Below are 55,291 nucleotides of genomic sequence, written 5' to 3'. Positions count from 1 at the left end.
TATGCTGAAATGCAGGCTTTGGCGGAAGTTTATCAGCTATTGCGCTTCCACCTGAATTTTTCTCCGGAGACCATTGTAGAAGAGCTCCAAAGCTGGCAGGAGAGTGGCTTAGGAAGTTATCTGCTGGAAATAACGATAGATATTCTAAAGAAGCAGGAAGCAGGAGGATTGCTTCTGGACAAGATTTTAGACGCCGCGGAGCAAAAAGGAACAGGGGGCTGGTCCACCACGGCGGCTTTGGAATTGGGTGCTTCTGTAGATCCTATTGCGGCTGCCGTTATGGCCAGGTATCTTTCGGCGCAAAAAAAGCAACGGGAAAAGGCTGCAGCATTGGTAGAGATAGAGCCAATGCAAATAGAGGGAGTTCCGTTACTGCATGCCCAGCAGCTCAAAAAGGGGTATGAAGCAGTACGGGTAGTAAACCACGCCATTGGTTTTGAGCTGATGAGACAGGCATCGGAGCAGTACGAGTGGGGATTAAACCTGAGTGAAATTGCCCGAATCTGGACGAATGGCTGCATCATTCGTTCACAACTCATGGAGAGACTGGTAGGCATTCTGAAGACGGAGGTACCGCTGCTACAGCATGATGAGGTTGTGTCTCAAATGAAAGAACTCTTGAACTCCTGGAAAGAGATAGTGGCTTCTGGGTTGAAGGCTAATGCTGCACTGCCTGTCTTTTCAGCAGGCTTAAACTATTATTTAGGTTATGTCACGGCACAGTCGCCTGCTAATTTAATTCAAGCCCAGCGAGATTATTTTGGAGCACATACTTTCAGAAGAGTAGACCAGCCCCTGGATAAATATTTTCATGTAGAGTGGTAGCCGTTACGCATTGCAAGCGGTGAAGGACATTATTCCGGCTATCTTTGCACCTTCCATTCATTCTTCAAACCATTTAATATGTCTTTCTCGTCTCTTGGTTTATCGGTGTCCGTGGTAAAAGCGGTGGAAGCACTACAGTATACAGCTCCCACACCTATTCAACTAGCGGCTATTCCGGAGGTGCTGAAGGGGAAAGATGTATTAGGTATTGCGCAGACAGGCTCAGGGAAAACAGCAGCTTATGCCTTGCCTATTTTAGATAAAACTCAAACCAACCGAGCCTTTCGTAACCGATATGTAAAGACGTTGGTGCTGGTGCCCACAAGGGAATTAGCGCTACAGGTATCAGAAGTGTTCCTTTCATTTAGCGCGCATATTCCTATAAAAATGAAGACTCTGGCTGTGTACGGAGGGGTTTCTATTAATCCGCAAATGATGAAACTACAGGGAACGGATATACTGGTGGCTACACCAGGCCGCTTATTGGATCTGGTAGAATCAAAGGCTGTGCATTTGTCAGAGGTGGACACGTTGGTGTTAGATGAGGCTGACAAAATGCTGAACATGGGGTTTGAAGAAGAAATGCGGCAGATTTTGTCTCTTCTGCCAAAGCAGCGGCAAAATCTTCTTTTCTCGGCCACGCTAGACCAAAAGGTGAAAGCAATTCACGATTCGTTGTTAAGAGACCCTGTTACGGTAGAGGTAAAGCCCGAGGATGCCACAGTTTCTGATTTAATTTCTGAACAGGCTTATTTGGTAGATACCGAACGGAAAGGTCCTTTCTTACGCTACCTGATCAAGCAAAAAAATATGCAGCAGGTACTGGTATTTGTTTCGGCCACCAAACGGGCAGATCATTTGGTAACGAAGCTGAACAACAATGGCATAAAGGCAGTGGCGCTGCACAGTGGCAAAAGCCAAGGTGCGCGTACCGAAGCACTGGCATCCTTCAGGAAGGGTAAAACACCAGTTCTGGTGGCTACGGATTTAGCTGCCCGTGGCATTGATATACAGTTTCTGCCCTTTGTAATTAACTACGACTTGCCCCGATCATCTAAAGATTACATCCACCGGATCGGACGTACAGGTAGGGCTGAATCTGCGGGTGAGGCTCTTACACTAGTCACGCCAGAAGATGCCCATCATTTCAAAATCATACAGAAGCAGACCAAAAGAGTTATTCCTACCCAAGAAACAAGTGAGATAGATTTGAAAGGATTTTAACTAAGAAGGCGTTTTGGGGCTGTTTTAACAAAAACAGCCCAAAACGCCTTCTTAAAATAAACTAAAATGCTGCTATGGGTTGGTTGACCAAATCCCCGCATCTTTTATAAAAACCCTTCGGTTCAGTTTGAGCTGGCACACCAAGAATTCAGCAAAGTCCTCAGGCTGCATTACTTTTTCAGGGTTGCCGTCCGTTAATTTTAACTCAACCGCCAGATCAGTAGCCACCGTACTGGGGGTGAGTGAGGTAACCCGTATGTTGTGTTTCCGGACCTCCTGCATCAATGACTCAGTCATACCTATCAACCCGAACTTTGAGGCGCTGTAGGCACTGGTGACGGCAGCCCCACGTTGACCGGCTGTTGAAGAGATGTTCAATATATCACCGGTCTTTTTAGAGATCATGCTTGGCAACACGGCTCTGGTGACATAGTAGGGGCCCAGTAAGTTTACCTTTATAATACGCTCCCATTCTTCGGGTTCTAAATCCAAGAACTTCCCAAAGGCGGCTGTTCCTGCGTTATTGATCAGAATGTCAATAAACCCTAAATCTAGTTGAACTTGCTCAACAGCCTCGTTCACACTGTTGATGTCAGTAACGTCAGCCGTCACCACGCATGTTTCAACCCCAAAAGCCTCTATCTCAGCTGCTACCTTCTGTAAGTCTTTTTCGGTACGGGCTAGTAAGGCGGTATTGACGCCCTCTTTGGCCAGTGCCAGGGCTACAGCCCTTCCAATCCCCTTGCCGGCACCCGTTATCAGTGCCGTTTTACCTTTCAATGATTCCATAGTCTCTTTGTTTTAAAATTCAAAACTAGCAGGCACAGGGGTAGTTCTTTGTATGTTCAAGGTATCCTATACCATACTTGCTTGCTTCTACTTTACTAACGGAAAATTTTTAGCAGTGTTAACCTTATGATAATAAGTAGAAAAGACTGGCATGGCTTCTTTTTCTGAAACCAAGCTTACTCAGTAGCGAGCTGAGAAGCCGCTCTGTCAAATCTGTTTTGAGGCTAATTTTAGAAAAACAGGTGAAAAAGGCAGTTTATATGTCAAGGTTTGTACCTTTGGGTTAATTCAGATATTGTTGTTTGAATTTGATTCATAATTTACCCCAACTATGAAGGCAATAGAAAGAAACAACGTTACAATCAAAGGCAAGGGCACCACACCTATCATATTTGCCCACGGATATGGCTGTGACCAGAACATGTGGCGCTATATTACCCCTGCGTTTGAAGAAGATTACAAAATCATTTTGTTTGACCACGTAGGCTTTGGTAACTCAGACACGTCTGCCTACACCTTAGAAAGGTATTCCTCTTTACAGTCTTATGCCGTAGATGTGCTGGAGATATGTGAGGAGCTTAACTTGGACAAGGTGATTTTTGTTGGCCACTCGGTTAGCAGCATGATAGGCGTTCTGGCTTCTGTTCTTGACCCCGAAAGGTTTTCTAAATTAGTTCTGATTGGTCCTTCTCCAAGGTATACCAATGACGACGAATATATTGGAGGCTTCACGCAGGAAGGTATAAACGGGCTGCTGGAGTCTTTAGACAGTGATTACCTGCAGTGGTCGCACGCTATTGCACCAGTGATCATGGGTAATCCCGAAAAACCAGAGCTGGGGCAGGAATTAGCCCAAAGCTTCTGCCGCAGCAATGAAACGGTAGCCAAAGATTTTGCCCGTATCACGTTTTTGTCAGATAACAGAGAAGACCTGCAGAACCTTAAAACGGAAGCTCTTATTCTTCAGTGCTCAGAAGATGTCATCGCTCCTATGGAAGTGGGAGAATACATGCACCGAGAATTAACTAACAGTAAACTGGTGGTACTGAATGCCACTGGGCACTGCCCCAATCTAAGTGCACCAGAAGAGACAATAAAGGCCATGAAAGCTTTTTTGTAAAGCATTCGTAAAGGTTCTTTTTTGAAAATTATAACAACATCTGGAATTGTGCTAAAAGAAAAGAGGGAGCTTAAGAAAGCATCAGGTGATGTGTTTTTTGAAGCCTATTATGACACCACCAACCATTATATTTTCTGCAGCTGGATAGGTATACAGTCTTTGGAAACAGTTATGATGGGCGGAGGTCTGCTTCTCTCTATTCTGCAGGAACGGCCCTGCGCTGGCCTGCTCAACAGTAACTTAGAATTAATTGGGCCCTGGGAAGTAGCCGTGCCTTATCTTACAAAAAAATGGGGACCCAAGGCGAAAGAATTAGGATTGCAATATTTTGCACATGTTCTCTCGCCAGGCATTTTTGGGCAAAGATCTTACAAGGTATTTAGAGAGGAAGCAAAAGGTATTTTGCGGGTAAAAGCTTTTCAAGATGTAGAAACTGCCGAAGATTGGTTGTTACTTCACCTAGGTTGACCAACTCTTGCTTTTACTGCAGAACAAAAGAACGAAGCTCTGTTTTTAGCCTCTTTTCTGAAAAAGAGACTAAAAACAGAACTTCGTTCTTAATGGAAATAGAAATTACCGCTGAAAAGCCTGCACAGGATTTTTCTTTGTAATCAATTCTATCCCTTTGCCTTTCTTGCCTTTTTTATTTGTGAACTGCAGTTTTACTATTCCGTTTTCAGTAGAATAATACTCTTCTACCTGGTACACATCTTCTATGTTAACTCCCATAGTGTTCAGTTTGATGATATATTGGTAGGAGATACGGTAGGAGTCAAAGGTACCGGCGGGGGTAGTAATTTGTTGTTTCCCTTCCACTTTACGGTTTATGGCTGACATTTGTAAGTGGGTGATATCAGAAACAGAATTCCTGACCCTCACCAAAAGCTTTCCATCTGGTAACTTCTGGCCCACCTCCATTTGGTGTGGGTACGCCAAATCTGTCGGGGTGTACTCTAATTCTTTTCCGCTAAAAGTTTTCTGTGCCTGTTCCCTTAAAAGGAGTATGGCATCTAAATAAACGGTGTCTCCTTTACAGCGTATGGTAAACTCCTCCGCTGTCTCTGGTCTTTTCTTGTTGTTGATTCTGGCAGATTTGACGGTAGTCACAAACTCCCCTTCAGGTGTCATTGCCTGCTGCATCACCTTGTTGCTCAGAGTTCCGTCGTTCTTGCCTCTGTCTGTTACCTGGTAAACAAATTCCGTGTTTTTTGTTAAACCCATTGGGTGGTTACAATCTTGAACAAGTGCAGAATCAAGATTTGAGACAGTATTTTGTGCACGCACGGCATCAGGATTAAATACTGTTGACCCTAAACCGGCTATAAGGTAAATTGTATAAAGTTTTGTTTTCATGTTGTAGGCCACTGCTAGCATTGGCAATAAGGTTGGTATCTATACGTATTAGGGTAGGGTAGAGATATGTCTGTTTTTGTACTTCACTCATATCTAAAAACTGACAGCTTTACTTATCGTAAGTAGAAGGCACAAAACGTATTTAAAAATGGAAAACGCAAACAAGCCGGTTCATAGCTTAGAAGATTTAGCTTCTTTGCTCATGGAAAAACTAAAGTCTGAACAAACTGACCTGACCCTGGACTTTCAAGACATGCAGGTGCAGGGGCCAGGACCACAGGGAGCCCCTGGTCAGTGGCGGATTAACGGCAAAGTAAGCCTAAAGGCTAAATCAAACCAGAAAGGGTAGAGGCATGGGGCAATTTCCGTTTGAAATATCTGCTCAGCTGGTACTGACCGTGCAGCAAGACAATGTGCTGGTGGTGGCCGAAGAAAACTACGTGATTATTAATTTTAAAGATCACGCTATGTTGGAACGGGTCATGCAGAACGTATTGCCTTCATCTTCTGGCGGTGGCGGCGGTGGCATTATGGCAAGCATAGAAAAGGTCAGAGGCATGAGTAGCAAACTAATGGAGGCGGGCATTGTGATAGATGTGCGGGTAAATAATAAAACCTATGTGCAGCTAGGTACTTCCGCTACTCCTAAAATCACTGCCAGTGCTGTTATGGGTAAAGTTAGCTCCTGGTTTAAATAGCGCGGCAAGCTTGATTAATGAGCTGTAACTGCTTGATGCAACGTCAATTGTTTTTTTTGCATCTTTCGGCTTGTAAGGCTAAACATTATTCTGTTGAGGGGGTATTACTAAAAATACACACAGCAGCCAGGGATAGGAATCAAATTGGTGTAGAGATGGGATTTAGAGTAGTAGATATAGGGTAACATGAAATCTGAAAACCAAAATAAAATAGACATAGGCAAGTTTTCCAGCTTTGAACGCATGGAGAAAGTGCCTCCGCTTAAAATGATTTTGTACTGCAGCATGGTGGGCATGAGCGTGCTGTTTCTGATACTGGTCTTCATGTTTCTGAAGAATTTACCGGCAACTTCGGGAGAGGCCATGCTTACTATGCCCAAGCTGTTCTCGGTAAGTACAGTCTTGATTTTAATAAGCGGCTTTTTTATTCACCGTATTCCGGAATTCTATAAGCAGGACGAGCTGCGGAATATGAACGTGCACTTGATTTGGGCGCTGGGTTTAGGCGCAGCCTTTGCTTTCTCTCAGGTGGTGGCCTGGAACGAATTAATCTCTACAAAAGTGGAGCTGGCAGAAAATTCTTCTGGTATGGTGCTGTTCTTGTTGTCTGCCCTGCATTTGCTGCACGTTGCCGGGGGCATTGCCTTCTCTTCGTTTTTGTACCTGAAATCTAAAAGAGCGGCTTCTGACCCTGTCAGAACCCTTATTTATATCAGAGATCCCTTTCGGAACATGCAAATAGAGATGCTCCGAAGTTACTGGCATTTCTTAGGCGCACTATGGCTCAGCCTCTATTTCATATTCCTTTTCTCTATTTAATGAGTGAATTTGAGAATGATGGAATGAGAGAATGATCGAAAGTCAAAAAAAGTGTTTTTGCCCTGTTTTTGTAAAAATAGCTTAAAAACAGAAGGCTGGTCTTGAAGAAACATCTTCAAGACCAGCCTTCTGTTTTTTAATCTCTTCTAATTTAGCGCATAAAAAAATCACCCATTCACACACTCACTCCTTCACTCATAAATTTAGTCGCAGAAATGGAGACTGTAGAGATCAAAGTTGCGGTGTTCAAATAAAGTCTCGAACCGGTAGCTGTAGCCTACTGCAGTGGGTTTCTTCCCAAATTTCACGTTTCTGATATATTTTCGGAGGACGTCGTGCAAATCTGAATCAAGCAACAGCTCGCCCCAAACAATGACTTGGTCTTGGTCAGGGTTCATTTTCTTTTCCTGCAGTACAAACAACACGAAGTAGATGAAATCTTCATAAGAGGCGAAGTAGAAGGAGTTGCAGAACTCCAATTTCATGTTTTGCAGGACTACCAGCGTGACATAGTTTTTGTCTACGTAGATGTACAGCTGTGGCTTTGCGTGGGGCTCGGCCATGTGCAGGAATCCTTCCATCAAAGCAGAAGTCTGGTGCACAAATTCAACCCTGCTGCCAGCAAAATAGTTATTAGCCCACTGTTCAAGCTTGTTAGGTATGGTGAACACATTCATGAGCTCAAGCCTGGGGTGGGCGTAGTGGCTTATAACCTCCTCGTCTGGTTCTATCACCGCGTTAAGTTGCAGATACTCCTCGCGGGCGTTTCTGTCAAAAAGCGTTTCCGGAATGAGAGTGAACTGTTGGTTTTTTATACCAATCCGCACCTGGTTCCATTTCTGTTGTTGCAATAGCAGACTACTGTTGCTGAGTTCCCTTAACATCTCTACCGCACCTTCTACAGTCACAGGCCTTGCTGATTCATAATCTTCTAAAGCCACAAACTTGTTACGTTCAGCATCCAGCACTCCTATCCGAAGCCGGTGTGACCCAAAGTTCAGGTACAGGTGGGCTTTAGCGCTGGCAGTAGCATCAAATGCATCGTCTACTACGCGTTGGGTTTGCTTAAAGGCCGAGGCAATGGTGTCCAAAAGTAAGAGCTAGTTTTATAGGTGAATGGGGGAACAGCAATACAATATTACATATTTCAGGACTTAGATGTCATTTTAATTAAGCCTCTTTTTGTATATATTTTTGATAAATACAGTGGTCAAGTATTGAGTGATAGTTAGTTGCACTTAAAGTCATTCTGATAAATTATTCGCCTTTTAGGGCTGTTTTTCAGAAATCACAGCTAAAACAGTTGAAGTGCGGTTATTTCTCTTTGTGCTGCGCGCAGAATTTACGCTGCCGTATATCATAGTAGTTACCGTAGGCCAGTACATGCAACAAGATGTGTTCAATAGAAAGGGGAGTGCCTTGCGTAACATAAGAGGTATTGTTATGCTTGATGTGGTGGCCGTCTACAATAATAACTAAGTTAGAACCAATGGTTTCAATAAAGTTTCCCTGACTGATCAAAACACCGGTGTCCTCGCCTAAGCCAATGCCTATTTTATACGGATGTGTGGCTACGGCTTCCATTAAGCGGCCAAATCTTCCTCTTTTAACAAAGTGAGAATCAAAGATAACATTCTTCTGGAAGGCTAGTCCACGGTCAAGCTTTACAGCTCCTTTCAAAAGCGACGATCTACTGCTACCGCTCTTGATCATGATGTCAGACATGGCCATAGCGCCGGCACTGGTACCTGCAATGACAAAACCTTCTTCGTGCTGGTACCGGTCTAGTAGTATCTGGTGAAAAGCAGTGCCTAAAAAGATCTGTGACAAACGCGCCTGGTTTCCACCTGAAAACAAAACCCCTGATGCCTTCCGCAGCCTGTTCAGGTTCTCAGGGAGCAAAGCATCTGCTTCTTCGCGTATATCCATTATGTGTACGTTCCGGCAGCCAAGAATACCAAAAGCATTTAAATACATGGCTCCTACTTCTTCCGGAATCATAGAGGCTGTTGTTATGACTTCTATTTTAGCCTCTGTGCCACCCATGGCATCTATGATGCGACGTAATATGCCTAACTCAAAAAAGTTGAGCTGAAATTTTTTCTTAGATCTGGGATAGGTGCCTTTGTCTTCGTTTCCGCCTACGGCTATGAGTATTCCCTTTGGGGGCTGCTCAGGTGTGATCATGCTATATTTATTCTGTTCTTAAACTTCTATACGGAACATGAGCCAGTACTGCCAATATAAAAAAGACGAAGCAAGTTTACCTAAAGTTAATCTGTTCAAATCAAACAAGCTCCTTCAGGTGCCGTATAGAAATACAACAAAACGTAAGTTTTACCTTAAAAGCTATAACTATGAAATTGACATCATTGAATGATTTGTTTATCCATCAGATGAGAGATTTATATAACGCAGAGCAACAGTTACTGAAAGCTATGCCTGACATGATGGAGAAAGTGTCAAATAAGAATCTGGCTTCTGTCATGAAAGACCACATGAAAGAAACCGAGAACCAGGTGAAACGCCTGGAGCAATGCTTTGAAATTTTGGGTGTGAGCGGTAAAGGTGAAAAATGTAAAGCCATGGAAGGCATTATCAAAGAGGCCAAAGAGTTTATGGAGCATGATGCAGACCAAGAAGTGATGGATGCTGGTATTATAGCTTGTGCCCAGCGCCTTGAGCACTATGAAATTGCCGGATACGGTACCGCCTGTACCTATGCCAAATTCCTGGGCCATGACGAAGTGTTAAACCTGCTGCAGGAAATCTTAAGCGAAGAGAAAAAAGCAGATGAAAAACTGACTTTTGTGGCCGAAAGCGCTGTAAATAAAAAAGCAGAACGTCATTAAGAGTAAATTTGTAAGAATAAAAAAAGGCCGATGGTTTTCATCGGCCTTTTTTTATTGGGGTTATTTTGCCTCCAAAAGCTGGTCAATGGAGGTGTAAGCCACCGCATGGTAATTTGGCCTGGCTTTGGAGTAAATTTTTTTGGCCAGAGCAGTTCCTTCCTGCGTATGGAGCAAAGCTTTGTACAAAGGCATGAGAAATTTGCGTCGACCTACGTGTGTAAGAAAATTCTCTAAAGCTTCATAAGCGGACTGGTATTGGTGGTGAACTGCTATCAATAGCCACTCGGCTAAAACTTCTGAATTACCTGATTGAGTGAAGTTATACGCCTGGTCCAGTTCAGACAACTTACTTTCTGTAATTTCAGAAGGAAGACTTCTTAAAAAATACTGCCACTCATGGCTGCTCCAGTTAGAAGTTTCAAGTTCTACCGGTTTGGTACCTTCTCGCCAACGCTGCAGTTCCTGTTCTACCTTTTCAAATAATACGGCTTGCGGAGCTGGAATAGTAGCAGGAAGGCCAGGTGAATAAATCCAGGCATTCAAGTTTACCTGTTGCCGTAGCTCCTCATTTCCGTTTATGAGCTCTTTTTCTAAAAACTCGATAAAACACTCCGTATCCATACTCTGGAAAGAGAAAGTAGAAAAATAAGTAGTTACAAATTGGTCAAATTTCTCCCGCCCCACCAGCCGTTCCAGGTGCCTTAGAAAATAATTTCCCTTTTCGTAGGCTATTTCAGTCAATCCTTCATCTGGATCTCTACCTGAAAGATCTAGCTTCAGGCTGGTGTCATGTTCAGGCAACTCTTTCAAAGTCTGCAGTAAATCTTGATACCCTAGCGTATGAAGCATTTCTGCATATTCCTGACCATACAGGTGCTCCATGATTCGGCGCTCAAAGTACACGGTGAACCCTTCGTTGAGCCAGAAGTCATTCCAGGTGGCGTTCGTAACCAAATTACCAGACCAGGAGTGTGCGAGTTCATGTGCTACCAAGCTGGTGAGGGAACGGTCTCCGGCTATAATGGTAGGAGTGGCAAAGGTTAGCTTTGGGTTTTCCATACCACCGAAAGGAAAGCTAGGGGGCAGAACTAACAAATCATACCTGCCCCAGAGATAATGACCATACAGCTGTTCTGCAGTCTTCAGCATTTTTTCTGTTTCAGCAAACTCCCATGCCGCATTTTCCAGCGACACTGGTTCGGCATAAACACCGCAACGCCCTCCTACGGGTGCAAATTCCAGATCACCCACCGCCAATGACAGCAAGTAAGAGGGAATAGGCTGCTCCATCATAAAATAGTAAATACCTGTTTCGTTTTTGCATTGAGGATTGTCAGCGCTCATCAAGGGCAAAAGGTGTGGCGGTATGGTGACCTGTGCCGTATAGGTGAACCTGACAGAGGGGCTGTCCTGGCACGGAAGCCAAGTTCGGGCTAAAATGGCCTGTGATTGAGTAAACAGAAACGGGAATACTTTTCCAGCCGTTTGACTTGGTTCCAGCCATTGCAGGGCAGCGGCATCAGGTTGAGTTTCGAAATGAATGACTACTTTCTCTGTACCCTGCTTCAACGGAATGTGTAAGCCGTTCCCAAGAATAGGGTTCTCTTCGGATAGCTTAAACTCTATACCTTCCGGATTATCATCAAGCGTTACTTTTTGAATTAAAATTCCTTTTACATCTAACACTACTTCTGGTGCATTCTTATGCTGAACAAAATAAGTGCCTGCTCCAGAAATCTTTTTCAGAGAAAAATCAATTTTCAGAACCCAATCTACATGTGTGATTTTGGCCTCTTTTGGTTTGGAGAAGCTATGAGGATCAGATTGATTTTGGTGATGGAGAGTATTGGTTAAATCCATTTGTGTGTTATGTTAAGCGGTTCGTTTGAACTAACTGATTCCGGAACCAGATAAAAGTTCTACTTTTAATTTTGTTAGATAAACTGGTTTAAACAAGAGTTACAGGGATAATATTAATAAAATGTAGTATTTGATACAAAGAAGTGCTCTATTAGTATCTGGTTATATTAATATGTGTTATTATATATTTAATGCAAAAATTAAGATTTCTTTAAAAAGCTAACCTTTTAGTTCTTTTCGAGTATAAGGGGCATACCTCAATGATAGGAACATCAACTATGAAATCAAAGGAAAATTTAATATCCCTTCTGTTTTTGTTTGTGGTGAGTCTACTGATTTTTAGCGCCTGTACAAAGTCAGGGGACAAGCAGAAACAGAAGATTGCTCGTGCGGCTGCAAAAGAATACCCGCAGCAAACAGATAGTGTATATGTAGTGAAATATACCACCAGTGATCCTGAATTTAAAGATCATCTGGATATGATGAAGCTCTTTTACCGTGAGCGGCAATATAAATTTGCGTGGTTTAAAGAGGGTGCATTGGTACCTCAAGCCTATAAATTTGTAGAAGTTATAAAAAATGCCCACGAAGAGGGCCTGCCAAAAGACTATTTGGTTAAAGACTTACCTACTATGTTCCAAAGTCTTGAACAGGCAAAAAATGACTCAAGTCGCCATGCTTTACAGCAAGAAATTGATGTGGCATTAACAGCATCTTACTTCAACTATGCTTCTGATTTCTACAAAGGCATAGTAAACCCTAGGGAACAGGATAATATTTCCTGGGAAGTAAAGAAAAACAAAATCAAATTGCATAAGGCGCTCCAGACTATTCTGAGGGAGCGGGAAAGTAGATACCCCTACTACGAATTTGAAGCCCTGCATCCGGGGTATATCAGATTACGAGATGCATTGAAGAATTACCGATTAGCCCGAGAGCAAGGCGGGTGGCCCAAAATTGAGATAAACAAAAAGGTTTTGAATCCTGGCGATACAGCACAAGCGGTAGTTGCTTTGCGCCAAAGAATATTAGGGAAGGCATCAGCTGCCAAAGTCAATCAGGCAAAAGCCACCTTGTATGACGAAGAACTTTCTAAAGCTGTAAAGAATTTTCAGATCCGCCACGGATTGAAACCAGACGGTGTGGTAGGAGGGGAGACCCTGCGTCAGATGAACGTGCCGATAGAAGAGCGAATTGACCAAATAATCATCAACATGGAGCGCTGGCGGTGGGTACCTAAGCGTTTTGAAGACAAATATGTTTTTGTCAATATACCAGAATACGTGTTACACGTCCGTGAAAAAGGGAAAGAGGTGTTGAACATGAAGGTAGTGGTTGGTAAAGAAATTAATGCTACACCAGTCTTCAGTGATAAGTTAGAATATATTGTCTTCTACCCTTACTGGAACGTAACTCCCAATATATTGAGAGATGAAATAGCACCTGCCCAAGCTAGAAATCCGAACTATATTGCTTCCAATGATATGGAAGTAGTAAAAGATATAGGTAATAATAAGGTGGAAATAGTATCGCCCAATGCTGTTGATTGGAACAATATAGGTGATGATTTTCCATACAGGGTAAGGCAACGTCCGGGTAAGCGGAACCCTTTAGGCTTTGTGAAATTCATCTGCCCTAACGAAGATAATATCTATCTGCACGACACCCCTTCCGACCACCTGTTTAACCAATCTGAGAGAGGGTTTAGCCATGGTTGTATCAGGCTTGAAAAACCATTTGAATTGGCTAAATATCTTCTAAAAGATCAGAAGCAGTGGACACCTTCAGCCATAAAAGCGGCTATGCACGGGGGCGAAGAAAAGTATGTGAATTTATCAGCTAAGGTGCCCGTTTATATTGTATACTTTACCGCCTGGGTAGATGATAACGGTGCTATACATTTCCGCGATGATGTGTACGGTCATGACCGTGATTTAGAAATGGCTTATTTTAGATAAAAGCAAGAAGAAGGAACTTTAATAAAACTTTGAGAAAAAAAAGTTCGCCCCAGGTTGCTCATTTTATGAGCGGCCTGGGGCGAACTGTTGTAGGAGCATTGTCAATACAGTTTAAAAAGTAAATGTGCAATTTAATACAAGGGTAATTTTGATTCCATTCAATTCACAAGCAGAGGCCAGAGGTAACCTGACAAGTATAAAGTGACATTAGATTCTAATCTGTCTTTTTAAAACATGTAATCTTTAAGTTGGAAATAAGAGTAACGTCAGAATAGGCACATGAGCCATAACTGCCATCATGGCTCATGTTTAATTTTAAGTAGCATTAGGAGTTAAGTAAAACGTGAGGAGCCATACCTGATAAACAGAACGTGTTATTAGTTTAGCAAAAGCTCTAAGTACAACAAACATATTAGAAGTATCTTTTATTAAACCCAGTTTACAAATGTGTTACATATGTAAACTGGGTTTATCTTTGTTAATGCAGATACTAAGTGCATGTTCTGATTTCTTAAGTAGACCAGATAAAGTAGTCTGTATAAGGTGTTTGAGTAACTGTTGTTGAATTACTGTATAAGGTAACCTTCGCCACTTATACACAGCGTTAACAGCGGCTTGCGGATAGAAAGGTTCTACAACAGTAGAAACCCGATCTGTTTAAGATAAAAAAATATGAATGATTTACTGCCGAGGATAAAGGAGTTGTTACAATGGTTAGGGATTGGGCCAGCTGCATTTGCAGATGAAATTGGAGTTGCCAGACCAGTAATGAGCCATATTGTCTCTAGTAGAAACAAGGTAAGCCTGGAGGTTGTGCAGAAAATTTTAAGCAGATATCCAGACGTATCTTCTGGTTGGTTATTGGTAGGCGAAGGGCAGATGCTAAAAGATTTAGCGCCCCTCATCAATGATAAAAAGAAAGATGATGCTGAATCTACACCTACTCCACCCCTTCAAATTGAGAAAAGTGAGCTGAGGGATAAGCCTAGTAAAGTACAAGTTGATGTACATGACAAAGATGAAGTTCCACCAAAAAAAGAGAGGCAATCTCGCCAACTAAAGAAAGTGATCTTGTTTTACTCTGACGGAAGCTTCGAGCAGTATGATCATTAAGTCGAAGTTGTAAAATAGGACTAAAAGTATATTATAGAAAATTGTTGCTGAATATACTGAAGGTAAGAAGTAATGCTATAGTTGGCAATAATTTTCTAATGTTGTTATTTGATTAAATAAATAGGCGGCGATTCACAGGTATAGATGTTCTTTAATGCTGCTCATGTTAAATTTTATTTAACAGAAAATATGAGCATCTTATATAGATATATTAAATCAATTATGTAGAGCTAATAATATTGAGCTGTGGTATATAGTGATTATAATCTCAGTTTTTACACCAAAACCTACTGTTGAAAGACGACTTAGCCAACTAGGTTCTCCTTATTTTAAAATAATAAAACAGGAAGCATATTAGAGAGAAGGAGTGCAGACATGTTTAATTAGTAGTTATTGCCTTCAAGCCTTACACGACAAAGATTGGAGAATACTGATTGAGCCCAAACAACTGCCGTTACAAAGCAGGAAAAACAATCCGGAATGATATAAACACAAAAAAGCTCCTCCATTTCTGAAGGGGCTTTTAGCGGTCCGGACGGGACTTTTCAAGGTATTTTTATGCAGATTGATGGCAGTCTATCAAATTTCAAACCGCGTTTGCTGCAAAATTAGGCTATCTGTGTTCACCTCTAGGCACTTGCTAGTTGAGAATCTGCCCCCCATTTCTGCCCCCCAAGGCTTGATGCGGCCGAATGTTTGGTGAAAACCTCTATCACTTTAAGTGTATCGACCCCAATGTAGGCGTTGAAGGACTTCTCCGTTTTATGACCAGTAGCCTGCATGACCACGTGCCTAGGGACGCCCTGGTAAAGCTTTAAGGTGGCAAAAGTCTTTCTGCCTATCTTGGTAGTAAGGTTCAGTCTGGTAATGCCCACCAGCTTCTGAATGGTCTTCAAGTGGGTATTGATATCCCAGTTGACTGGCATACAGGTATCTTGGCCACCGGCATACTTCTCTACCAACTCCACGGGTTTAAAGAGGTAATCATCAAAGAAGGGAATATAGTAGATGATGCCGTGCTTTATGGTCTTTCCGCCATGCTTAATGATAATGTTACCTTTAATGTGGTGGGGCATGAAAGTATACATATCTGAAATCCGCATGCCGGTGTAACAGCACATCAAAAACACGTCGCGCATCTGCTCCAAGGTGTTAAGGCGCTGCGCGAGCATAAGGTGGTTCATAGGCATTTTAAATTTCTCCTTAAACTCATCTTTTATAAACTGGATGGAGGCCAAGGTCCTGAAATCAAATTCCCGGATCTGCATTACCTCTTGCTCACTTAAGGCCTCTACCGGGTCATAGATCTCTGGTGTGCCGAACTTCCGGAACTTCCTGTTAACCGGCAGATCCTCGTCCTCACACCACTCCAGAAATTCCTTCAGTCTGCCTATGTGCTTGCTGAAGGTATTGATGCTCTGCTTCAGATCAGTGATCATGTATTTTTTGAAACTATCATAAAACTTCAAGTCCATGCCTGTTAAGGTTACCGACATCTCATTCTTTTTCTCATAGTCCTGAAACCGCTCTTTTGATGCTCTATAAGACTGAATGGTATCTGGAGAAAGATGCTTGCCGAATTTGTCTAGTGTGGTTTCTTTATAAGATATCCAGCGCTCGAACAGATTAAAGAAGGAGCTGGGGTCTTCAGCTGATACCGGCTCCAACTCTGGCTCCTGTGTATTTGGGAATAGGAGGGAGTCTACCAGTTCGTCTACCTCAGTTTTCTCCTGGGGAGGATTTAATGCAAGATGTAGGGCTGCTTTTAATTCTTCCTCTGTTGGTGTTTTACCAAGCTTTTTGGCATCTTCAATGATGTTCCGGATGTGTTTGCACCAAGTATCTAGTTTATCATTGATGCGCTGGTAATAGGGTTGCGTGTCCAGCACCTTCTGGAACCTAGGGTCCCAGCTGTCTTTGTGGGCAGACTCCTCAGGGGAGATTCTAACCCTCACACCATCATAATGGGCAGTAATCCGGATGGGGGCGTAACCCGATTTGTTGATTTTGTCTTTGCGAAACTCTCTGGTGATCTTCATTGGGGAATAGAATTTTAGGATAAAACATCTTTTCCATTCAAGCGCCTCTGTTCTTGCAGCTGCGCATGAATAAGTAATAGTGTAGATTTGATTTCCTCTGCGTATGCTCCCATCAACTGCCTTAGCTCATCGCAGCTGCTGCAAATTTGAACGCTCTGGTGGTTATCTCCCACCTCATTGGCTATCATCACTACACTAGGTAAGCTGTTTTGTCTGTTACACATAGGCTTTTAGGTTGGTGAAAGCCGTGTGTTGTCCGTCTGTATAAATTTATGGAGATAAAAAAAGCTGCTTAAAAAGCAGCTTTTAAATTGTTATAGTTAAACATAATTATTGTGCAGATCTGACAAATGACTTAGCAATATCAAAAGTATAAGCAAGCTTTATACCCAAAGAGGCAATAACTCTGTCAGTATAGATATCATTATCGCTCGTTGAAATTGCTGCTTGGGTTTCTCCGTTGATGATATAGGGCTTATTGTTGTCTTTGTATTGCTCAAGAAAATACTGGCGAGGCTGTCTTAATGAAAAAAACTCTACAGTTCCAAAAATAGAAAAGTTTCCTGTTCTATAACCAATACCTAACCCTAAATCTACTGTGCTGGAAAGGCTTGTCTCAGATAAGCTTGATAGACTCACTGGGTTTATAAAAAGTGCCATTGATATTCCTCTAGGGTAGTATTCGTAAATAGTTTTGGTAGAACTCTCTGTTTCCACCGTTCTTACTGAAGTAGTAACAAAAGGTGTGTAAACAATTCCTAAGCTTATATTAGGTTTTACCAAGCCTGCCTTTTCTATTATTACGGCATTTGTTGACTTATTAATCGCAGGGTCTAAATAAACTGTGTTTATTATACCTGAAACACCCCCTCCAAACATAAAAGAAAACCTGTTATTCCAGCCATAATCATTGTTTTCATCATCTTCAGCAGGTTGGGCTGCAGGTTGCTGGACCCCGGGCTGTTGCCTTTCTTGACAAAACCCCAGAATGGGTAAGAAAAGAAAAATTAGCAGTGTGATTTTTTTAGAATTCATAGTGGTTATAAATTAAGGTTAAAGGATAAATTCTTTGATAAAATTGATTATAAAATCCTCCTGCAGTACCTATTTCAACCTCCAAATGCCCTACAACTGCTGCACACGTTTTGACTCTTTTTCTTTGCATTGCTTCACCTGTTGATGAAGCAAACTTACTTTAACTCTGTTCTATTTATTCTGCTGCCTCGTTCTCTTCGGCTATTACAAATCCCTTAGAAAAAAAACCAGAACCGATTTTGAGAATGGCAGTCCTTCCTCAATGTTATCATTTTCAATTAACTGCTTTGCGTGCTTCATTTTGATGTTGCAGTAATTGATAATATGATCGGCCTCATTTTCTGAATGTTGGTAATTGATCAGTTCTCCAAAAATTGTAAGGGAGGAATTGACCATTACTTTAAGTAGGGTAGGAGTACTGGGGTTGAAAGGATCTAACTCTTCCATATGTGCCAACAGCCGTTTTACCTCTTGTGCTCTTCTTTTCATTGAGTTACCTTTAAAAGCCTACATCCAAATTTTCTATTTTAGACCTGTTTTAAAGTAAACAAGCCTAAAAAACCTTCTCCATTTCTACCAATCCCTTTCTACACGTGTTCTGCAAAAATAGAATGGTTATCTCTTTGAGTAACTGACTCTTTTCTCTAAAGTATTAAATTATAAGCTTCTTTCATCAAAATACACTGCATTTAAATTAATTTATAAACACAGCCACTCCCTGGCCTCTTCTCTGTTAATGAAACTACGGCTCTCTATCTGAAGCCCTACGTTTTGAGTAACCTTTTCAGAAACCTGGTTTGATTCAGTTTCTCTTACCTGATCTTGGTGTATAATCCTAGCGGATCTTTGCAGGCGTGTTTTCTGTAATTTCTTGGCAAACTCTGTTACCATAGAAATATATTTCTCAGGGTCAACCTCGGGGTGCATCTCTGTTTTGCTGCTGTCAATAAGCAGTTTCTTTACGTCATAGTCCCTGATGTACTCCACCAGCAGTTGGAGTGAGCGCTCAATCTCCAACATATCGTATGGATTCACATTTGGCCAAACCACCGAAAGTATATCGCTGGAAGGATCGTAATCAAGCACAATGAGCTGATTCTGGAAAAGGATCATAGATTAGTTAAGGTGGATAATTGGTCGAGGTTCCAAATATAAATTTCTGATAATTCTCCTCCTCGAAGGGATGTACGTCATCAGTAAATTTTTCAGCTCAAATTGGAGTGGTGAGACTAGGGTCGGTTCATTTTCAACAGTTCACCTATCCTGCTCATTGCCGCCGGTTACTCCTTAAGAGTATTTATTTAGGAACAAATTTTAGGCCTGTCTTCAAAAAAAACAGGCCTAAAATAGCTTATTCCATTGTGCTGCCGTCCTCAAAAAGAATCTTTTCTGGTTTCCAAACTACTTTAATATCTTTCAAATTTTTACTTCGAAGGAGCTTGTCTTCGTCAATAAATTGGTTGTATTCTGTAGATGCGTCGTACTTTATGGTTTTGCCAGCCGGAACACCTTCGTCATAAGTAAGATTTAATGATTTGATCTCAGTACCGAAAATATCCTGAAAGACCACCATACCTTTAAATGCTCTTATAGGTTTATCTGCATTGTTTTGAAAGGCGAACTTATAAGTGATATATTCCTCGTAGTCGTATTTTTCAAAACCTTTGTCATACATAGAGACTACAAGGGTCTTATTTAATTTTTCAATTCTCTGATTTTCTTCTAGCTGCACTTGAGCAGCCAAAGCTTCTTCCTTTTTTTGCTGAGACTCTAATTCTTTTTGAGCTTGTTTTCCCTCCTCCAGAATTTGTTTATAGGTCTTTCCTTCTAAGTTAGTATTGCCTAATTCACTGGCCACAAAGGAAAAGCCTAAAATCATCATCTCAGATGAATCGAGTTTTTCGCTTTTTTTGATCTCATCTAGATCTTGTGCCATTGTTGCCTTGTTGTATTTTTTATCTAAGGGGCTGTTGCAAGATGTAAAAAAGATTAGGAGAGCAATGATTAGTAAGTATTGTTTCATAAAGGGTAAGTATTAAGGGTTTTGGTTTGTATTTATCTTCTGTTTTTAAACTCTTTTTCTTAAATCAGTCCAACAGCGACTACTTCATCTGCAGCAATTACAACATTTCATTGAGCATCAAAACTTGAGTAAACAAGCACTATTATAAATTGCCATTCTTTAGAAATCACAGCTTAACCCATAGGAAGGGGGTTAGATGATTCTTCTTTAACCTTGATTAAGCACCACAATCTATTACTCCTGATTCTATAGAGAAATACTTTAAATTCGCCAATAGCATATTATTTCTATTTTTCTTTATTTAAGTTTAACTACTCTGAGCTATTAATGAATTTAATGCATTTTTAACTGGTTGTGAATTGAATATACTGGCTAAGGAATTAAGTAGATCGGGTTCGTCTTCAACAAAATGTTTTTCTAAGTTTACCTCATCTATGATAGTTAATGGATATAATGAGATTTTGTGGGACATTGTTAACAGGCCAAAGCTATAATTTCCTAAAGCTGGCGCTAAAATGTTAACCCTATGAATTATATCATTTGAAGCAGATTGTGTTGATTTGATTTCAACAGTAATTACGTTTTTAGTCATTTCCTCTAAAAACTTTCCTTGTTGAATTAAAATATTCTTAGGTAAATTTAGCTTACTGCTACCTAAATCACTTGGCCAAAGATTCTGCATATTACTCATTCTAGATTAAGAGTTTGAATTTTATTGGTAAATGGTCAGAAATCCTTCTTTTAACAAGGGATTCCTTTGTTAATAATTCTGTAGCTCCAATTTTACAAACAATATCAAGTTCATTTTCATCAAAGTCAGGTATTAATCCAGGTCTAATCAGTACCTGATCATAAAGATGCCAATGGTAGTTAATAGGCTTGGCAGGGCTGTAGTACATACTGCCTGAAACTGAACCTTTTCCGTTGTCACCAAAAAACGACCACATTGGGTTGTAAAAATAATGGTATTCATGGCCATTAATTATTCTTGACCCTTTAGTTGCTATTTTCTTATCCATCACAGAATGTAGCCCCATATTTTGTACCATTCCAAAGTCAAAAGGATTCATGTTAAAATCTCCACAAATTACTGTCCTTTGATGTCGTACTTTATTTTCAATATATTCAATTATGGCTTTTAAGTTAGAACTCTCTGCTGCTTGATCCTCATTTGTCCAATTAACTTTACTATTGAAGTGCAATGCGATAAGTAAAATTTCTCCATGTTTAGTTGAGAAAAGGCGTCTGCCGCTTACTCTATTTGTTTCATGTACCAACTGAAACACTGCAGGTTTAAATTTTGTGTAAAATTGAAGCTTGTCACATACAAATCCCGGAGAATAGTAATAATCAGATGTCGTTCTATTAAGATCACGAAGCAAATCAGGTGGTGAATATGGTGATTCAGCTAATATTAAAATATCTAAATCATATAATGTAGCAAAATCATAAATTATATCTGTAGGCTTTCTTTTATTTATATTCCAAAATCCAATATTCATAGAGATAAAAACGTGTTAAATTTCATATTCTATCTCCACCTCAACACTTCAATCAACTCCTCTTTATCCTTCAGCCGCTGTTCAAGATTAGCCTGCTCCACCTGGCACAACTGAAGCTGGTGCCTGAGCTCATTCGCGTTTTCACCACCTACACTTATTTGCTGCCTGTTCTTCTTTACTTGGTTTGCTACCTGAACTTGGTTTGTGGCTGTTCCTGAAGCCTCGGTTAGATTATCTGAAACAATGTACTGTAACGGTACCTCTAGTGCCTCACATATCTTTATCAGTTTGTCAAATTTCAAACTTTCGATTCTAAGTGAAGCATAAAAACCTGTTTCTGTCATGCCTATTTTTTTAGTCAAATTATTTAGTTTAACTTCTTTATTAATAGTTATTTGCCTAATGTTGCTTATAATATGCTGCATTACTTTATACTAATTACTCTAAGCAATCATTGAAGTTTAGGTAGTATAGAATATCTAAATATAATCATATCGTCTTTAGGGTCTAAAGAATTATAAGCATGAAAATCCCGCTTACTCCTAATACATAATATGAAATCAGTGAGCTTAGATATATGTTTATTTTCAATTTCAAACTCAATGATATTTGATACTGACCACTTGGAATTACCTAGGCAGCAATATTCCAACTGTTCTCCTAAAGGATCTGTTGCTGAGATTACAAAAGTTAGCCAATCACCAGGCCGAAGTACAGATTTAGATGTAATTATATGATCTCCAATAACCCAAGAACCTCCATAATTATCACGGGCACTTTCAATTCTAGGAAAATAATCCTCACCTGTTTCCATTCTGCTCCTGTATAAAGTTATCCTGTTCCTAAGTTCACCTGCAATTCCAATAATCAAATGTTTTTGATGAGGTAATGCTTCTCTTCTGTGTGCATCAGTATTTCTAAACATATCTAGTGTTTTTAGAAATACATCAACTTCCTTTTTATCACCTAATGCATCTTTGAAAACATTATTCCAACTTTTATCCAAAATTGTTAGAAGGTCATAAAAATCAGAATAATATATCAACCTTCCTTCAGCCGTACCAAACTTATGCTTTTTCTCTTCTATAGATTTCCGCTCAACCCAATGATTAATTCTTTGTTGGGAAACTCCACAAGTTGATATCCAATCAGTTCCTTTATCTCTACTTAGAATATAGCTAATAAAGTCTCTAATGGAGTTTTCAACTTCTTTTAATGCCAATGATGCATCCATTTTAACACCAGTTCAATTATCTTCCCCTAAGCACCTCAATCAATTCTTCCTTATCCTTCAGCCGCTGGTCAAGGTTGGCCCGCTACCTGGCATAGCTCCAGCTTGTGCTGAAGGCTCTCTACTCCCAGCTAATCAGCCTATACATATTGCCAAACTTTTCATAACACCTCTTAACCAATAGGCAATGGAAAAGAATGATCAGCTTCTACTTTGACCAGGTTCTTCAAATAAAAGTCATGCTTACCGAAGATTTCATCTTTGTTAAACCAGACGCAGGCAGCCATGCCCATACCAGAAGAGGCAATTGTCATTACAGGTCCACCTGATTTAAGCTTTACTAAATCGCCTTCTTTAAAATTTTCCTTTTCCATAACTGTTTTAATTAAATTTAATTAATGAATTTAAGCTCTTTTCCTGAAAACAGGCCAAAAACGCTACCTTATTAACCACTCCCAAGCCTCCATCACCAGCCATGATCCAAAGGCAACAGCCACCACTATCCAGAAGATTTTACTCATCAGCTCCTGACGCTCATAGTGTTCTTGGCCTTGGCTCTTGCGGTATTTCTTTGGCATAACTATTTTTTGTTTCCGACCTGTTTTCCCAGAAACAGGTCGGAAACGCTACTTACTTCTTAGCAATTCTATAATCTGCTCCTTATCCGCCAGCTGCTTTGTCAAACTCTCACGCTCCACCTGGCACAACTCCAGCTGGTGGCGAAGCTCATCTAAGTTCTCACCACCAACACTGATCTGCTGCCTGTTCTTCTTTACCTGATTTGCAATCTGTTGCTGGCCAGAATTGCTAACCAATTCTGAAAGAAAATAGCCTAATGGCTTTTTTAATATTTCACTGATCTTGATTAAATCAGCTGTATCAGCAGAATCTTTCTTAGTTAACCTCCTTAAAGTGGCAACACTTATACCAGTATAAGCAGCAACCGCCTCATAAGATTCTCCAGATTCGGATATAGCTTGCTCAATTTTTTCGCCTAAAGTCATTTTTGAGAAAAATAATCTTATTGATTACCAAATACTTGCAAATATTTTAAATCAAAAATGAAATCAAATTTGAAACATGAATTCATTTTTGCTAGTATTGTATAAGTATTACACCACAATGTAATAAAATCACTCTAAGAAAATGGGAAGAAAGCCTAAAAAAATCGCCGACGCTACGGCTCCTGCAGATTCAAGATATCTGATCTGGGAGAAGTACGAAGACCTTTCCAACAGTAAGAAGGAGCTGCTCAGGCAGAAGTTCGTGGAGCGGACGGAACTGAAGGAGCGCAGCTTCTACCTGAAGCTGCGGTCAAACGACCTGGCCACCAGCGAGCTGGAGTTCTTCGCCGAGATGTTCGGCTGCTCCAGCCGTGAGCTCTACCGCGAGAAACCCCCAATCAAAGAGTCCATCCATGACATTGCCCGAAAATTGAGTGGCAAAGGAACGCCTGAGCAGGCTGTTCTTGTAGCCTAATACATAAACTGTTCCAACTTTTCTTAAAATAGTTCCATCGCAAAAGAATATTTTATATGGCACTGACAAAGAAGCAATTAGAAGAACTACCCACGGTAGGCGACCTGCACACCTTCGGCGAGGCCATCGTGAAAGCCATGCTAAAGGTGGTGCAGCCGGTCATTGACGCCGCGGCCAACCCACTGGATGATCCTTACCTGTCCATCCCCACCATTGAGGCCTACACAGACCACAAGCGGTCTGCCATCAACAAGTGGATCAGGGAGGGCAAGCCAGACGGCAAAGGCGGCATGGTGAAGCTGCCCTATAAAATGTTCTCCTCAGACAAGCGGGTGAAACTGAGTGACCTTGAGGCCTTCGGGCTGATAGGGGTGGAGGAGAAAGCGAAACTGCCTTTCATGAAAAAATCAGCCTAGCCATGTCAGAAACAAGCCATTTTTCAAACACCCTCATCCGGATAGCCGAATTTCAGATGATGTTCTTCCGGGAAGAGCTAAAGCAGGCGGAGCAGGATTTAAAGAGAGGAAAGTTGACCGAGGACGAGTGCTCTCTTCTGAGCCGCCTGCTACAGAATGACCTTTCACACGTGGAGCTCCGGCTCAGGCTGTTCCAGCGGAGCAGCGGAGGGTAGAAAACAACAGGAACCGTGAAATCCCCAGATATGACTGTTCAGGCCCACCTAGTTCAGACACGGCACCTGAGCTTTAATCTCACCGGGGCTTAAAAAGCGCGGACCCGAACTAAAGAGCTGTAAAGGTAGAGGTTTAGAAGCTTGGGACAAGAGAATAAATACAGTGATTGCCTGAATAAATACCTATTAAAAAGGCAGGAAAATCTTTTTGCTATATATGAAAATGGAGCTTCACGAGAAAATACGCACAGTAGAAACAGATTTGAAATTTCTGCGCGAGCAACGCGAGGAGGCAATGGAGTTGAGGGAAGCCATCCACAAAGACGCCGCCTACCCGCTCTGGAAAGAGCAGGACGAGAAGGTGAAAAAGGCAGAGGAAGACATCATGCGGAAGGAGCGGGACCTGCAACTGCTGCAGAGCCGCCTCCAAGGGAGCCTTTTTTAGGTGGTCTTTTTAGAGGGCAGCGTGAGCTCAGGACAAGTCGCCTCCATAGGATGCTGCTGGGCAAGCTCAGGGCTCCAGGGCCCAGAGACAAATTCTGAAATATAATCCTGAGAATAACCAAGCCTAGTCAGCTTGATAGCCAACTTTAGATTAGGCACAGACACTGGTTGTTCAGGGATAGTGTATTGGTGAGCCTTGAGGCTGCTGCCTGGAATTCTGTCCATCACACAATAGATTGTAAGCCCTGGGGGACTTGGTTTACAGATTATTGTCTTAGAAATGTCATAAGGTATATAATTAGTAACAGTAATAAAAATACGGTGGATTATAAAGAAAGATTATTAATACCAGCTGCAGGTAAATGCTCGAATTGTGATAGGGCAACAGACAAACGACAAATGCTTACCCGCCTGCAGTAGGCGGTGGCCAAGGGCGCTCCGGCAAATTCTGCCATGATGCGCCTAACGCCCTGGCCCCGCCATAATTTACATTGCCAAACTACTAACTATGTATATGACAATATCTTTCCAATCTATTTTATCCCCAGCCAGAGCCCCTTAGGCTAACCTATTCCTTTTGTATTCAACCATTGAAAAAACCTGCCCACGGGGCGGGGTGGAATTTAATTGCCCTTTGCGAACGCCTTAGTCCGGCTTTCCCGCACTCGTGTTGGGGTCAGGCTCAGGCGGCAAAGCCAAACAAACAGGGTCTGCAACAAGGGGCCGGCCTTGGCCTGGAGTGGACACACCCCAGGTACGGCCGGTCCCGCAACCTTAAAAGACATTTACCATGCTGCCATACAAGATTGAACAGGGCAAGGCGCTGCTTGCCTGGAAATGCTTCACCGAGAAAGAGAACGAAAAGCAACCAGTGGTGGAGCGGAAGCGCGTACTGAAGAAGACAGGGCAGGAGCAGACTTTCTTCACCTGCAACAAAGCCTTTAAGCAGACCGTCACCGCCACCGGCGAGCGGCTGATCAAATTGTACATCAGGGCCTATGAGCGTTCCATGGCCGGCGGCTTCAGGCCCGAGTTTGACGGTGACATGCCCGTGCTCTTCATCAACGCCGTGTCGCTGGCCAGGCAGTGCAACGCCTCTGACCGCACCATGCGCAACCACATCCGGAAGCTCAAGAAAGTAGGCCTCATCAGCAGGTACGTTTTCCACGGCCGCAACCATGATTTCGAGCTGTGCATAACCCCCAAGATCATGTTCCCAACAGACCCAAGGCAGGTTACGGACCTCCAGCCCGAGGCTCGGGTTTCTCCTCCAGAATGCACGGATTTTCCGGCTAATGTAGCATTTGCAACTACTGGAAACATAGAAAGAGAAATCAGCAGTGTGGACAAGTTAGGAGTGGCGGAGCCACAGGCTGCCATGCCTGCCGGCGATGGCACAGGCAACACGCTAGAAACCTCTTCTGCGGGCCACACAGGGCCGCAACAGGGGCAGCTTTCGGCACAGAGCGGGCCTACCGAGCCCCTGAACGCCAGAAAGCTTGGAACGGGAGCCGGGGGCGGGGCGGCCCCAGAAAAGCCGCCTGTGCGGCCTGAATTCCTTTCTTTCGTGGAGTTGTTCTGGAGTTACGCCAAGCATGTGCTCTACCCGCACCTGGAGTTTGACCAAACCCAGGACAAGCTGGCGAAAAATGCCATCTGGGCAGGTGTTTACCTCGGTTTCAAAGCAGATCTGACGGAGGACCAATGGGAGAAATACCACCTGCAGGCCATGGAGCGGCTGGATCTGGCAGCCCAGTATTACCTGAACCATCCCGACAAATACCCCCCGATGCCCTACGCAGAGTGGGTACCCGACACCGGCTATTTCGATGCCCAAAACAGATTGGGCTTCCAGAAAACCCTGGACTGGCACACCCAGAAACAGGTTTGGGCGCACCAGCAGCGCGTATCGGATGCCCTGCGCCGTGCCAAGGCGGATTTCATCAAGCACAAAAAAGGCAAAGCCCCCAAGCGCCTGCAGGCCAAGTCACCGCTGCAGCTCTTCAAGTTCCATGAAGACAAGATCCGGAGACTAGGGACCGATGCCCTCAACAGATTCTACCGACAGCACACCATACCAAACCTATAGCGGTTATAGAACGCAAGCGTAAACTTTATATCTAAAGTAAAAATGATGGATCTACACAAAGAAATTGGGAGGTGCTATCTAGCTGTCAGCCAAGAAATTGCCCTAGTCGTGCTGTTGAAATCCTTGAAGGAGAAAGGGAATGACTGCTTATCAAGTAATTGTGTGATGGCCAACCTCACACTGTCCTCCGTGAGAAGGCTTGGAGAATTTACCAGTGCCACTTTACCCACCCCAACGTCTTGGCAAGCCTCAGCGATTAGCTTAGTGACATACGCTAGCTCCTCGTCTTTCCACCTGATGATGGCTTTGGAGGAGTCTAGAAGGAGAAAATGTATTTCAAGGGTACTGAAGGCCTTTTCAAACGCGGCAATAGCCGCCATTATCTCATCTTCCGGGAAACCGTTCAGGATGCCATACTTGGCTCCAATGATTTTTTGGTCAGGGTAGTAAACCATCTCCACAATACTACTACTGTAAAGCACTTGGGTGAAATTATCAGACACCTAAAGGAAATTTTATATAGCCAGAATGAAAAACAATAAGACAGGTTTACGCTAAGGTTCCCGAAGTGTTTTGCTTTTAAATGAATAAATAAACAATAAAAACCAATGTTTCATGTGGGTAATAAAATTTGAAAATGGCGGTGAGCCATATTGGATAGCTGATGGACATGGTGACCCAGCTAGAACTTTGGTCAAGGAAAATGCCAAGGCATTTAGGTATCACAAGGAAGCTAAGGCTGCGCTTTGGGATGTTATCAAAAACAATCCGCATAGGTACTATGGCAAGCCTATGGAACCAGTAATTGAAAGAAAATAACCAATGGTTTATGAAAAACGATGAAAAGCAAATGGAGCTTTTAGTTCTTCAGGGGCAACTGCAGGAGACTCTCAAAGGCTTGAAAACGGAAATTGAATCTTTCGAGCGAAAACGACTTGATTTCAAAAATCTAGATCATTCCTACTATCTGAAACAGATTGCTGATATAACGGCAGTTTACCAGAAGAAGATATCTGACCAAACTTACTCCATGAGAGTTTTAATGCACAAATAATCAATATAACAATGCAAACACAACAGACTTACCAGCGAACGGAGAAAGGGCAAAAGCTGGTGGCCCACGCCATGACCAAGATGATCATCTGGTGGAACGAGGAAGGGATCAGGCTGGGCAACGGCAACGAATCTTTTACCATGCACTCCAGAGACAACATCGGCAACCGCCGATCACATAACGCTGATCTGGGCATCAGCCGACTGAAGAAGTATGCCTACACCTGGAAGACTCGGATCAAGTTGGCCATCATCTATGACATGCACACAGGTAAGCCGCTCTGGCGGTTTGAGAACGGCAGCTGGTTTATGGTATGATGCTAATTTTTGAAAAACAGCCCATAAACATAGATTATCTAGAGGCGGAAGCTCTGGCCATGGCCATCTATGAATTCATTGTCCAGGCACCGAAAAGAAAGCATGTGCCGCTGGAGGAGATCCTGAGCCTAACTCCACTTGCCCGACTCAACAGACGCCTGGTGAGCCGGGCCAACTCAGAACGCCTGAAGCCCAAGCCTAAACCCTTCGTGTTCAAGCTAAGTCCGGAGGAGCTGCTGTCGGTAAGGCGTTGTATTCAATGCCAGGCGCATGAGCTGAAGCTGCAGGTGGTTTTAGGAAAGATCCAGCAGAAGGCGTTAAACTTTACCTAAAAAACCTACAGGTGAAATTTATATGGTGATGAGTGGTAGAGAAAGAGTAGTTTTCTCCCTTGCACTCAATCCTCATATTCATAAAGGCTATCTAAAAGTAATGATAGCTCTACTTTGTCAAGCGGTTTTGTGAAAAAGCCTTTTGCACCAAGTGAGGTAGCTTTTGCTCTGTCTTCTTCATTTGAGGATGAAGTAACAACCACAACTGTGGTCTTCGAGTGAAGATTAAGTTTATTTAGCGTCTCCATAAAGTCAAAGCCATCCATTAGCGGCATGTTCAGGTCTTACTGGAAGTGATAAGTAGTGAACTAGGGCATTTAAATCTGGGTTTTTGCAGCGAAGAATTTATTTGCGAAATGGTCCTTTCTAGCCATGGGATTATAGGATAAATTTCAGTATCTTAATTCTCCCATTTATGCTGCTCTCCATCCACATCCCCGTAAAGCCCCACGTCAAGAAGTTTCTTGTGGCCAAGTACGGCGGCATCTATAAACTCTGCATGCGTGACCACATTGGGGTGACGCTGTTCAACATGCTCCGCAGACCCAAGGCAAAGGCCCGTGAAATAGAACGCGTAAAGAAATTTACCCAGCGTTACACCGTGAGCATTCCGGAGCACTTCATCACTGACCTTGGGTGCAAAAACCTCGATGGCGAGACGCTGGTGCAGTTTAATTCCCTTGTGGAGGATTTTCTCCTGACCTGTTTCCATGAGTTCGTAGAGAACATGGAGGCCTGCGGTATGGAGCAACGCCATGCCATCGCCTACTTCATGGCCAAATACGAGTTTGATGAGACGGACGTGAAATACGACGCTTTAAAGAAGTCTTACCAGCGTTACCGCACTACCCAGCGCGAGGCGGGGGTGCCCAAACCCGAGGGCGTGATCATGCTGCCGTTCCTGGTTTTTCTTAAAACTCTTTCAGCCACTTCCCGCACAAAGGAGCTGATAAAAAATGTGGCATAATTCGCCGGGACTTTTGTCCCGCGTTTTTAGCGCCGATTACGGCTTTTTCCTACAAAAGTTATTGAAATCGCCGGGACTTTTGTCCCCTGAATTTTTTGCCCCGAACATAGCATTTTCTCCAGTATAAAAGGACCCGATCTGGCTGTCCTTTCCGATAGCCAACTCAGCTCTCACCTTTGCGCTTGCTACTTGGTTAACTATGCGCAATATCCTTCCAATAGATTCAGACAACATAGGTGGGCTGGAGGCGGTTTTCTACACCGCCTCCAGCAATGTGGTTTGGGACCGGTTCCCTGAGCGCGACGGTTTGCGTCTGCAGGGAGATATTTTGCTGAAGCCAGGTACCACCTGGGGAATGGTCACCTTCACCCGCGACACTCCCGGTTTCAACATGGTGCCCAAGCGTGACCGCCGGGGTATCATCTACACGCATGACCTGAAGGGCTCCATTCCTAAAGACACCCCTGATCTGGCTGAGTTGCTGTATGAGCTGCAGCGGGGCCGGTACGTGGTGCTGCACCGTGACAGCAACGGCTACCTGAAGTTTTCCGGGTCAAGGGATTTCACCTTCAGGTTTGAATACAAACACGACTCAGGTGAGAACCCCACCAGCAGAAACAGTTACACGGCCGGTTTCAAAAGCGAGAGCCTGCACCCGCCTTTTTTCTATTCGGGAAACTTTGCCGTCACGGACATAGGGGAGGGCAATGGCCAGAGCGGATCCATCAGGGTGATGTTCAACGGCGAGCTTGTGAAGATTGTGCAGCCAGGGGAGACACTGAACATAGAAAGTGAGTTTTCACTCGAATTTAAGATTCTGATATGACGGCAGAGGAAATACAGGCGCTGAAGGACAGCATTGCCGCCAAGCTTGTTTCTGGCCTTGGCGGTGGAACCGATGTGGCCAAGATCCGCGAAGCGGTGCTTCTGGCGGTGGACGGCATTGCCCCCAAGCTTGCCGGAACCGGTAAGTTCAAAGGCATCTGGGCAGCAGGGGCAATGCTGGCCGACACTTTCTGGGTGTACGGCAACATTATATGGCGAACGAAGCAGGACTTCAACAGCGCTGTTGCCCCGACCGCAAACAACGCCTATTGGGAGAAGGTGCTGGAAGATACCAGTAACGGCGGCGGCACCTGGGGAACCATATCCGGATTGATAGAAGACCAGACCGACCTTACCGAATATGTTAAAGCTGAAATATCTACGGCTATACAGGGAATAGAGATTCCCGAGCCTCCGGAGGGGTATGAATGGGTATCAACAATCGGAGTTGTGATTGAGGAAAGTGACAACGGCGGGGAGGTTCAGCTTTCTGCAGGTGTCATAAAAAAACCGGACGGGGCAGAGACAACAATACAACCGTCTAACCACCAATACTCAAACACCTCACTTGGCATGAAGCGGCGCGACCTATATTTCCTTGCGTCAGCTAACTTGGCAATAAATGTGATACTAGGTGATCCGGCAAACTCCAATTCGGCGATGGAAACCCCAGTGTTACCGCCTGGCGGCATATTCGTGACATATGTAGACATAAGCGACGGATCAATTCCGCCTTCCACGCCCGCACCGGCAGACTTGTCGGGGTATGTGAAATTTGCAGACCTCACCCAAACACTGGGTACGGCATCGGACAAAGCCCCGAGTGAGAAAGCGGTTAGTGATGCTGTCAGCGTCACGAATACGGCAGTGGGGAATATCAACGGAGGGTATCCGTTGAAGTTTGACAAAAAGCAGATAATATCCGCCACGGTCATTGGGGCCAGCACCTTTACCATCGACACCACAGGCCTTAAGCCAGGTACCCCTATTCTGCTTGTTTTGGATATGACATCTGGTGCAGGGGTGGCAATCGGCGCGGGAGCCACTAAAAAGGCGGGGGACTTTCTTCAGCACGGCATCAACTACGTCGAGCTGTTCGCAGTTTCGGCCACGAATATTTTCTACGAAATCTACCAGTAGCATGAAAATACAACTTACAAAGACCCTTGTCTATGACACCGAGCTGGGGCTAGGTGAGCAGGAGGCGGCGGTGCAGGATTACCTGAACGAGATAGCCTTCGACTACAATAACGCGGTAGAAGCGGAAAGCGTTTTCGAGGGAACAGGAGAGGCGGGGAAACCCAAGCGTTATTCTAAATTAGTGCATTTGGTAAAAGGCGATACGGCTAGTATTAAAACCGTTGTTTTTTGGGTTTATGAAAACGAGTACGGCACAAAATATGCATGGTCGGGTACTCATTCTTTATATTTAGAATTTATAGGAAATGTCTAAATTCACTAAAACGGGTAACTGGTTTGTAGATAGTTTTTACGGAAACGATTCAACAGGAACGGGCACTAAAGAAAACCCTTTTGCTACGTTGGAACGGGCGCACACGGCAGCGAGTAACGGGCACACGGTTGTATTTACGGGTAAGTTTTTCCCTAATTTACCAAGCACCAAAGCCCTGCATTGGGTTGGAGAAGGAGAGGCGATATGCGACGGTTCAAATTTAGCGTCTGGGGCGTATGGGTTTAATTCAGGAACATGGGCAAGTATCACGGGCGTAAAGTTTCAGTTTTACCAAGGCGGGGCCCGTGCGTATGCGCAAAGTTCGGCCAATACAATATCAGAGAGCACTTTTAATTTTTGCTCTATATTTTCAAGCGGAAACGTTTGGAGTATTGAACGTTGTATACTGAATGAGGTGGAGTTTACGCGGCAATTTGCGGGAGTTTCAACTGTGAACCTAAGAAAAAATACATTCACAAAATGCACCGGAATTTTAAGGGTTCCCAATTCGAGCGCAGCTAGTGCGGCTTACGCATATACGATTGTAGACAATTATTTCCACGGGTGCGAGGGTGTTCAGTTTGAGTTGCCCGCCGATAGGGTGGCTAACTCTGAATTTAACCACAACAACATAAGCGGCACGCTAGGAGGTAGAACGGCGGCGCAATGGGCGGCTTATGGCGACGGCTCATATATGAACAGCGGTTATTCAGAAACGCCCGCCAACACGTTTAACGACTTTCAGGCGGGAAGGGATTCTACCAATTTTTACTATAACGACTATACGCTAAAGCCCACTAGTATTTTAATTAATGCGGCAAAAGACAGGTTAGAAATAGGGGCAAAGAGAGTTGGCTACAGATTTACCGCCGAAAACATTTGGAATAATTACAGAAACATAGCGGAAACAAACAATATTACCTATGATGCGGGATTGGGCTTTATGCTGTTAGATGATGGCATAGGCGCGGGAACGTTTACAAGCACCAAAATACCAAAGCCGCAAGGGATGCTGGACATTATAAATCTGTTTGCGGCCTTTGTTTATTCGGGTGCTAACGCTGTTCAGTATATAGACCAAACGCCCAACGCGGCGCGGGATACGACAATAAACCAACGGTTTAGTTTTGATTGTGATTTTGCCTATCAAGAAGATGAAATGTTCGGTGATCCGATCTGGACGAAGCAGGAATTTAACCGCCGTATCAGAATAGACAGCAACGGTTACGGCGTGGCGGATGACGGTTACAACGTCGCGTCGGCTCAGATACCGATGTGCGACTTCTTCTACATCCGGTTCACTCTCAGAAACACAGCTGCGTAATGGTTAAGCTGCACGCAATAACGATAGAGGAACACAGGCCAAAGCCCTTGTTGGAGCCGCAGACCCTTCGGGCGGTTACCATCGAGCGGTACCGGCCCATTCCTGACCCTCAGGTGTTTTTCAGGGCCGTTACAATAGAGCAGCACAGGACGCTGAGGCGAAGGCGCATGTTTTCCAAAAAATGGTGGTAATGGAAAGCCTTGGCAAACTGCTGGGGCTTTTTTGTGTCCTTTCCGGCGGCTCAGCCCACCGCCACCTTTGCATCGAACCTAACTACAGGTATTAAAGATGCGCTTGAACCCCGTTTATTCTGCAGTACTCCGCGAGCCTTGGGCAATTGATCCTTTGGCAGCTGAGGCTTATCTGCCTTTAGTGCTGCAGATGATGGAGAATTCCACCACTGCCAAGGAAGACTCAGAATCAGAGAAAAAAGAAGAGAAGCCACTTGTAAGGGCGGTAGCTGTCATAGGCGCACTCTCCAGCTCTGATCGCGTTTTCACTTCTTCTTTCTCCAGCTACGATGAGGCCCCGACCGGCTCTATCGCCATTCACACAGTGGATGGCCCAATGATGACCGAGGACTACTGCGGTGCGCCCGGTACCGCCACAATAGGTGTCTTGATACAGGAGGCCGATGACCATGAGAACATTGCGGCGCACCTGGTCCACTGGAAAACCCCTGGCGGCACTGTGTCAGGAACCGAGCGTTTCTCCGGAATCATCACCGATACAAAGAAACCGCTTGTGTCTTACGCTGAGCAGATGTGCTCTGCCGGCTACTGGTCCGGATCTGGGGCCAACCTGATCGTTGCGGCCGGAAAGACGGCCATGGTGGGGAGCATAGGTACCATGTGCACCATCACAGACTTCTCCGGATGGTATGAGAAGATCGGCATCAAGAGCCATACCATTCGTGCCACCGATTCCAAAGACAAGAACGAGCCTTACCTGCAGGCGCTTCAGGGCAAATACGAGCTGATGCAAAAGCAGCAACTGGATCCTCTGAATGCGGCTTTTACTTCCTCGGTTAAAGACAACAGAGGCGAAAAACTGGACCTGAAGGAAGAGAACGTGCTGACTGGCAAAGTCTATATCGGACAAACGATCGTTGACTGTGGCCTAGCCGATGAGCTGGGCTCTTTTGAGTACGCCGTGCAGCGTGCCGCCGAGCTGGCCAGAGCCGAGACCGGCAACCCCAAATCCACAAACAATCCTAATTCAAATAATAGCATGGGAATTTTCTCAAAAAAACCAGTTGCGGCGGCTACGGCCTTCGCTTCCGTTGCTGCCCTTGCCGGCAAAAAAGGCGAGGAGCTCACCGCTGAAATGTTAGACGCCGCCAACGACGAGCTGGAGGCAGCCGGTATCGAGGGCGCTGCCCTGATCACCGTTGAGCAGCACGACGCCTTCCAGGCCTCAGTTGAAAATGAGGCGAAGCTGACCCAGCAGCTGGAGCAGGCCAATGACAAAATCGCGAAGCTGGAGAAGAAGCCTTCAGAAGCCTCCACTACCCCTAGCAAGGCTAATGGCGAGACGCCTGAGCCTGCCGCCGGTGATGAGAACGCCAAGATCATGGCTGATTTGCCGCACAATAAAGCCATCGCCAACAACCCGCTCTTCAACAAATAAGGGCGGGTTGCCCAGTTTACTAGCTACTTACCTACACAACCCTTTATCTACCTAAAGCTGCCAAAATGAATATCGCAGACATCATCACCGAGTTTGGGGCTTATTACCTCAATTCAGGCCAGAACACCGCAAGGTTGCTCCAGCTGTTGCACCGTCCGTCTACCACGGACACCGTGCTCACTCCGTTCTTCACGGATGATACCATTTACCGCGCCTCCCAAAGCAAGATGGGTCGCGTGCTCCAGCCTTTCCAGAAAGCTTGGACCCCGATCAATGATCTGACTTTCGTGGCCATCGCCATTGAGCAGTTCAAAATGAAAATCGACACCCAGGAATATCCAGATGATCTGGAAGGCACTTGGCTTGGTTTCCTTGCCGGCGACGGCATCAAGCGTGAGGAATGGCCATTCATCAAATGGTTTGTAGAGATTCACCTTTTGCCTCAGGCAAAGGAGGATTACGAAATGTTTGAGGTGTACCACGGAGTGTATGCCGCGCCTACCAATGGTGTGGCAGGTCCTGCCGGTACTTCCATGAACGGTCTGCGCAAAGCGATCAACGACCAGGTTACGGCCGGTCGCATTGATCCGATTGTTTTGGGTGCTGTTCCTACCGATCCTTTGGCTCTGGTTGATTACATAGAGGCCTTCTCTGACCAGATAAACAAAGCCTACTGGAAAATACCGATGCAGCTGTGCGTGAATGAGACCATTGAGCGCAACTACTACAGAGGTTGTGATGAGAAGTATGGCAAAGACACCAACCACAAAGAGCTTGGTGGTAAGGTGAAATACGCCAACCTGACCGTGATCGGCCTTCCTTCCATGGACGGTTCTGATAAGATCTGGGCAACGCCTAAGAACAACGTGCTGAAGCTGGGCAAGAAAACCCAGAACATGAAGGCCATGAACATACAGGCGGTTGACCGTCTGGTGAAGCTCTTCACCGACTGGTGGTCTGGGGTGGGTATCCTGGTACCTGAGATCGTTTTCACCAACGACGTGGATCTGCTGTAAGGCAGGTCCACCTTTCAATTTGTTAAACTAAAATAAGGAGACCATAACAGTGTCAAAAGAAAATAAAGCTCCGGAACAGGAGCAGCTAACCCCGGAGCAGGAGATAGCACGGCTTAGACAACAGCTGGCGGATAAAGACGCTATTCTGGATGAAACCGTGCAGGCGCTCAAGAATGCAGAGGCAGCCAAGGGCAGCTCATTGCCTGTGGTGAGCTTTGAAGATGAGCAGTACCGTTTGCTTGCTGCAAAAGCCAATATCAAAGGCAAAGTGTACACCGCTGCCGAGGTTGCCGAGAGCAAAGAGCTTATCCAGCATCTGATTAAAATTAAGTCAGGTCTTCTCCAGAAGATCGAGGCCACGGAAGAAGAGTCAAACGCTTAACTGAAAGGAGACCAGAATAATGGATTTACTAGATTTAAACGGGCCTAGCGGCGAAGACAACGACGGCGGTCTTAGACAACTGGGTTTTGTGGCCCCAATGTCGTATTTCGCTCCTGCAGGTCTAAAAGGGCCGAAAAGCCGGTCAGCGGTCGCCACGGATGAGGTGACCATTGACGGAGCCCATGCTTTTGAAGCGACAAAAGGCTTTCACCCTGTCTACATGACCCCGGACTCCGAGGAATTGAAACTGGAGGCAGTGGGTGAGCGCGACGGTCGTGGACAGAAAGGTACCCTTGAGTTCTTTTACCCAGGATCGGAGAAAGAAGGCGCTGTATTCGCACGCAGAGTTAAAAATCTGTCCTGCATCATGCTTGTGGAAACTGTTGAAGGTAACAGACTGCAACTCGGCGGCCCAGGCAGAGGTGTTGAAATTACCGGTAGCTATTCATCCGGTAAGCAGTCAGGCGGACGCCGTGGCTGGACATTCAAGTGTGAGTATTTCACCACCGGCCTGCATTTCTATGAGGGAGAGGTGAAGTTGTTTGACCAGACTATACTTCCAGCCGTTCCGGCCGTAGAGGCGCCTGCTGAAGAACCGGTAGCCCCATAATAGTCTGGCCTTAACCGGTAATTGCCGTGTCTTGGGCCAGGCGTGTAAGTGTTTTACGCGTTTTGTTTACCATCCCTACTAAAGCCCCCGCCAAATGGCAGGGGCTTTTTTACGTCCTTTCCGGTGGCAATTGCCGGTCTAACCTTTGCACCCATGGAAATCGGGAGCATCAAAAATTGGCTGGAGAAAAAGGGCACCTACAAAGAAGGTGTTCAGCTGTATGAGCATTTGGGTTCCAATCAGGCCCTGAAGGACCTTTTCCGGAAAGGGGAGATGGCATTCACACGGGACCGGCTTTTTAAAGCACTGGAGCAGCTGCTGCAGGAAAATTCAGCTATAGCTAAACCCGCCCCGGTTGTAGGCACTTTTTCTGAAAACAGCCCAAAAGCAGAAAAAAACCAGAAGCAGCCTCACCCCGAGGAGAACGGCAGGCTCCGGCCGCTCCTGGATGAGCGCACCATGCTGCACGCCCAGCTGGAGCGTATGGGCCCGAAGGAGTGTGAGGCCGCCTGCCTCCGCATTTTGGCACTCACTAAGCAAATCTCAGCCATTTATTTCAAACAGGAGAAACCTGTGGAGCCACCCACTGATTTCACTGGCATGTCCGAGGCCAAACTCATCAAGGAGCTGACCAACATGCGCTGCCTTCGCGCCAAACTCAAGAAAAACCCGAAGCGTCAAGCAGAGCTGCCGGCGCTCCAGGAGAAGATAAACACTGTTTCGCAACTTTTACAACAAACCCAAAATGACTGATTTGAACTGGATCACGGTGCAGCGACGCGTCGCTGACCTGATCCCCTATGAGTACAACCCCCGCATTCTGACTGAGGAGCGGCGTAAGATCCTGACAGATTCCATCGGCAAGTTCAACCTGGTGGAAATACCGGTGATTGATTTTGACAACGTGGTGATTGCCGGACACCAGCGCCTGAAGGTGCTCTTTGACCTGGAGCGTGGTCAGGAGCTGATTGACGTGCGTTACCCCAACCGAAAACTCACCGAGCTAGAGCTGAAGGAATACAACGTGCGCTCCAACGTGCAGATCGGCCACTGGGCCACTGATGTATTGGAGGAGGTCTTTGCCGACATTGACCTGCTCTCTTTGGGCCTTAACGTGGAAGACTTCAAAATGCCGGACTCGCTCATGAAAGAGCTGAACCCGGAGCAGGAGTCTGATTTCGAGCCGGTGCTGCCCCGCGAGCCTATTTCGGTTCTTGGTGATCTGTATGAGTTTCACAGCCCGAGCAAACGCCTGGTGCACCGGTTGCATTGTGCCTCCAGCACTGACAGCGACGCCATAGCCAAACTCATGGACGGCAAGCTTGCCGCCTGCGTGAATACCGACCCGCCTTACAACGTGGACTACCAGGGCAAAACGAAGGAGTCGCTCAAAATTGAGAACGACAGCATGGACAATGCCTCCTTCTACCAGTTTCTCTACGACTTCTATACTAATTGCTTCATGATCATGGAAGCTGGTGCCCCCATCTACGTGTTCCATGCCGACTCAGAAGGGGCCAACTTCAGGCAGGCGCTGAAAGACGCAGGGCTGAAGCTGAGCCAGTGCCTCGTGTGGGTGAAGAACTCCATGGTGATGGGCCGGCAGGACTTCCACTGGAAGCATGAGCCGGTTCTGTACGGCTGGAAAGAGGGCGCAGCTCACAAATGGTATTCTGACCGCAGGCAGACCACCGTGCTGGAGTTTGACCGCCCCACCCGCAACGATGAGCACCCGACCATGAAGCCGGTGCAGCTGATCAGCTACCTCCTCGAGCAGAGCACCCAGCGCCGCGACATCGTTTTCGACGGCTTCGGCGGCTCCGGTTCTCTACTCATCTCCTGCGAGCAGTTGCAGCGCCAGTGCTATGCTCAGGAGTTGGATCCGCGCTTCATTGACGTGCATGTGCGCCGCTACGCCAAATACATGCAGGAAAACAACCTACCCTTTAAAATTTTTAGAAATGGAGAAGAACTCTCTTTGGAAGAACTTGGAAGATTCGCTAATCCCGAAAGCTAAGGGTGACACGCGCATTGACCGTATTTACTTTTCCTATCTGGAGGAGGATGGCGAGGAGAAACTGTCAGATAAAGACAAAGAGCTGCGCGATCAGCTGGAGGCCGCATGGGGGCTTTTGGTGCAGTACCATTCCTTTGAGCAGGCAGTACCGCTCCTTGTCTCTAGGTTCAAGTTCAGCCGTGCCACGGCCTACAGGGTGCTTAACCAGTGCACCCAGCTTTTCGGCGACGTGACTCAGGTGAGCAAGCAAGGCCTGCGCCACATCCTGTACGAGTACTCCATGAAAGTTTTCCAGCTGGCCGCCACCCAGCGACCGCCTGACCTGGCTGCGATGAACAGGGCTATCAAGAACATGGCAATGCTCAAGGGACTCGACCAGAACGACGTAAATGGCTATGACGCAGAGCTCATGGAGGCGCACACGTACGTGATGCAGCTGATGACTTCTTCCGGGGTTGCCAAAACTGTTAATCTGGACAACATCCAGGATGCCGAGTACGAGGAAGTCGTGAATTCCGTGCAGCAGCTCGGCTACGGTGACAGCTGGGAGTTTGAGGAGCCTGAGGAGGGTGATTCCGATGAATGAGAAGCCTAAAAAGCTGGATTTCAACAGGGCGCAGCTCCGTTTTGTGGTGACCAGGTTTGCCGCCGCCATTTCCCTCTGGGGACGTGCGACCGGCAAGTCCTCTATTATCTCATGGCTGATTCTGATGATCATCAAACTCATGCCCAGGAGCAAATGGATCATTTTAGGATCCACTTTCCAGCAGTTGCTTACCGTTACCCTGCCCAGTACCATTGGCGCATTGGCCAGGCTCGGTCTTTATAAGGACGTGCACTATTTTGTCGGCCGCAGACCCCCCAAGACATGGAAAGGCATCGAGCCCTATGAGCCGCCTCTGAAATACGACCACTGTATCTATTTCTGGAAAGAGGGAGTCGTTTTCCAGCTGGTGAGCCAGGACGGAGGGGCAACGAGTGCCCGAGGTGGTAACTTTGACGGCATTATCGCAGATGAGTCGCTTCTGATCAACAAAGACCAGTATGATAGGGAGGTTTTCCCTACCAAACGCGGCAATAGACGCTATTTCCGTAAAATACCGCTTCACCACGGCGAGTTCCACTTCAGCTCCATGCCGTACGACGCCAGCCATTGGCTACTGAAGGGTGGGGCATATTACCTGAAGGACAACTATGATTTTGTCTCCCTGCAGAACGAGCTGATTGAGCTGCAGCTGAAGTTCATTGATAACAAGGACCATGAGTTCCGGAGTAAGCTGTGGATTGACATCAACCGCATCAGTAAGGAACTTACTTTTTACGCGGAAAGGAAAACCGATGAAAAAACCGGCAAGCCGAAACCGGGGCTGTTTTATTCAGAGGCCAATGCCTTTGAGAACCTGAAGAACCTTGGAATAGGGTATCTTGAACAGCAGCGGGAGTCGCTTACTGAATACGTCTTCCTTACTGAGGTACTGAACCAGCGCCCAGGTAAAGTGGAGGCAGGTTTCTATCCGACGCTGGACCTGAAGCGCCATGCCTATAACCAGTATGAGAATGACGCTTATCTGGAGGGGCTTAATTACAATTTTGAAAAGATCTCCTCACAGGATAGCCGCATGGACGGTGACTGTGTAAGCACCCAGCCCCTTAGGTTGGGTGTTGACTGGGGAGCCAAGATATCTTCCCTCACCGTGGCCCAGCATTTGGACCCTGAGTACCGCTTCCTGAAGGGCTTCTATGTGAAGCACCCTAAGCTGATCAGTGATTTAGCTGATCTGTTCTGTGACTACTACGCCTATCACCTTAACAAGAAAGTCTTCTTCCTTCCGGACAAAGAACATGGTGACCACAGGCGAGCGGACTCCAAGCTCAGCTATAATCAGCAGTTTATGGAGTGTCTGAAGAAGCGTGGCTGGACCGTGGTGAAGGTGGAGCTGGGCCGTATGCCTAGGCACCAGGCACGCTATCATCTGGCACATGAGATGTTCTCAGAGAAGAACCCGCGCCTGCCTAAGGTTAGATTCAATAAGGTACACTGCAAGGATGTGCTAACCGCGCTTACCATGGCACCGGTGAAGGAAGGGCGCGACGGGCAGATCGCCAAAGACAAGAGCAGTGAGGGCAGGGCTAGTACTCCTGCCCAGGAAGCTACCCACTATACGGATACAGTTGATCTGCACCTGGTGAGCATAGACAAGCACGTGATCAGAAGGGGTGGTAACTTCTCTGACCTGGTGATCGTGTCCCGTTAGATTGCCGGCAACATTTGAGTGAGGCGAGAGCCGCGACCGAGAGGCCGCGGCTCTCTGCTTTTTGGGGGTGGCCATTCATATATCGGGAAAATGGGTACCGGCAATTGCCAATACCCCTTAGAGCAAGGCCGGGGGGCGAATCCATATTTGAGATTTTGTAAATAAGACCGGGGCCGAAAAATTGGGCGTGCTGAAAAAACAGGCGGTTTTGCCGGAGAATTTTTGAGACTGGGGTTTTGCGGGTTTTCGGCCTGTTTTTACGAAAAGTTGCTGCAAAACACGCCGCCGGCGCTCTTCAAAAGTTGCCGGCGTTTTTTGTGTCCTTTCCGGCGGTACCGTAAGGCCCCAACTTTGGGCCACTATGACAGGAAAGGGAATCATACGGCTGGCCGACGCGCTGGAAATTATGGAGGGAGGGGAGCCTTTTGACCTGGTGCATTTCACGGCTGACGACAAAAAACAGACCGGTGGTATCCGGAAAGTCCGCACCAGTGTCACGATGACCAGCGTCGGCAGAAAAGGAAAAAAATATTCCGCAGAAAAGGTGGAAAATATTCCCGCTGCGCCCGCCGAGACAGGCAAGTTGAAGAAGAACCCCAACCACTTCGCCAACGCCACGCGCAACATCATCAAACAGAACGGACAGACCCGCACCGTGCACCTCTTCCTGATCACCGAGTTCAACGGCCTTAAAGTAATAATCTAATGACGGTTGTAGCCAACAGTACTGGTACCATGTTTTTCGCTTCCCGGTCTTCCCACGCCTTCAGGACGCCGGGTGCTTTGTCGCTTGCCGGCTCCGGTACCAAGGGAAAAAGCTCCGGTCCGGAGGGCGTGCCTACAATTCCGGTGAAGAAAGCCGACGGCAGCGGAATGGTGGAAAAGTGGGGGGAGGATAACCTGTTTCCGCAGAAAGTGCGGGAGGAGGCTGAAAAGAACACCATTATTCCCACCGCTCTGCAGCGCCGTGCGGAGCTCTGGTACGGCGGAGGCATCGTGTACGGCAAGGTGACTGAGTATGATGACCAGGGTAACGGAATATTCAAACGCAAAAAGGACCCGGAGATTGAGGAGTTTTTCCGGAAGAGCAACATCCCGCGCTACGGCTTTGAGTCTTTTCTGGACCTTTCCTGGTTTGTGAACACCTTTCCTGAGTTTGTGCTCTCCAATGACCGCAGTCAGATTGCCAGGCTCACCTCACAGGAGGCCACTTTTTGCCGCTACTCAAAGGCTGATCCTAAAACCGGTGTTTTCAGCCACGTGTACATCAACGCCAACTGGGACCAGGGGGAGTCGGTTGACAATGTGCCTAAAGTCCCGGTCCTGGATCCATACGATGACCCGGTGGAGCAGATGCGGGAGAATACCACTGACAACAAATTCATCTACCCAATCAGCATCCCGTCTCCGGACAAGTGCGCCTACCAGCTCGCCTCCTGGAACAGTGTGCGCCGCTCAGGTTGGCTGGAGGTGGCCCAGGCTATTCCTGAGTTTAAGAAGGCGCTGTTCAAAAACCAGCTGACGATTAAATACATCGTGTCGGTGCACTCAGCCTACTGGTCCTGGAAATACAAAGACTGGGAGGAGAAGTCAGACGCGCAGCGCACGCAGATCATTACTGCCGAGCTGGATGAGTTTGATGAAATCATGTCCGGAAACGAGGGGGCTGGCAAGTCAATTTTGGCCACTACCATTACCCTTGACTCAGGTGAGACCATTTCTGCCTACAAAGTGGAGGCCGTGGATGACAAGTTGCAATCAGGAATCTACGTGGAAGATTCCCAGGAGGCTTCGAGCCACATCTTGACGGCCATTGGCCTGGCACCGGTGCTCATGGGCATAACCCCGGGCAAGAGCATGGGAGCCGGCTCCGGATCCGATGCCCGCGTGCATTTCAACAACTTTATCTCCAGCTCCAAATTCCAGCAGGACCTTGTACTGGAGCCGCTCTATACCGTGCGTGACTACAATGGCTGGGACCCGAACATTGAGTTCCGGATCCTTAACCCGCTCATCATGACGCTTGACAAAGGGAAAAGCGTGCAACAGGAAACCGCCTAAAAATCTAATATGAAAGCCTTATTTAAAACTATAGAGGAATTTGAGGCTTGCGTGCCTGTGGCCACCGGCTTCTCCCTGGAACCACTGATGGGTGATGTCCTGCTGGTGGAGGATTCAGAGATCAGGAAATTTCTGGGGGAGCCTTTCCATTCCGAGCTGCTTGAGAAATACGAAGCCGGCACATTGGAACAAGTTGTTTCCGGGTTGGTTGGGCACCTGCAGCTGGCAGTTGCCAACCTAGCCATGGAGAGTTATCTGGCGGTCAACCAAGTTTCCATTTCGGATGCCGGCGTGCTGATCAACAGCGACTCCACTACAAAGACTGCTTTCCCGTGGCAAATAGAGCAGCTCAAAGAAAGCTTTACTGCCAAGGGTTTTGCCGCACTGGAGAAAGTGCTGAAGTACCTGGTGAAACATTCAGGTGATCAGCTGCTGGCTAAATGGTCAGAGTCAAAGTTCCTGGATGCTTTCAAGGACCTTTACATTCTTTCTGCTTCAGAATTCTCTCAGGAATTCCCTATTGAGGAGAGTTGGCTGACTCTTTACCATTTACTGCCATACATGCGGAACGCGCAGCGCATGGTGATAGACCGTCAGCTGGGCCATGATCTGGCAGAGGAACTGCACACCCAGATTAAGTCAGGTGAACTGTCCCTGGAGAACGGGAAACTCGTGCAGCTCTACCTCCGGCCCGCTCAGGCAAACCTTGCCGCCGCCATGGCCATGGTCAGTCTGGATTTCAATCTCACTGCCGAGGGTTTGAAAATATGCCGGAAGAGAAAACCTGCAGAGACTGATGATCAGAATTTGCTCAGCCGGAGCGCTAAGGCCAAACGCGAAGGCAAGTTCTACCTGGAGGAAATGCGCAAGTACCTTGACCGCGAGGCCTCAGAGACGAAATACGCGGCTTACTTCAACAGCAGCCAGTACACCCCGCCTCCAGCTGACCGCCACGTGCGCAACCAGTCCGGAGCTCGCACCTTCAGAGCATTTTAAAACCCAATCTATACTAAACCCTTTAAGCCTGGTACCATGGCGAATTTCCATTTTGATTTAAACCCCATGAACGGTGGGGTCCTGGGCAGCGTGCTCAGCCCTATGTGCGCGATGCTTTTCGGTTTCCTGAAGACGGAGACCCTTATCCAGACTGCCGTCTGCGGTGCCATCGGTGCCGGTGCCGGCTTCATTATCACCTACCTTCTCAAACTCGGCTTCAATTGGCTGGAGAGGAAGCTGAAGTACAAACCACCCACTTCGTAAACCAATTTTCCCTTTATATGCTAAACCCAATTTTCTCTTTTCTAAGACGCTGGAATGAGGTAAGCCTTGTTCTTTTATCCATGGTTCTGTGGCCATTTGTGCCCATTGTGCTCAGAATTTTAGACCCTACAGCCGCACCGTTTGACGCGGGGGTGCTTCACCCGATCTACATCACAACCTTGGCTTTCGGTGCGCTGCACCTGTTTGTCTGGGTTGGGATTAAACTGAATTTCCATGCCGTCTGGTATTTTTTCCAGCGGCAGTTTGTGAGAAACTTTAACCGAATGACCCCATGCGCAAAAGTATTTTTCTGCTTCTCAGTCTTTGCACTCTACTTAATTTCAGTGGTGCTGACGTTCATGGCCGTAGCCGGGATGGCGTAGCCGCCGTCTTCCGGAGCCAGCTGGGCGTAAGGGAGGCGACCGGTAAAAATGACGGTGCCGCCGTTGAAATGTACCTCCGGTCCACCGGTCTCGGGAAAGGCCATGCCTGGTGCGGTGCCTTTGTGAACTGGGTACTGAAAGAGTGCGGGTACACAACCCCAAAAGGGGCGGCATGGGCTCCTTCATGGTTTCCGGCCTCAAGGCTTGTGTACAGCTCCGGAAAAGAATCTCGGGCTGGGCCACGGGCAGGAGACGTCTTCGGCATCTGGTTCTCCAACCTGAAGCGCATTGGCCACGTCGGATTTGTGGAGAAGTGGTCAGGCTCCAGCGTGATCACCGTGGAGGGAAACACCAATGAGGCGGGTTCCAGGGAGGGTGACGGCGTGTACCGGAAGCGCCGGCCGAGGCGGACCATCAACCGTGTGGCCAGCTGGATTAAAGATTGATTTTTATTGTCCTTTCCGGAAAGGTACTCGGTAAGAACCTTTGGCCTTTGTAAATTCTAAACCCTTAAAACCATTTTATGAAAAACTACTTTTTGATTGCGGCAGGGGTGCTGTTGTTCACCTTTGCCTTCGTTCTGGGAGGCTTGGTGCATTCCCCGAGAAGCTCCAGCCAGGCGGAGACCAATATTGTGGCGCAGTACGGGCCCATTAAATGGGATGCGAATGCCCAAGGGCAGGAGACTGCAACCAGGGCTGCCCAGGAAACCACCGTAAAGGTGGTGGCCAAGCAGGACAGTAAACTTGGTGAAGCCGTTAAGCGGGAAGGCAAGCGAACCCGGTCAGCCACGTATCTGGCCATGGAGACTGCCGGCACAGTGAAGCCCACACCGCCTGATCTGGAACCGGGAGACTCCACGCCGGTGACTTCTTACGCCTTCAATGATGAATGGATCCAGGCGCAGCTGAACCTCGCAGGCAACACACCCACATTGGATTACCGAGTCCGGAACGAGCTGGAGATTTTTCAGGTCAATACCCGTACGGGCTTTTTCACGCCTGACCGGCTGGAGGTCAAGATCAAGAATCTAAATCCCAACTCCACAGTTCTGGATGTCCAGAGTTTTGCCGTGGAAGTGCCGCGAAAACGCACCGGGCTTTGGCTCGGCCTCGGCTTTGCTGCCGGGGCAACTACCGCGGCTTATCTCCTTAACTAAAAACAGAAGGCCCTCTATAATTTGAGGGCCTTCTGTTTTTTTTGTTTTCTGCTTACAATCCCCCACCTTTACATCGCGAAACATTTATTACCTGTCCTTGGATGCCCCATTCCTCCAGTCATGGGCGTGGGGCACCCATGGGTTTGGCTTCTTATAGTTTTCTATATAGCCGTGTGCCCGTGGGGAGGAGTGAGGGGTTTAAACCGTAAGGCCCCCAAAATGGCAGGTAATGTTGTTTCGCAGCTCCTTCTCACGGGCACACGGGTGCCAAAGCCGAAACAACCATGGCCATCTCCAAAGAAGGTAACACGTACATTATACGTGACCAGCCCCAGCTGAATGATCTCACCATGGGCGCACTGATCCAGCTGCTGGACTTGGTTCCGGACATGGCCAGCCTCCACCAGCTGGTGAACAATTTAATTTTCAATGCAGTAAAAAGGGATCCGGAGCACGTTGGTGATTGGATGGCTGATTATGAGGCAATGAACGCCCTGCAGTTGTTTCTCACAAGTCTTTCCCAGCACCAAGGTCAGGGTGGGAATTCTAAGGTTATTTAATAGGTAAAAAAGATAAACAGTAAAAATCCTATTGCTTAACCAATTTAGGCCATTCCAACCATATAATCTTTAATAGGAAAATAAAGCTCAGCAAGGTTTAATAGTTAACAGAATCACCAGGTGTGTGTTTTTGTTTAAAGGAAATTCCCTAATTTTGAAGTTGTTATGAATAAAAATCGCATCTTTCATGAAAGGGTTTTGTTCAGGGAGAGCAATTTGCTTTTTCAGTATTAAGTATAAATATCAAATATTTCAGCAGTCAGTAATAAATAAGTTCAATGAGGAAATCTACAAATAATTTAATTCTGTTATTTATTTTAATAATTCAATTTGGATTCTTGCCCAATGTGGCTACTTGCCAAACCACCAATGCTTGGCGGGTGGTAGGACAGCCGGGTTTTTCGAATCGTACGATAGGAGAAGATGTTTCCATGGCTATAGGGCGGGACGGTACGCCTTATGTGGCTTTCATAGACAACTTTAACCTTTCGAACGATGCGACGGTAATGAAATTCAACGGTAGTACCTGGGTCTTGGTGGGTACAAGAGGGTTTATGAATGGACCGGCATTAGGCTTAAAAATAGTGCTAAGTCCCGCAGGCACTCCATATGTAAGTTTTAGAGGTCGTTTCGGCGCTGCCGTCATGAAGTTTGATGGGTCCAATTGGGTTAGTGTAGGGGGGGAAAGAATTTCGGCCGGTGCCATTAATCATATATCCTTGGCCTTTGATTCAAACGAAGTTCCCTATATAGCCTTTCAAGACAATACTTTGGGATATAGAGCCTCGGTCATGAAGTTCAACGGCACGTCTTGGGAAGTGGTGGGGAAGGAAGCTTTCTCACCAGGGCAGGCATTTGAACCTAACATAGTTATAGGACCGCAAAATACGCCATATATTGCTTTCAGGGATGGCAGGACTTCCGTTGACAACTGGACGGCGGTAATGAGATTCAATGGCACTGAATGGGTAAACGTGGGGCCGGGTTCTTTTGGTGCATTTACCTATAACCCGCAGTTAGTAATTACGAATGCTGGTGTACCCTATGTTGCTTTCTCGGATGGTGATAGAGATGGAAGGGCGACGGTAATGAAATTTAATGGAACAGGTTGGGAGTACGTTGGACCAAGGGCATTCACAGCAGGCGCGGCCCAATACCTTTCTTTAGCCCTAGATTTTACCGGCAAACTAGTGATAGGCTTCGTCGATAAGAGCTTACAAAGCAAAACCTCTGTTATGCGGTTTAACGGCACCCGCTGGGAAACTGTAGGGACTCCAGCTTTCTCAACGGGTGAGGCTATTTTTACCTATTTAGCGCTTAATCCTTTAACAGGGGAACCTTATATTGCTTTTAGAGACGAATCCGAAGTGGGTAGGATTACTGTGATGCGCTATGGTCTACCTTCCACGGTCACTAGCCTTAGAGAGGAGGATGCAGCCAATAATATTATTTTATCCCCCAACCCCGCCACCCATAATTTGCGGATCCAAGCCACTGAAAGCATAGAGTCGGCTTCCCTGGTCAATAGTTTGGGGGTAACCGTACTTTCTCGTAAAGGGGGGCAAAAAGAATTACATGTCAGTTTAGAGGGATTGGCACCTGGGGTTTACAGTGTTTTGGTTTCTACAAAAGGCAAAACCTATACCCGAAGGGTGATCGTAAGGTAAAGTCTTTGTATAAATGATTAGCTAAGAGTTTAGAAGCCCCAGCAGTTTGCTGGGGCTTTTTCGTGTCCTTTCCGGCAGGTGCCCGGCTGCTGAAATTCGTGCAAAACCTTTCCTTATGCACGACATCAAAATAGCAGGTTACGATCGGCAGTTGCCAAGCAAATGGAACGAGGTGACCGGTGAGCAGCTGGTACGCATCATTGCCGCGGAGCTCCGGATCATGTCGGTGCCAAAGCTTCCGGCAAAGCAGAAGCTAAACCTCTTCCGGATCGAGCGCCTCAGGATTCTTCTCAGCGTTCCTGAAGTACTGCTTCTTTCCATCACACCGGTGCAGATCATGCAGTTCTTCTGGCTCATGCCCTTTTTCCAGAAAGGCTACACCGGCCTGACCGCCCAGCTCTTCCCAAAACTGAGATTACCAAGCCAGTTTATTGGCACAAATCTTTACGGCCCAAGGGAGCGGATCCGGAATATGACCTTTCTAGAGTTCATCTACGTGGACACCTTCTTTGTCGCCTATACCAAAAAGCAGAGCCCAAACATGCTGGACAAGCTGATCGCCAGCATGTACCGCCCCAAAAAGTGGTTTCACTTCCTGCACAGACGCCTGCCAAACTACGACGGTGATTGCCGCCAACCCTTTAACCAGCACTTCCTGGACAGAAGGGCTGAAAAAATTGCGAAACTCAGCCTGGAGCAGAAACTGGCCATCCTCTGCTGGTACCGCGGCTGCAGAGAGGAGCTTGAGAAAGAATTCCCTCTTGTCTTCACTCAGGAAAAGCAGAGAAAAGCTTCGCGGAGTGGCTGGGACGGAGTGTTGCTGGGCATGAGCGGCCATGTGATAAACATAGAGGCGACCGGCCGCGCCAACATACGCAACATTCTGGGCATGATGCAGCAGCGGTTCGAGGAGATAGGGAAATCAAAATCAAACAGAAATGAGAACTAAGGAATACAACGCGCTCTTCCGCCAGCTGGCCACAGAGCACGTGGACCTTGCGCACTCTGCCACCAACCTGCGGTTTGTGCGCATGGTCCTGAGCAGTGACCCGGTGCAGCGCGTGCTGGATTTAGGCGAGTTCAACGCCAGCATTAAGCATAAGGTCAAGAAGGGATATTTCATGGTGCTGCAGAACTACGAGGCCGGCTATACAGACAACGGTGGTGACAACACCGGCAAGCGCCTTTACGGAGCTTTCCTGATCCTGCGAAACGCCGACACCAACGACTTTGAAGACCAGGAGGATGCCTATGAGGAGTCTGAGCGCATAGGGGAGGAGATCATGGCCATGGCCATGCACCGGATCAACAATGCTGGCGGCAGGCCATTGAAACGCATGAGCGCCAACGATATCACCAATGACCAGGTGGCCAAGATCGCCACCCAATACTACGGCACCAGATTTGATTTCTCCTTCACCCTGGGCGCTAACAAAGTTCTGAGACCAAACGCAGAGAAATTCAATGGCTAGAAAAGCAAGTCTTACGATTACAATGGGGCCGGCCATTGCCACTGGCTGTTACCTGGAGCTTACCATAAACGGTACACAGGTTAGGTTTATAGCCAATGAAGGAACCTTTGGCTCCGGTGTGAACCGTATTTTCATTCAGAACCAGAATCCTACCATAGTTGAAGGAGAGTCTCCGGACATGGTTGCCAACATCAAAGCATTGGTCAACGTGATCAGGAATTACCTGCAGGAGATCGGGGAGACAAGGTACTTGGTTGACGGTTCGCTTACCTACAGCAATCTAAACTTCCCCAACGGCGGTATAGTGGGTATTGCGGCGGATGAATATTCCGACAGCCTGAATTTCAACTACTCTGTTTACAACGTGCCCAATATGGCGGGCATGATTGTGACCACCACAACGAATGACAACCCTGCCACGGCTTCCGTGGAGACACAGTCAGTTGTCTGCTTCGGAGGCACCACAGGTTCGGCGAACGTGACGGTCACCGGTGGGTACCCTCCCTACAACTTTGCCTGGAGTGATGGCGAAACTACCCAGAACCGTCCGTTGCTTGCCGCAGGGGACTATAAAGTCACTATCACAGACAGCACAGACCTTAGTGTTTCCGGAAACCATGTCTCTAAGATTGAGCTGGAGTTCAGCATTGGGCAGCCATCTCAGGTAAACATCCAATCAGAGGTGCAGGGGCAAAACATAACCGTTACTGTGAGTGGCGGCACACCTGGCTACACTTATGCATGGAGCGACGGCGTAGCCACCCAAAACAGGGAAGGACTGGCTCCCGGCTCATACCAGCTGACGGTAACTGACGCAAATGGCTGCAGTAGTACTGTTTCTGTTGTCATAAGGGATTTTCGTTTTTATTTCTCCAGAAACCCGGTGCCTTTGGAGCTGCAGGCGGAAGATCCGGAGCTGAAGCCCAACCTTTCCTTTCTGGTGGAGCTTTGGGTGGAACGCGAGTATTTATCATGTGACTTTGAGAAAGTGGTGCCTGAGCCCCTGGAGCACCCGGCAGACTCTTCCGGGGCCACAAGCTTTGATTTCCGGGAGTTTCTGGATTGTTACCTATCTCCATACCTTCCAGAGTTCGGAACAAAGGCAATTGCCAGGGCAGATTCTGTTTTTAGGCGCTTTTATATAAAACACACCCAAAAGTACGGCTCCCCAGCGGTGTTGGCGCCGTATAGCCAAATTGATTCTGAATATGTGCTACTGGGAGGCCTAGATACTCCTGAATCCCAAGCCAATACATTTTTTACCAGCTATCTGCAGAATCGGAAGCCATTCTTCACCTGGGATCTACCTGAGAAGGACGTCTATACTGACCAGCCTGAGTTTCTTTTCTTCATGCCAAACTCCTTCACTTTAGAGGGATTTTCAGTGCAAGTGAAAGTATCGTTCTCTGACGGGACCAGTGCCACTCATGAAGCCTTCACCCAGGGCGGTGTCAAGAGGTTTGAATTGTTCTGCGTACCTGTGGGCCATGACCAGCTGGGTCTGGGGGAGCTGAAGATAGGAGTGGGAGTTTCTAATTACGATGTCTATGTGGTTGATCCGGAAGGCACCGTGATCAGTGAGGTAAGGAGATTCAACCTACTGCCGGATTACGGTGAAAAGAGGCGCTACCTGATCTATGCCAACAGCATGGGTGGCCTGAACACACTTGTGGCCCATGGAAAGGCAAAACAGAAATTTGATCCGGACAGCCTCACCCTGGAGAGAAGTATTCTGCCTGGCACCCCTTCCACCCAGCACGAGCTGGAGGTCCGTTCAAAGTTGGGGAAAGTTTCCCTTGAGCTGACTACCGGATACCGGCCGATGAGGGAGATCCAGACGCTTCAGGATTTTTTGCTCGCTGAGAAAGTATGGCTGGTCGAGAATGACCGGTACACCCCTGTTCATGTGCCTGATAAAAACCAAGTGGTGCTTGATGAGGAGGAGGAGATCGGGTCACTGGACTTTGAGGTTCAGCTGCCTCGCCGGCAACGCTACACGCCACAGTTGAAGTTGAGTGGGTACCTGCCGCCTGAACTTCCCCTGGAGCTTAATCCAATGGAGCCATGAGAGACTTCATAGGTATAAAGTTAGGGGAGGAATGGTTGGATCTGCCCCCAGACCTGGTGATTCAGATTGAGATGTGGAACGCTCTTTTTGAGACAGACCGCATTCCTGGAACCCTGATTTTGCCGATAATGCTTCCGCACAGCGCAACCAACAGCAAAAAGCTGGGGTTTCCGGGGCATCTCTCCGTGGCTAGGTACAAACAGCCGCAGGAGCCTTGCTATGTTTTTTTGATGGGACAGCTTTGGCGTGTCGGAAAACTGAACCTTATTAAGCGAACCCCCCGTGGGTATGAAGTGAATTTCCAGACTGATGTGGGGGATATCTCAGTTCAGATGAAGGAGACGTCGCTCCGTGAGATAGACCTTGGAACGGATGCGCTGCAGCTTCAGGTATCAGGTGTTTTTCCGGACTCTAAGTACGCGCTGTTCACTGTTTTCAACCAAAATTTCTTCAACGGCCAGAATGTTGCATTCAATGGCCTGGTGAACAATTACACAGACTCCTTTTTGGCGGGAGCGGACAACCCGATCACACCGTTTCCTTTTCTGTTGCACGTGCTGCACAGGACAATGGCTGCTTTTGGCTACACGGTAAAGGGAAGCTGGCTGGAGGAGGAGGAGGTAAAGCGTCTGGTGGTGTACAATACCTATGCCTTACATCCTGCTGTCAACGGGTCTCTTATCACCTTCTCTAACCATGTGCCTGACATGAAGGTGAATGAGTTCCTTAAAGCCATAAGAACAATGTTCTGTTTAGGAATGGTCTTCAACCCATTGCGGCGGGAGCTGGAGATTGTCCGCCTCAGCGATGTGGTGGCAGACAGGTCATACGTTGAATGGACCCATAACACCAACAGGCTCTATGACTGGGAACCTAGCCCGGAAAGGGGGTTCAAGCTGGAGATGAGCCCTGACGGGAATGACGAGCTTCAGAAAACCGCCACCGGCTTAACCTTTTTAGTGGGTGCCGGGCAGGAACCGATTACAGCGCCAGTGTCAACTTTACCGATGGAGGTAGCCTACGGAAGGTTACTGCCAACCGCTTTCCAGAAAGGAGGCAACATCGGTGGCTCAGGCGAGGAGGGTAAATTCTCCCTTCGCCTGCTGACATACCGTGGCCTTCAGCCGCTGGAGGTGGGAGATGACCTATACCCCATGGGTACCAGTGGGGTGGTTGACGTTCGTGGCTCCCAAATTGGGACTGACTCAATTGAGTGGCAGGGTGCTGCAGGCCTGTATGAAAGGAGACACAAGCCTTGGCTTACCTTTTTGTCAGATGGTGACCGGATTGAGACGGAGCAGACTTTCAAAGTAGCGGATATCCTTGGCCTAGACCTTAAAAAAAGAGCTTTTATCCGGCACGAATCAGGCGTGTTCACAGGACTTTGGGAGAAAGTAAGCATTTCGGTTTCTAAGCAAAAGGGCCTGCAGTCCGCCAAGGTGCCAATAAGGAGGATCTACTGATGGAGGTGAAAACTCAGCGTGAGATAGCGGAGGAGTGGATGGGCTTTGTCCTCCAAGGCTGGAAGAAGCAGCTCTCCAAACTTAATATCGGCAATACCCAGGAGCTGATGGAGAGTTTCGCCGGCGATGTGCTGGCAGCCGCCAATGGCGACGTGCAGAAGATAAAGCTTCTGTATGTCTGGTACGGGCAGATGGTTGACATAGGAGTGGGGCGCGGCTCCAAACTCGGTGATCAGAAAGACAACGCCACAAGCCGCAGGATAATCGGTAAAACCCGTGGAAACAGCCGCCGGCCTAAGCGGTGGTACAGCAAGGGCCGTGACTCCATCGGTGCACAGGTGAACAAACTCAGTTACCTGCTTGCCGAGCAGGCTTCCCTACAGGGATCAGAGCAAATCGCCGGCAGTATTCAGAAACAACTTGTAATTAATATCTAACGATGGCCCAAGACAGAACAACCAGGGAGATAGAGATTATCGCCAACGGCCAGAAATTCAATTCTTCGCTAAAGGAGATGACATCAGCGCAGAATGTTTTAAACAGCCAGATACAGAAAATGGCTACCAATGATCCAAGGCGCGCCGCCTTGATTAAGGACTTTCAGGAGATGAAGAGACGTGCTGCGGAAGCGCGTGCCGAAATACATGGGGTGTCGCAGGCGCAGGGTTTTCTGAAGCAAGCCATGGCCAGCACCTTAGGCAATTTCCTTGGCGGAGGTCTTTTGGGAGCCGTGCAAGGAATATGGTCTTCCGTTTCCGGTTTCCTGAAAGACAGCACTGAGAAATTCAACACCCAGGCCCAGGCAGTTGCTCAGCTGGAGGCAACTTTGAAAAGTACCGGCAACTCAGCCGGGTTCACCTCAAAGGAACTGCAGGACATGGCAAGTCAGCTTCAGGGCAAGACGCTATTTGGAGATGAGGCCACAATTCAGGCTCAGGCTCTCTTACTCACTTTTACTGATATCAAGAAAGGCGTTTTCGAGGATGCCATGCCGGCCATTCAAGATATGGCTCAGAAAATGGCTGGTGATGGGCCAGCGGATCTAAAAGGTGCCACTATACAAGTCGGGAAAGCCCTAAACGATCCTATAAAAGGTATTTCTGCGCTTAGTAAGGTGGGGGTGAGCTTTACCGAGGAGCAAAAAGCCACTATCAAGACAATGCAGGAGATGGGAAACAAAGCCAGTGCCCAAAAACTCATTTTAGCTGAATTGAACAAGGAGTTCGGGGGATCTGCTGAGGCTGCTCGCAAAGCCGGTACCGGTGGCTGGACTGCCTTCATGAACACGGTTGGTGATCTTCAGGAAATAGTAGGAGGTTTTATATCCAAAGGACTGAACAAGATGGGTAACTTCTTCAGTGAGTTGGTGGAAAAGTCAGACCCGCTGATAAATGTATTTAAGGAACTGTGGAATGGGGTCTCTGATATTTACAGCATTGTGGCAGATGTAATTGATTCCTTAGGCCTCTTTACCTCAGAGACAAGTATGGCCGAGAATGTCATCTACGGATTGAAGGTGGCTTTTCAGGTGCTTTTAACACCGATCAAAACCACGGTTTTTATTGTTAAAGGGTTAATTGAGGGTTTTGTCACGCTTTACAATAGAAGTGAAATGGTAAGGGGAGTTGTCGGTGGCTTGAGCGCAGCGGTAGTTTCCTCGTTCACTTCTATAAAAAACGCTGCAGTGAATATACTGGGTGGGGTGGGTGACCTACTGGTCGGTATTTTTACTTTGGATCCCGCCAAAATTAAATCTGGTCTATCAAAAGCATTCAAAGGAGTGGTGGATGATATCGGCGGCTCTGGTATCCGGGCCGGTTTTGCCTTTGCTGATGGTTACCAAAACAGTAAGGATAAGCGTATTGTATTGAATAACAAAAAAGACAAGGAACAGGCCGAGGCAACTGTTGCCGCCGCCGCCGCAACTGGGGAG

At 46.5% G+C, this 55,291-nt stretch carries 66 protein-coding genes (2 of these 66 cut by a window edge); 45 read left to right on the top strand and 21 right to left on the bottom strand.

Going from position 1 to position 55,291, the window contains the following annotated elements; translation table 11 throughout:
• Positions 1-825 carry the 3' portion of an NADP-dependent phosphogluconate dehydrogenase gene (gene gndA / locus A8O23_RS11620; protein ID WP_066621261.1) on the top strand. 1,098 nt of this gene lie to the left of the window's left edge, so the window shows 825 of its 1,923 coding nt (coding positions 1,099-1,923); the start codon falls outside the window, past its left edge; the stop codon is at positions 823-825.
• Between the two features lie 78 nt (positions 826-903).
• Entirely contained in the window at positions 904-2,049 is a 1,146-nt protein-coding gene (locus tag A8O23_RS11615) for a DEAD/DEAH box helicase (protein ID WP_066621259.1), read from the top strand.
• A 72-nt stretch (positions 2,050-2,121) separates the two neighbouring features.
• Here the strand turns inward: A8O23_RS11615 and A8O23_RS11610 are convergent, their stop codons facing one another.
• On the bottom strand, positions 2,122-2,838 hold the full coding sequence (locus A8O23_RS11610) for a 3-ketoacyl-ACP reductase (protein WP_066621256.1): 717 nt from the start codon (positions 2,836-2,838) through the stop codon (positions 2,122-2,124).
• 331 nt (positions 2,839-3,169) lie between these two features.
• On the opposite strand from A8O23_RS11610, the gene A8O23_RS11605 reads away from it, so the two are divergent.
• Both A8O23_RS11605 and A8O23_RS11600 read left to right on the top strand, forming a co-directional pair.
• Positions 3,170-3,958, top strand: coding sequence for an alpha/beta fold hydrolase (locus tag A8O23_RS11605; protein ID WP_066621254.1), 789 nt, complete (start codon positions 3,170-3,172; stop codon positions 3,956-3,958).
• Positions 3,959-4,006: 48 nt separating this feature from the next.
• Positions 4,007-4,426 carry a hypothetical protein gene (locus tag A8O23_RS11600; protein WP_153042170.1) on the top strand — a complete coding sequence of 140 codons (420 nt, stop codon included), beginning with the start codon at positions 4,007-4,009 and terminating at the stop codon, positions 4,424-4,426.
• 105 nt (positions 4,427-4,531) lie between these two features.
• Here A8O23_RS11600 and A8O23_RS11595 read toward each other — a convergent pair whose 3' ends face one another.
• Entirely contained in the window at positions 4,532-5,311 is a 780-nt protein-coding gene (locus A8O23_RS11595) for a TapB family protein (protein ID WP_153042169.1), read from the bottom strand.
• A 148-nt stretch (positions 5,312-5,459) separates the two neighbouring features.
• Between A8O23_RS11595 and A8O23_RS11590 the strand changes: the two genes are divergently transcribed.
• The 3 genes from A8O23_RS11590 to A8O23_RS11580 all read left to right on the top strand — a co-directional run bounded on the left by A8O23_RS11590 (position 5,460) and on the right by A8O23_RS11580 (position 6,828).
• The gene (locus A8O23_RS11590) at positions 5,460-5,660 is read left to right on the top strand and encodes a hypothetical protein (protein WP_066621248.1); all 201 of its coding nucleotides are present in this window, start codon (positions 5,460-5,462) and stop codon (positions 5,658-5,660) included.
• A gap of 4 nt (positions 5,661-5,664) precedes the next feature.
• On the top strand, positions 5,665-6,009 hold the full coding sequence (locus A8O23_RS11585) for a hypothetical protein (RefSeq protein ID WP_066621246.1): 345 nt from the start codon (positions 5,665-5,667) through the stop codon (positions 6,007-6,009).
• 186 nt (positions 6,010-6,195) lie between these two features.
• Positions 6,196-6,828, top strand: a complete 633-nt coding sequence (locus tag A8O23_RS11580) for a cytochrome c oxidase subunit 3 family protein (protein WP_066621244.1) — start codon at positions 6,196-6,198, stop codon at positions 6,826-6,828.
• A 203-nt stretch (positions 6,829-7,031) separates the two neighbouring features.
• On the opposite strand, the gene A8O23_RS11575 is transcribed toward A8O23_RS11580, so the two are convergent.
• The gene (locus A8O23_RS11575) at positions 7,032-7,919 is read right to left on the bottom strand and encodes a DUF3822 family protein (protein WP_066621242.1); all 888 of its coding nucleotides are present in this window, start codon (positions 7,917-7,919) and stop codon (positions 7,032-7,034) included.
• A 223-nt stretch (positions 7,920-8,142) separates the two neighbouring features.
• The gene (locus tag A8O23_RS11570) at positions 8,143-9,015 is read right to left on the bottom strand and encodes a cyanophycinase (RefSeq protein WP_066621240.1); all 873 of its coding nucleotides are present in this window, start codon (positions 9,013-9,015) and stop codon (positions 8,143-8,145) included.
• A gap of 170 nt (positions 9,016-9,185) precedes the next feature.
• Here A8O23_RS11570 and A8O23_RS11565 point away from each other — a divergent pair, with 170 nt between their 5' ends.
• A complete protein-coding gene (locus A8O23_RS11565) occupies positions 9,186-9,680 on the top strand; it encodes a YciE/YciF ferroxidase family protein (protein WP_066621238.1) in 495 nt (164 codons plus the stop codon).
• A gap of 60 nt (positions 9,681-9,740) precedes the next feature.
• Here A8O23_RS11565 and A8O23_RS11560 read toward each other — a convergent pair whose 3' ends face one another.
• Positions 9,741-11,540 carry a M1 family metallopeptidase gene (locus A8O23_RS11560; RefSeq protein WP_066621236.1) on the bottom strand — a complete coding sequence of 600 codons (1,800 nt, stop codon included), beginning with the start codon at positions 11,538-11,540 and terminating at the stop codon, positions 9,741-9,743.
• Between the two features lie 278 nt (positions 11,541-11,818).
• On the opposite strand from A8O23_RS11560, the gene A8O23_RS11555 reads away from it, so the two are divergent.
• Together A8O23_RS11555 and A8O23_RS11550 are read left to right on the top strand one after the other, a co-directional pair.
• A complete protein-coding gene (locus A8O23_RS11555; RefSeq protein WP_239693387.1) occupies positions 11,819-13,498 on the top strand; it encodes a L,D-transpeptidase family protein in 1,680 nt (559 codons plus the stop codon).
• 672 nt (positions 13,499-14,170) lie between these two features.
• Positions 14,171-14,611: a helix-turn-helix domain-containing protein gene (locus A8O23_RS11550; protein WP_153042168.1), complete on the top strand. Its 441-nt coding sequence runs from the start codon at positions 14,171-14,173 to the stop codon at positions 14,609-14,611.
• 629 nt (positions 14,612-15,240) lie between these two features.
• Here the strand turns inward: A8O23_RS11550 and A8O23_RS11545 are convergent.
• The 12 genes from A8O23_RS11545 to A8O23_RS11495 all read right to left on the bottom strand — a co-directional run bounded on the left by A8O23_RS11545 (position 15,241) and on the right by A8O23_RS11495 (position 23,445).
• Positions 15,241-16,650: a phage integrase SAM-like domain-containing protein gene (locus A8O23_RS11545; RefSeq protein WP_066621230.1), complete on the bottom strand. Its 1,410-nt coding sequence runs from the start codon at positions 16,648-16,650 to the stop codon at positions 15,241-15,243.
• 330 nt (positions 16,651-16,980) lie between these two features.
• Positions 16,981-17,685 carry a hypothetical protein gene (locus tag A8O23_RS11540; protein WP_066621227.1) on the bottom strand — a complete coding sequence of 235 codons (705 nt, stop codon included), beginning with the start codon at positions 17,683-17,685 and terminating at the stop codon, positions 16,981-16,983.
• Between the two features lie 204 nt (positions 17,686-17,889).
• Positions 17,890-18,174 carry a hypothetical protein gene (locus A8O23_RS11535; protein WP_066621225.1) on the bottom strand — a complete coding sequence of 95 codons (285 nt, stop codon included), beginning with the start codon at positions 18,172-18,174 and terminating at the stop codon, positions 17,890-17,892.
• 210 nt (positions 18,175-18,384) lie between these two features.
• A complete protein-coding gene (locus tag A8O23_RS11530; protein WP_066621221.1) occupies positions 18,385-18,798 on the bottom strand; it encodes a hypothetical protein in 414 nt (137 codons plus the stop codon).
• Positions 18,799-19,036: 238 nt separating this feature from the next.
• Positions 19,037-19,708, bottom strand: a complete 672-nt coding sequence (locus A8O23_RS11525; RefSeq protein WP_066621218.1) for a hypothetical protein — start codon at positions 19,706-19,708, stop codon at positions 19,037-19,039.
• A 307-nt stretch (positions 19,709-20,015) separates the two neighbouring features.
• The gene (locus tag A8O23_RS11520) at positions 20,016-20,390 is read right to left on the bottom strand and encodes a hypothetical protein (RefSeq protein WP_161486727.1); all 375 of its coding nucleotides are present in this window, start codon (positions 20,388-20,390) and stop codon (positions 20,016-20,018) included.
• 10 nt (positions 20,391-20,400) lie between these two features.
• Positions 20,401-21,210: an exonuclease/endonuclease/phosphatase family protein gene (locus A8O23_RS21325; RefSeq protein ID WP_082883013.1), complete on the bottom strand. Its 810-nt coding sequence runs from the start codon at positions 21,208-21,210 to the stop codon at positions 20,401-20,403.
• Positions 21,211-21,239: 29 nt separating this feature from the next.
• On the bottom strand, positions 21,240-21,572 hold the full coding sequence (locus A8O23_RS11510; protein WP_239693386.1) for a hypothetical protein: 333 nt from the start codon (positions 21,570-21,572) through the stop codon (positions 21,240-21,242).
• An 89-nt stretch (positions 21,573-21,661) separates the two neighbouring features.
• Positions 21,662-22,444: a Swt1 family HEPN domain-containing protein gene (locus A8O23_RS11505; RefSeq protein ID WP_066621212.1), complete on the bottom strand. Its 783-nt coding sequence runs from the start codon at positions 22,442-22,444 to the stop codon at positions 21,662-21,664.
• Between the two features lie 170 nt (positions 22,445-22,614).
• Positions 22,615-22,815, bottom strand: a complete 201-nt coding sequence (locus tag A8O23_RS11500) for a DUF2158 domain-containing protein (RefSeq protein WP_066621209.1) — start codon at positions 22,813-22,815, stop codon at positions 22,615-22,617.
• A 63-nt stretch (positions 22,816-22,878) separates the two neighbouring features.
• Positions 22,879-23,019, bottom strand: a complete 141-nt coding sequence (locus A8O23_RS21590; RefSeq protein WP_161486726.1) for a hypothetical protein — start codon at positions 23,017-23,019, stop codon at positions 22,879-22,881.
• A gap of 48 nt (positions 23,020-23,067) precedes the next feature.
• On the bottom strand, positions 23,068-23,445 hold the full coding sequence (locus tag A8O23_RS11495) for a helix-turn-helix domain-containing protein (protein WP_066621206.1): 378 nt from the start codon (positions 23,443-23,445) through the stop codon (positions 23,068-23,070).
• A gap of 142 nt (positions 23,446-23,587) precedes the next feature.
• Here A8O23_RS11495 and A8O23_RS11490 point away from each other — a divergent pair, with 142 nt between their 5' ends.
• The 4 genes from A8O23_RS11490 to A8O23_RS11475 all read left to right on the top strand — a co-directional run bounded on the left by A8O23_RS11490 (position 23,588) and on the right by A8O23_RS11475 (position 24,996).
• Positions 23,588-23,920, top strand: a complete 333-nt coding sequence (locus A8O23_RS11490) for a hypothetical protein (RefSeq protein ID WP_066621203.1) — start codon at positions 23,588-23,590, stop codon at positions 23,918-23,920.
• Positions 23,921-23,976: 56 nt separating this feature from the next.
• Positions 23,977-24,336 (top strand): hypothetical protein, encoded by a 360-nt coding sequence (locus A8O23_RS11485; RefSeq protein WP_066621200.1) that lies wholly within the window; start codon positions 23,977-23,979, stop codon positions 24,334-24,336.
• Between the two features lie 2 nt (positions 24,337-24,338).
• Entirely contained in the window at positions 24,339-24,551 is a 213-nt protein-coding gene (locus A8O23_RS11480) for a hypothetical protein (RefSeq protein ID WP_066621197.1), read from the top strand.
• 223 nt (positions 24,552-24,774) lie between these two features.
• Positions 24,775-24,996: a hypothetical protein gene (locus tag A8O23_RS11475; RefSeq protein WP_161486725.1), complete on the top strand. Its 222-nt coding sequence runs from the start codon at positions 24,775-24,777 to the stop codon at positions 24,994-24,996.
• Here A8O23_RS11475 and A8O23_RS11470 read toward each other — a convergent pair.
• Complete coding sequence (locus tag A8O23_RS11470; RefSeq protein ID WP_066621192.1) at positions 24,993-25,220, bottom strand: hypothetical protein; 228 nt, start codon at positions 25,218-25,220, stop codon at positions 24,993-24,995. The genes A8O23_RS11475 and A8O23_RS11470 overlap by 4 nt on opposite strands.
• Positions 25,221-25,785: 565 nt before the next feature.
• On the opposite strand from A8O23_RS11470, the gene A8O23_RS11465 reads away from it, so the two are divergent.
• Positions 25,786-27,084 (top strand): helix-turn-helix transcriptional regulator, encoded by a 1,299-nt coding sequence (locus A8O23_RS11465; RefSeq protein WP_066621190.1) that lies wholly within the window; start codon positions 25,786-25,788, stop codon positions 27,082-27,084.
• A gap of 74 nt (positions 27,085-27,158) precedes the next feature.
• Here the strand turns inward: A8O23_RS11465 and A8O23_RS11460 are convergent, their stop codons facing one another.
• A complete protein-coding gene (locus tag A8O23_RS11460; protein ID WP_153042167.1) occupies positions 27,159-27,587 on the bottom strand; it encodes a hypothetical protein in 429 nt (142 codons plus the stop codon).
• 112 nt (positions 27,588-27,699) lie between these two features.
• Here A8O23_RS11460 and A8O23_RS11455 point away from each other — a divergent pair, with 112 nt between their 5' ends.
• Genes A8O23_RS11455 through A8O23_RS11440 form a run of 4 tightly spaced genes read left to right on the top strand, consistent with a single transcriptional unit; the run spans position 27,700 to position 28,787 of the window.
• Entirely contained in the window at positions 27,700-27,903 is a 204-nt protein-coding gene (locus tag A8O23_RS11455; protein WP_066621185.1) for a hypothetical protein, read from the top strand.
• 10 nt (positions 27,904-27,913) lie between these two features.
• Positions 27,914-28,138: a hypothetical protein gene (locus A8O23_RS11450; RefSeq protein WP_066621182.1), complete on the top strand. Its 225-nt coding sequence runs from the start codon at positions 27,914-27,916 to the stop codon at positions 28,136-28,138.
• 11 nt (positions 28,139-28,149) lie between these two features.
• Entirely contained in the window at positions 28,150-28,455 is a 306-nt protein-coding gene (locus A8O23_RS11445) for a hypothetical protein (protein ID WP_066621180.1), read from the top strand.
• A complete protein-coding gene (locus A8O23_RS11440; RefSeq protein WP_066621169.1) occupies positions 28,452-28,787 on the top strand; it encodes a hypothetical protein in 336 nt (111 codons plus the stop codon). Before A8O23_RS11445 ends, A8O23_RS11440 begins: the two co-directional genes overlap by 4 nt.
• A 65-nt stretch (positions 28,788-28,852) precedes the next feature.
• Here A8O23_RS11440 and A8O23_RS11435 read toward each other — a convergent pair whose 3' ends face one another.
• On the bottom strand, positions 28,853-29,062 hold the full coding sequence (locus tag A8O23_RS11435) for a response regulator (protein ID WP_066621166.1): 210 nt from the start codon (positions 29,060-29,062) through the stop codon (positions 28,853-28,855).
• A 140-nt stretch (positions 29,063-29,202) separates the two neighbouring features.
• On the opposite strand from A8O23_RS11435, the gene A8O23_RS11430 reads away from it, so the two are divergent.
• The 16 genes from A8O23_RS11430 (at position 29,203) to A8O23_RS11350 (ending at position 44,322) form a co-directional block, all read left to right on the top strand.
• On the top strand, positions 29,203-29,754 hold the full coding sequence (locus A8O23_RS11430) for a hypothetical protein (protein WP_066621163.1): 552 nt from the start codon (positions 29,203-29,205) through the stop codon (positions 29,752-29,754).
• A gap of 199 nt (positions 29,755-29,953) precedes the next feature.
• Positions 29,954-30,580 (top strand): hypothetical protein, encoded by a 627-nt coding sequence (locus A8O23_RS11425; RefSeq protein WP_066621161.1) that lies wholly within the window; start codon positions 29,954-29,956, stop codon positions 30,578-30,580.
• Entirely contained in the window at positions 30,577-31,719 is a 1,143-nt protein-coding gene (locus A8O23_RS11420) for a hypothetical protein (protein ID WP_066621160.1), read from the top strand. The genes A8O23_RS11425 and A8O23_RS11420 overlap by 4 nt, the downstream gene beginning before the upstream one ends.
• A gap of 1 nt (position 31,720) precedes the next feature.
• Complete coding sequence (locus A8O23_RS11415; protein ID WP_066621159.1) at positions 31,721-32,032, top strand: hypothetical protein; 312 nt, start codon at positions 31,721-31,723, stop codon at positions 32,030-32,032.
• Positions 32,025-33,356, top strand: a complete 1,332-nt coding sequence (locus A8O23_RS11410; RefSeq protein ID WP_066621157.1) for a hypothetical protein — start codon at positions 32,025-32,027, stop codon at positions 33,354-33,356. Before A8O23_RS11415 ends, A8O23_RS11410 begins: the two co-directional genes overlap by 8 nt.
• Before the next feature lie 288 nt (positions 33,357-33,644).
• Positions 33,645-34,985, top strand: coding sequence for a S49 family peptidase (locus A8O23_RS11400; RefSeq protein WP_066621146.1), 1,341 nt, complete (start codon positions 33,645-33,647; stop codon positions 34,983-34,985).
• A gap of 65 nt (positions 34,986-35,050) precedes the next feature.
• On the top strand, positions 35,051-36,001 hold the full coding sequence (locus tag A8O23_RS11395; RefSeq protein ID WP_066621144.1) for a hypothetical protein: 951 nt from the start codon (positions 35,051-35,053) through the stop codon (positions 35,999-36,001).
• 49 nt (positions 36,002-36,050) lie between these two features.
• On the top strand, positions 36,051-36,383 hold the full coding sequence (locus A8O23_RS11390; protein ID WP_066621141.1) for a hypothetical protein: 333 nt from the start codon (positions 36,051-36,053) through the stop codon (positions 36,381-36,383).
• A 19-nt stretch (positions 36,384-36,402) separates the two neighbouring features.
• Positions 36,403-36,993, top strand: a complete 591-nt coding sequence (locus A8O23_RS11385) for a hypothetical protein (RefSeq protein WP_066621135.1) — start codon at positions 36,403-36,405, stop codon at positions 36,991-36,993.
• A gap of 153 nt (positions 36,994-37,146) precedes the next feature.
• Positions 37,147-37,746: a hypothetical protein gene (locus A8O23_RS11380; RefSeq protein WP_066621133.1), complete on the top strand. Its 600-nt coding sequence runs from the start codon at positions 37,147-37,149 to the stop codon at positions 37,744-37,746.
• The gene (locus tag A8O23_RS11375; protein WP_066621132.1) at positions 37,739-39,010 is read left to right on the top strand and encodes a DNA modification methylase; all 1,272 of its coding nucleotides are present in this window, start codon (positions 37,739-37,741) and stop codon (positions 39,008-39,010) included. Before A8O23_RS11380 ends, A8O23_RS11375 begins: the two co-directional genes overlap by 8 nt.
• A complete protein-coding gene (locus A8O23_RS21585) occupies positions 38,955-39,596 on the top strand; it encodes a hypothetical protein (RefSeq protein WP_066621127.1) in 642 nt (213 codons plus the stop codon). Before A8O23_RS11375 ends, A8O23_RS21585 begins: the two co-directional genes overlap by 56 nt.
• Positions 39,589-41,265: a hypothetical protein gene (locus A8O23_RS11365; protein WP_066621120.1), complete on the top strand. Its 1,677-nt coding sequence runs from the start codon at positions 39,589-39,591 to the stop codon at positions 41,263-41,265. Before A8O23_RS21585 ends, A8O23_RS11365 begins: the two co-directional genes overlap by 8 nt.
• A gap of 361 nt (positions 41,266-41,626) precedes the next feature.
• Positions 41,627-41,971, top strand: a complete 345-nt coding sequence (locus tag A8O23_RS11360) for a hypothetical protein (protein WP_066621118.1) — start codon at positions 41,627-41,629, stop codon at positions 41,969-41,971.
• Positions 41,971-43,326, top strand: coding sequence for a hypothetical protein (locus A8O23_RS11355; RefSeq protein WP_066621116.1), 1,356 nt, complete (start codon positions 41,971-41,973; stop codon positions 43,324-43,326). Before A8O23_RS11360 ends, A8O23_RS11355 begins: the two co-directional genes overlap by 1 nt.
• A gap of 9 nt (positions 43,327-43,335) precedes the next feature.
• A complete protein-coding gene (locus A8O23_RS11350) occupies positions 43,336-44,322 on the top strand; it encodes a DUF6712 family protein (protein WP_066621114.1) in 987 nt (328 codons plus the stop codon).
• Between the two features lie 57 nt (positions 44,323-44,379).
• On the opposite strand, the gene A8O23_RS11345 is transcribed toward A8O23_RS11350, so the two are convergent.
• On the bottom strand, positions 44,380-44,682 hold the full coding sequence (locus A8O23_RS11345; protein WP_066621110.1) for a hypothetical protein: 303 nt from the start codon (positions 44,680-44,682) through the stop codon (positions 44,380-44,382).
• Between the two features lie 196 nt (positions 44,683-44,878).
• On the opposite strand from A8O23_RS11345, the gene A8O23_RS11340 reads away from it, so the two are divergent.
• From A8O23_RS11340 to A8O23_RS11295, 10 genes are all read left to right on the top strand, one after another.
• Entirely contained in the window at positions 44,879-45,415 is a 537-nt protein-coding gene (locus tag A8O23_RS11340; RefSeq protein ID WP_082883012.1) for a CHAP domain-containing protein, read from the top strand.
• A gap of 77 nt (positions 45,416-45,492) precedes the next feature.
• Positions 45,493-46,128, top strand: a complete 636-nt coding sequence (locus A8O23_RS11335; RefSeq protein WP_066621107.1) for a hypothetical protein — start codon at positions 45,493-45,495, stop codon at positions 46,126-46,128.
• 284 nt (positions 46,129-46,412) lie between these two features.
• On the top strand, positions 46,413-46,688 hold the full coding sequence (locus tag A8O23_RS11330) for a hypothetical protein (protein ID WP_066621104.1): 276 nt from the start codon (positions 46,413-46,415) through the stop codon (positions 46,686-46,688).
• Between the two features lie 431 nt (positions 46,689-47,119).
• Complete coding sequence (locus A8O23_RS11325; protein WP_066621102.1) at positions 47,120-48,355, top strand: T9SS type A sorting domain-containing protein; 1,236 nt, start codon at positions 47,120-47,122, stop codon at positions 48,353-48,355.
• A gap of 115 nt (positions 48,356-48,470) precedes the next feature.
• Positions 48,471-49,304 carry a hypothetical protein gene (locus A8O23_RS11320; RefSeq protein WP_066621098.1) on the top strand — a complete coding sequence of 278 codons (834 nt, stop codon included), beginning with the start codon at positions 48,471-48,473 and terminating at the stop codon, positions 49,302-49,304.
• Complete coding sequence (locus A8O23_RS11315) at positions 49,294-49,827, top strand: hypothetical protein (protein ID WP_066621097.1); 534 nt, start codon at positions 49,294-49,296, stop codon at positions 49,825-49,827. The genes A8O23_RS11320 and A8O23_RS11315 overlap by 11 nt, the downstream gene beginning before the upstream one ends.
• A complete protein-coding gene (locus tag A8O23_RS11310; protein WP_082883010.1) occupies positions 49,820-51,895 on the top strand; it encodes a SprB repeat-containing protein in 2,076 nt (691 codons plus the stop codon). Before A8O23_RS11315 ends, A8O23_RS11310 begins: the two co-directional genes overlap by 8 nt.
• Positions 51,892-53,358 (top strand): hypothetical protein, encoded by a 1,467-nt coding sequence (locus tag A8O23_RS11305; protein ID WP_066621095.1) that lies wholly within the window; start codon positions 51,892-51,894, stop codon positions 53,356-53,358. Before A8O23_RS11310 ends, A8O23_RS11305 begins: the two co-directional genes overlap by 4 nt.
• Before the next feature lie 5 nt (positions 53,359-53,363).
• Entirely contained in the window at positions 53,364-53,795 is a 432-nt protein-coding gene (locus tag A8O23_RS11300; RefSeq protein WP_153042166.1) for a hypothetical protein, read from the top strand.
• A gap of 2 nt (positions 53,796-53,797) precedes the next feature.
• Positions 53,798-55,291, top strand: the 5' end (the start) of a protein-coding gene (locus A8O23_RS11295; protein WP_066621084.1) for a phage tail protein. Its footprint extends 1,509 nt past the window's final position; the window shows 1,494 of its 3,003 coding nt (coding positions 1-1,494); the start codon lies at positions 53,798-53,800; the stop codon falls past the right edge of the window.

The organism is Rufibacter roseus (assembly GCF_001647285.1).
Lineage (GTDB): Bacteria > Bacteroidota > Bacteroidia > Cytophagales > Hymenobacteraceae > Nibribacter > Nibribacter roseus.
This window is presented reverse-complemented; position numbering and strand designations above follow the sequence as displayed.

Bases quoted from the DNA above. Each gene is read 5' to 3' on its own strand.
- A8O23_RS11335 (WP_066621107.1), top strand. From the start codon at position 45,493: ATGAAAAACTACTTTTTGATTGCGGCAGGGGTGCTGTTGTTCACCTTT.
- A8O23_RS11490 (WP_066621203.1), top strand. From the start codon at position 23,588: ATGGGAAGAAAGCCTAAAAAAATCGCCGACGCTACGGCTCCTGCAGAT.
- A8O23_RS11535 (WP_066621225.1), bottom strand. From the start codon at position 18,174: ATGAAAAGAAGAGCACAAGAGGTAAAACGGCTGTTGGCACATATGGAA.
- A8O23_RS11340 (WP_082883012.1), top strand. From the start codon at position 44,879: ATGCGCAAAAGTATTTTTCTGCTTCTCAGTCTTTGCACTCTACTTAAT.
- A8O23_RS11530 (WP_066621221.1), bottom strand. From the start codon at position 18,798: ATGATCCTTTTCCAGAATCAGCTCATTGTGCTTGATTACGATCCTTCC.
- A8O23_RS11400 (WP_066621146.1), top strand. From the start codon at position 33,645: ATGCGCTTGAACCCCGTTTATTCTGCAGTACTCCGCGAGCCTTGGGCA.
- A8O23_RS21325 (WP_082883013.1), bottom strand. From the start codon at position 21,210: ATGAATATTGGATTTTGGAATATAAATAAAAGAAAGCCTACAGATATA.
- A8O23_RS11420 (WP_066621160.1), top strand. From the start codon at position 30,577: ATGACGGCAGAGGAAATACAGGCGCTGAAGGACAGCATTGCCGCCAAG.
- A8O23_RS11500 (WP_066621209.1), bottom strand. From the start codon at position 22,815: ATGGAAAAGGAAAATTTTAAAGAAGGCGATTTAGTAAAGCTTAAATCA.
- A8O23_RS11555 (WP_239693387.1), top strand. From the start codon at position 11,819: ATGAAATCAAAGGAAAATTTAATATCCCTTCTGTTTTTGTTTGTGGTG.
- A8O23_RS11375 (WP_066621132.1), top strand. From the start codon at position 37,739: ATGACTGATTTGAACTGGATCACGGTGCAGCGACGCGTCGCTGACCTG.
- A8O23_RS11485 (WP_066621200.1), top strand. From the start codon at position 23,977: ATGGCACTGACAAAGAAGCAATTAGAAGAACTACCCACGGTAGGCGAC.
- A8O23_RS11465 (WP_066621190.1), top strand. From the start codon at position 25,786: ATGCTGCCATACAAGATTGAACAGGGCAAGGCGCTGCTTGCCTGGAAA.
- A8O23_RS11580 (WP_066621244.1), top strand. From the start codon at position 6,196: ATGAAATCTGAAAACCAAAATAAAATAGACATAGGCAAGTTTTCCAGC.
- A8O23_RS11355 (WP_066621116.1), top strand. From the start codon at position 41,971: ATGACGGTTGTAGCCAACAGTACTGGTACCATGTTTTTCGCTTCCCGG.
- A8O23_RS11330 (WP_066621104.1), top strand. From the start codon at position 46,413: ATGGCCATCTCCAAAGAAGGTAACACGTACATTATACGTGACCAGCCC.
- A8O23_RS11440 (WP_066621169.1), top strand. From the start codon at position 28,452: ATGATGCTAATTTTTGAAAAACAGCCCATAAACATAGATTATCTAGAG.
- A8O23_RS11365 (WP_066621120.1), top strand. From the start codon at position 39,589: ATGAATGAGAAGCCTAAAAAGCTGGATTTCAACAGGGCGCAGCTCCGT.
- A8O23_RS11495 (WP_066621206.1), bottom strand. From the start codon at position 23,445: ATGACTTTAGGCGAAAAAATTGAGCAAGCTATATCCGAATCTGGAGAA.
- A8O23_RS11570 (WP_066621240.1), bottom strand. From the start codon at position 9,015: ATGATCACACCTGAGCAGCCCCCAAAGGGAATACTCATAGCCGTAGGC.
- A8O23_RS11595 (WP_153042169.1), bottom strand. From the start codon at position 5,311: ATGAAAACAAAACTTTATACAATTTACCTTATAGCCGGTTTAGGGTCA.
- A8O23_RS11540 (WP_066621227.1), bottom strand. From the start codon at position 17,685: ATGAATTCTAAAAAAATCACACTGCTAATTTTTCTTTTCTTACCCATT.
- A8O23_RS11585 (WP_066621246.1), top strand. From the start codon at position 5,665: ATGGGGCAATTTCCGTTTGAAATATCTGCTCAGCTGGTACTGACCGTG.
- A8O23_RS11315 (WP_066621097.1), top strand. From the start codon at position 49,294: ATGAGAACTAAGGAATACAACGCGCTCTTCCGCCAGCTGGCCACAGAG.
- A8O23_RS11480 (WP_066621197.1), top strand. From the start codon at position 24,339: ATGTCAGAAACAAGCCATTTTTCAAACACCCTCATCCGGATAGCCGAA.
- A8O23_RS11605 (WP_066621254.1), top strand. From the start codon at position 3,170: ATGAAGGCAATAGAAAGAAACAACGTTACAATCAAAGGCAAGGGCACC.
- A8O23_RS11385 (WP_066621135.1), top strand. From the start codon at position 36,403: ATGGATTTACTAGATTTAAACGGGCCTAGCGGCGAAGACAACGACGGC.
- A8O23_RS11395 (WP_066621144.1), top strand. From the start codon at position 35,051: ATGAATATCGCAGACATCATCACCGAGTTTGGGGCTTATTACCTCAAT.
- A8O23_RS11350 (WP_066621114.1), top strand. From the start codon at position 43,336: ATGAAAGCCTTATTTAAAACTATAGAGGAATTTGAGGCTTGCGTGCCT.
- A8O23_RS11470 (WP_066621192.1), bottom strand. From the start codon at position 25,220: ATGGACAGAATTCCAGGCAGCAGCCTCAAGGCTCACCAATACACTATC.
- A8O23_RS11590 (WP_066621248.1), top strand. From the start codon at position 5,460: ATGGAAAACGCAAACAAGCCGGTTCATAGCTTAGAAGATTTAGCTTCT.
- A8O23_RS11610 (WP_066621256.1), bottom strand. From the start codon at position 2,838: ATGGAATCATTGAAAGGTAAAACGGCACTGATAACGGGTGCCGGCAAG.
- A8O23_RS11345 (WP_066621110.1), bottom strand. From the start codon at position 44,682: ATGGCCACAGAACCATGGATAAAAGAACAAGGCTTACCTCATTCCAGC.
- A8O23_RS11320 (WP_066621098.1), top strand. From the start codon at position 48,471: ATGCACGACATCAAAATAGCAGGTTACGATCGGCAGTTGCCAAGCAAA.
- A8O23_RS11455 (WP_066621185.1), top strand. From the start codon at position 27,700: ATGTGGGTAATAAAATTTGAAAATGGCGGTGAGCCATATTGGATAGCT.
- A8O23_RS11310 (WP_082883010.1), top strand. From the start codon at position 49,820: ATGGCTAGAAAAGCAAGTCTTACGATTACAATGGGGCCGGCCATTGCC.
- A8O23_RS11430 (WP_066621163.1), top strand. From the start codon at position 29,203: ATGCTGCTCTCCATCCACATCCCCGTAAAGCCCCACGTCAAGAAGTTT.
- A8O23_RS11475 (WP_161486725.1), top strand. From the start codon at position 24,775: ATGGAGCTTCACGAGAAAATACGCACAGTAGAAACAGATTTGAAATTT.
- A8O23_RS11565 (WP_066621238.1), top strand. From the start codon at position 9,186: ATGAAATTGACATCATTGAATGATTTGTTTATCCATCAGATGAGAGAT.
- A8O23_RS11425 (WP_066621161.1), top strand. From the start codon at position 29,954: ATGCGCAATATCCTTCCAATAGATTCAGACAACATAGGTGGGCTGGAG.
- A8O23_RS21590 (WP_161486726.1), bottom strand. From the start codon at position 23,019: ATGCCAAAGAAATACCGCAAGAGCCAAGGCCAAGAACACTATGAGCGT.
- A8O23_RS21585 (WP_066621127.1), top strand. From the start codon at position 38,955: ATGGAGAAGAACTCTCTTTGGAAGAACTTGGAAGATTCGCTAATCCCG.
- A8O23_RS11415 (WP_066621159.1), top strand. From the start codon at position 31,721: ATGAAAATACAACTTACAAAGACCCTTGTCTATGACACCGAGCTGGGG.
- A8O23_RS11325 (WP_066621102.1), top strand. From the start codon at position 47,120: ATGGCTATAGGGCGGGACGGTACGCCTTATGTGGCTTTCATAGACAAC.
- A8O23_RS11450 (WP_066621182.1), top strand. From the start codon at position 27,914: ATGAAAAACGATGAAAAGCAAATGGAGCTTTTAGTTCTTCAGGGGCAA.
- A8O23_RS11545 (WP_066621230.1), bottom strand. From the start codon at position 16,650: ATGAAGATCACCAGAGAGTTTCGCAAAGACAAAATCAACAAATCGGGT.
- A8O23_RS11505 (WP_066621212.1), bottom strand. From the start codon at position 22,444: ATGGATGCATCATTGGCATTAAAAGAAGTTGAAAACTCCATTAGAGAC.
- A8O23_RS11550 (WP_153042168.1), top strand. From the start codon at position 14,171: ATGAATGATTTACTGCCGAGGATAAAGGAGTTGTTACAATGGTTAGGG.
- A8O23_RS11615 (WP_066621259.1), top strand. From the start codon at position 904: ATGTCTTTCTCGTCTCTTGGTTTATCGGTGTCCGTGGTAAAAGCGGTG.
- A8O23_RS11525 (WP_066621218.1), bottom strand. From the start codon at position 19,708: ATGAAACAATACTTACTAATCATTGCTCTCCTAATCTTTTTTACATCT.
- A8O23_RS11360 (WP_066621118.1), top strand. From the start codon at position 41,627: ATGACAGGAAAGGGAATCATACGGCTGGCCGACGCGCTGGAAATTATG.
- A8O23_RS11560 (WP_066621236.1), bottom strand. From the start codon at position 11,540: ATGGATTTAACCAATACTCTCCATCACCAAAATCAATCTGATCCTCAT.
- A8O23_RS11380 (WP_066621133.1), top strand. From the start codon at position 37,147: ATGGAAATCGGGAGCATCAAAAATTGGCTGGAGAAAAAGGGCACCTAC.
- A8O23_RS11435 (WP_066621166.1), bottom strand. From the start codon at position 29,062: ATGCCGCTAATGGATGGCTTTGACTTTATGGAGACGCTAAATAAACTT.
- A8O23_RS11520 (WP_161486727.1), bottom strand. From the start codon at position 20,390: ATGCAGAATCTTTGGCCAAGTGATTTAGGTAGCAGTAAGCTAAATTTA.
- A8O23_RS11305 (WP_066621095.1), top strand. From the start codon at position 51,892: ATGAGAGACTTCATAGGTATAAAGTTAGGGGAGGAATGGTTGGATCTG.
- A8O23_RS11445 (WP_066621180.1), top strand. From the start codon at position 28,150: ATGCAAACACAACAGACTTACCAGCGAACGGAGAAAGGGCAAAAGCTG.
- A8O23_RS11410 (WP_066621157.1), top strand. From the start codon at position 32,025: ATGTCTAAATTCACTAAAACGGGTAACTGGTTTGTAGATAGTTTTTAC.